Origin of the sequence: Tractidigestivibacter montrealensis (assembly GCF_024741235.1) — a bacterium.
Classification (GTDB): domain Bacteria; phylum Actinomycetota; class Coriobacteriia; order Coriobacteriales; family Atopobiaceae; genus Tractidigestivibacter; species Tractidigestivibacter montrealensis.
The window spans coordinates 287787-345457 of sequence record NZ_JANSKA010000001.1 but is presented as its reverse complement, the minus strand read 5'-3'; the positions used below and the strand labels follow the sequence as shown (position 1 = coordinate 345457).

At 59.2% G+C, this 57671-nt stretch carries 52 protein-coding genes and 1 riboswitch (2 of these 53 cut by a window edge); of the genes, 44 read left to right on the top strand and 8 right to left on the bottom strand.

Annotated elements, in window-relative coordinates; translation table 11 throughout:
• From NVS32_RS01430 to NVS32_RS01410, 5 genes are all read left to right on the top strand, one after another.
• Positions 1-1964 carry the 3' portion of a xanthine dehydrogenase family protein molybdopterin-binding subunit gene (locus NVS32_RS01430; protein WP_258498416.1) on the top strand. 322 nt of this gene lie to the left of the window's left edge, so 1964 of the gene's 2286 nt are visible here — the last part of the coding sequence; its start codon lies beyond the left edge, outside the window; the stop codon is at positions 1962-1964.
• Positions 1931-3298, top strand: a complete 1368-nt coding sequence (locus NVS32_RS01425; protein ID WP_258498415.1) for an amidohydrolase family protein — start codon at positions 1931-1933, stop codon at positions 3296-3298. The genes NVS32_RS01430 and NVS32_RS01425 overlap by 34 nt, the downstream gene beginning before the upstream one ends.
• Positions 3298-4218, top strand: a complete 921-nt coding sequence (locus NVS32_RS01420) for a dipeptidase (protein ID WP_258498414.1) — start codon at positions 3298-3300, stop codon at positions 4216-4218. The genes NVS32_RS01425 and NVS32_RS01420 overlap by 1 nt, the downstream gene beginning before the upstream one ends.
• A gap of 209 nt (positions 4219-4427) precedes the next feature.
• Positions 4428-5438: a BMP family protein gene (locus NVS32_RS01415; protein WP_258498413.1), complete on the top strand. Its 1011-nt coding sequence runs from the start codon at positions 4428-4430 to the stop codon at positions 5436-5438.
• 181 nt (positions 5439-5619) lie between these two features.
• Positions 5620-6483, top strand: a complete 864-nt coding sequence (locus NVS32_RS01410; protein WP_258498619.1) for a BMP family protein — start codon at positions 5620-5622, stop codon at positions 6481-6483.
• Between the two features lie 90 nt (positions 6484-6573).
• Here the strand turns inward: NVS32_RS01410 and NVS32_RS01405 are convergent, their stop codons facing one another.
• Positions 6574-7755: a YgeY family selenium metabolism-linked hydrolase gene (locus NVS32_RS01405; protein ID WP_258498412.1), complete on the bottom strand. Its 1182-nt coding sequence runs from the start codon at positions 7753-7755 to the stop codon at positions 6574-6576.
• A gap of 330 nt (positions 7756-8085) precedes the next feature.
• Here NVS32_RS01405 and NVS32_RS01400 point away from each other — a divergent pair, with 330 nt between their 5' ends.
• The 10 genes from NVS32_RS01400 (at position 8086) to NVS32_RS01355 (ending at position 19931) form a co-directional block, all read left to right on the top strand.
• Positions 8086-9594, top strand: coding sequence for an ABC transporter ATP-binding protein (locus tag NVS32_RS01400; RefSeq protein WP_258498411.1), 1509 nt, complete (start codon positions 8086-8088; stop codon positions 9592-9594).
• A gap of 6 nt (positions 9595-9600) precedes the next feature.
• Positions 9601-10761, top strand: coding sequence for an ABC transporter permease (locus NVS32_RS01395; protein ID WP_258498410.1), 1161 nt, complete (start codon positions 9601-9603; stop codon positions 10759-10761).
• Complete coding sequence (locus NVS32_RS01390; RefSeq protein WP_258498409.1) at positions 10761-11690, top strand: ABC transporter permease; 930 nt, start codon at positions 10761-10763, stop codon at positions 11688-11690. Before NVS32_RS01395 ends, NVS32_RS01390 begins: the two co-directional genes overlap by 1 nt.
• Positions 11691-11840: 150 nt before the next feature.
• A complete protein-coding gene (locus NVS32_RS01385) occupies positions 11841-12359 on the top strand; it encodes a GNAT family N-acetyltransferase (protein WP_258498408.1) in 519 nt (172 codons plus the stop codon).
• Positions 12356-13954, top strand: a complete 1599-nt coding sequence (locus tag NVS32_RS01380; RefSeq protein WP_158553531.1) for an ATP-binding protein — start codon at positions 12356-12358, stop codon at positions 13952-13954. The genes NVS32_RS01385 and NVS32_RS01380 overlap by 4 nt, the downstream gene beginning before the upstream one ends.
• Positions 13945-14700, top strand: coding sequence for a response regulator (locus NVS32_RS01375; protein WP_117651898.1), 756 nt, complete (start codon positions 13945-13947; stop codon positions 14698-14700). Before NVS32_RS01380 ends, NVS32_RS01375 begins: the two co-directional genes overlap by 10 nt.
• A 283-nt stretch (positions 14701-14983) precedes the next feature.
• Positions 14984-17848 carry a cation-translocating P-type ATPase gene (locus NVS32_RS01370; protein ID WP_258498407.1) on the top strand — a complete coding sequence of 955 codons (2865 nt, stop codon included), beginning with the start codon at positions 14984-14986 and terminating at the stop codon, positions 17846-17848.
• A gap of 6 nt (positions 17849-17854) precedes the next feature.
• Positions 17855-18508 (top strand): potassium channel family protein, encoded by a 654-nt coding sequence (locus tag NVS32_RS01365; protein ID WP_118310753.1) that lies wholly within the window; start codon positions 17855-17857, stop codon positions 18506-18508.
• A gap of 12 nt (positions 18509-18520) precedes the next feature.
• Positions 18521-19180 (top strand): potassium channel family protein, encoded by a 660-nt coding sequence (locus tag NVS32_RS01360; protein WP_258498406.1) that lies wholly within the window; start codon positions 18521-18523, stop codon positions 19178-19180.
• Positions 19181-19367: 187 nt separating this feature from the next.
• Positions 19368-19931: a GNAT family N-acetyltransferase gene (locus NVS32_RS01355; protein ID WP_258498405.1), complete on the top strand. Its 564-nt coding sequence runs from the start codon at positions 19368-19370 to the stop codon at positions 19929-19931.
• Here the strand turns inward: NVS32_RS01355 and NVS32_RS01350 are convergent.
• Positions 19928-21106 carry a phosphoribosylaminoimidazolecarboxamide formyltransferase gene (locus NVS32_RS01350; protein ID WP_258498404.1) on the bottom strand — a complete coding sequence of 393 codons (1179 nt, stop codon included), beginning with the start codon at positions 21104-21106 and terminating at the stop codon, positions 19928-19930. The two genes, NVS32_RS01355 and NVS32_RS01350, sit on opposite strands and share 4 nt — an antisense overlap.
• Positions 21107-21404: 298 nt before the next feature.
• Positions 21405-22040 carry an IMP cyclohydrolase gene (locus tag NVS32_RS01345; RefSeq protein WP_118078545.1) on the bottom strand — a complete coding sequence of 212 codons (636 nt, stop codon included), beginning with the start codon at positions 22038-22040 and terminating at the stop codon, positions 21405-21407.
• 75 nt (positions 22041-22115) lie between these two features.
• A riboswitch (ZMP/ZTP riboswitch) is annotated at positions 22116-22200 on the bottom strand.
• A gap of 228 nt (positions 22201-22428) precedes the next feature.
• Here NVS32_RS01345 and NVS32_RS01340 point away from each other — a divergent pair.
• The 12 genes from NVS32_RS01340 (at position 22429) to NVS32_RS01285 (ending at position 34163) form a co-directional block, all read left to right on the top strand.
• Positions 22429-23490, top strand: coding sequence for a galactitol-1-phosphate 5-dehydrogenase (locus tag NVS32_RS01340; protein ID WP_199563350.1), 1062 nt, complete (start codon positions 22429-22431; stop codon positions 23488-23490).
• Positions 23491-23565: 75 nt separating this feature from the next.
• Positions 23566-24252: a ribulose-phosphate 3-epimerase gene (locus NVS32_RS01335; protein ID WP_118078544.1), complete on the top strand. Its 687-nt coding sequence runs from the start codon at positions 23566-23568 to the stop codon at positions 24250-24252.
• A gap of 48 nt (positions 24253-24300) precedes the next feature.
• The gene (locus NVS32_RS01330; RefSeq protein ID WP_118078543.1) at positions 24301-24600 is read left to right on the top strand and encodes a PTS sugar transporter subunit IIB; all 300 of its coding nucleotides are present in this window, start codon (positions 24301-24303) and stop codon (positions 24598-24600) included.
• A 46-nt stretch (positions 24601-24646) separates the two neighbouring features.
• Complete coding sequence (locus NVS32_RS01325) at positions 24647-25921, top strand: PTS transporter subunit IIC (RefSeq protein ID WP_199563351.1); 1275 nt, start codon at positions 24647-24649, stop codon at positions 25919-25921.
• A 40-nt stretch (positions 25922-25961) separates the two neighbouring features.
• Entirely contained in the window at positions 25962-26438 is a 477-nt protein-coding gene (locus tag NVS32_RS01320) for a PTS sugar transporter subunit IIA (protein ID WP_118078542.1), read from the top strand.
• A 20-nt stretch (positions 26439-26458) separates the two neighbouring features.
• A complete protein-coding gene (locus tag NVS32_RS01315; RefSeq protein ID WP_118078541.1) occupies positions 26459-28555 on the top strand; it encodes a BglG family transcription antiterminator in 2097 nt (698 codons plus the stop codon).
• Between the two features lie 88 nt (positions 28556-28643).
• Positions 28644-29576 carry a 1-phosphofructokinase family hexose kinase gene (locus NVS32_RS01310; RefSeq protein ID WP_118100315.1) on the top strand — a complete coding sequence of 311 codons (933 nt, stop codon included), beginning with the start codon at positions 28644-28646 and terminating at the stop codon, positions 29574-29576.
• 61 nt (positions 29577-29637) lie between these two features.
• Complete coding sequence (locus tag NVS32_RS01305) at positions 29638-30513, top strand: aldose 1-epimerase family protein (protein ID WP_118078539.1); 876 nt, start codon at positions 29638-29640, stop codon at positions 30511-30513.
• A 203-nt stretch (positions 30514-30716) separates the two neighbouring features.
• Entirely contained in the window at positions 30717-31016 is a 300-nt protein-coding gene (locus NVS32_RS01300; RefSeq protein ID WP_118078538.1) for an AbrB/MazE/SpoVT family DNA-binding domain-containing protein, read from the top strand.
• The gene (locus tag NVS32_RS01295) at positions 31013-31345 is read left to right on the top strand and encodes a type II toxin-antitoxin system PemK/MazF family toxin (RefSeq protein ID WP_118078537.1); all 333 of its coding nucleotides are present in this window, start codon (positions 31013-31015) and stop codon (positions 31343-31345) included. Before NVS32_RS01300 ends, NVS32_RS01295 begins: the two co-directional genes overlap by 4 nt.
• A 137-nt stretch (positions 31346-31482) precedes the next feature.
• The gene (locus NVS32_RS01290) at positions 31483-33282 is read left to right on the top strand and encodes an ABC transporter ATP-binding protein (protein ID WP_233519078.1); all 1800 of its coding nucleotides are present in this window, start codon (positions 31483-31485) and stop codon (positions 33280-33282) included.
• Positions 33283-33290: 8 nt separating this feature from the next.
• Complete coding sequence (locus tag NVS32_RS01285; RefSeq protein ID WP_118100317.1) at positions 33291-34163, top strand: Nif3-like dinuclear metal center hexameric protein; 873 nt, start codon at positions 33291-33293, stop codon at positions 34161-34163.
• 33 nt (positions 34164-34196) lie between these two features.
• Here the strand turns inward: NVS32_RS01285 and NVS32_RS01280 are convergent, their stop codons facing one another.
• Positions 34197-35066 carry an SDR family oxidoreductase gene (locus tag NVS32_RS01280; RefSeq protein WP_258498403.1) on the bottom strand — a complete coding sequence of 290 codons (870 nt, stop codon included), beginning with the start codon at positions 35064-35066 and terminating at the stop codon, positions 34197-34199.
• Positions 35067-35076: 10 nt separating this feature from the next.
• Positions 35077-35787 (bottom strand): deoxyribose-phosphate aldolase, encoded by a 711-nt coding sequence (gene deoC / locus NVS32_RS01275; protein WP_258498402.1) that lies wholly within the window; start codon positions 35785-35787, stop codon positions 35077-35079.
• 245 nt (positions 35788-36032) lie between these two features.
• Between deoC and NVS32_RS01270 the strand changes: the two genes are divergently transcribed.
• From NVS32_RS01270 to NVS32_RS01240, 7 genes are all read left to right on the top strand, one after another.
• Positions 36033-36464 (top strand): PTS sugar transporter subunit IIA, encoded by a 432-nt coding sequence (locus NVS32_RS01270; protein WP_158559504.1) that lies wholly within the window; start codon positions 36033-36035, stop codon positions 36462-36464.
• A 92-nt stretch (positions 36465-36556) separates the two neighbouring features.
• Entirely contained in the window at positions 36557-37051 is a 495-nt protein-coding gene (locus tag NVS32_RS01265) for a PTS sugar transporter subunit IIB (protein WP_258498401.1), read from the top strand.
• A 31-nt stretch (positions 37052-37082) separates the two neighbouring features.
• Entirely contained in the window at positions 37083-37904 is an 822-nt protein-coding gene (locus tag NVS32_RS01260; RefSeq protein WP_118100322.1) for a PTS mannose/fructose/sorbose/N-acetylgalactosamine transporter subunit IIC, read from the top strand.
• 24 nt (positions 37905-37928) lie between these two features.
• A complete protein-coding gene (locus NVS32_RS01255; protein ID WP_118100323.1) occupies positions 37929-38777 on the top strand; it encodes a PTS system mannose/fructose/sorbose family transporter subunit IID in 849 nt (282 codons plus the stop codon).
• A 116-nt stretch (positions 38778-38893) separates the two neighbouring features.
• Positions 38894-39823 carry a type I phosphomannose isomerase catalytic subunit gene (locus NVS32_RS01250; protein ID WP_118100324.1) on the top strand — a complete coding sequence of 310 codons (930 nt, stop codon included), beginning with the start codon at positions 38894-38896 and terminating at the stop codon, positions 39821-39823.
• Between the two features lie 14 nt (positions 39824-39837).
• The gene (locus NVS32_RS01245; protein WP_118100325.1) at positions 39838-40482 is read left to right on the top strand and encodes a ribulose-phosphate 3-epimerase; all 645 of its coding nucleotides are present in this window, start codon (positions 39838-39840) and stop codon (positions 40480-40482) included.
• Between the two features lie 203 nt (positions 40483-40685).
• Positions 40686-41459 carry a GntR family transcriptional regulator gene (locus NVS32_RS01240; RefSeq protein WP_118100326.1) on the top strand — a complete coding sequence of 258 codons (774 nt, stop codon included), beginning with the start codon at positions 40686-40688 and terminating at the stop codon, positions 41457-41459.
• On the opposite strand, the gene NVS32_RS01235 is transcribed toward NVS32_RS01240, so the two are convergent.
• Positions 41456-42043 carry a hypothetical protein gene (locus NVS32_RS01235; RefSeq protein WP_118100327.1) on the bottom strand — a complete coding sequence of 196 codons (588 nt, stop codon included), beginning with the start codon at positions 42041-42043 and terminating at the stop codon, positions 41456-41458. The two genes, NVS32_RS01240 and NVS32_RS01235, sit on opposite strands and share 4 nt — an antisense overlap.
• A gap of 173 nt (positions 42044-42216) precedes the next feature.
• On the opposite strand from NVS32_RS01235, the gene NVS32_RS01230 reads away from it, so the two are divergent.
• The 6 genes from NVS32_RS01230 to NVS32_RS01205 all read left to right on the top strand — a co-directional run bounded on the left by NVS32_RS01230 (position 42217) and on the right by NVS32_RS01205 (position 48790).
• Positions 42217-42927: a GntR family transcriptional regulator gene (locus tag NVS32_RS01230; RefSeq protein WP_158559505.1), complete on the top strand. Its 711-nt coding sequence runs from the start codon at positions 42217-42219 to the stop codon at positions 42925-42927.
• A gap of 689 nt (positions 42928-43616) precedes the next feature.
• Positions 43617-45053 (top strand): radical SAM/SPASM domain-containing protein, encoded by a 1437-nt coding sequence (locus NVS32_RS01225; RefSeq protein WP_258498399.1) that lies wholly within the window; start codon positions 43617-43619, stop codon positions 45051-45053.
• Positions 45054-45425: 372 nt separating this feature from the next.
• Positions 45426-45845 carry a peptide deformylase gene (locus NVS32_RS01220; RefSeq protein WP_118100329.1) on the top strand — a complete coding sequence of 140 codons (420 nt, stop codon included), beginning with the start codon at positions 45426-45428 and terminating at the stop codon, positions 45843-45845.
• Between the two features lie 10 nt (positions 45846-45855).
• Positions 45856-46236, top strand: a complete 381-nt coding sequence (locus tag NVS32_RS01215; RefSeq protein ID WP_118100330.1) for a hypothetical protein — start codon at positions 45856-45858, stop codon at positions 46234-46236.
• Between the two features lie 411 nt (positions 46237-46647).
• Positions 46648-47241 carry a TetR/AcrR family transcriptional regulator gene (locus NVS32_RS01210; RefSeq protein ID WP_032110429.1) on the top strand — a complete coding sequence of 198 codons (594 nt, stop codon included), beginning with the start codon at positions 46648-46650 and terminating at the stop codon, positions 47239-47241.
• Between the two features lie 130 nt (positions 47242-47371).
• A complete protein-coding gene (locus NVS32_RS01205; RefSeq protein ID WP_258498398.1) occupies positions 47372-48790 on the top strand; it encodes an alpha/beta hydrolase-fold protein in 1419 nt (472 codons plus the stop codon).
• A 7-nt stretch (positions 48791-48797) separates the two neighbouring features.
• On the opposite strand, the gene NVS32_RS01200 is transcribed toward NVS32_RS01205, so the two are convergent.
• Complete coding sequence (locus NVS32_RS01200) at positions 48798-49412, bottom strand: MurR/RpiR family transcriptional regulator (RefSeq protein WP_032110427.1); 615 nt, start codon at positions 49410-49412, stop codon at positions 48798-48800.
• Between the two features lie 542 nt (positions 49413-49954).
• Here NVS32_RS01200 and NVS32_RS01195 point away from each other — a divergent pair.
• On the top strand, positions 49955-51115 hold the full coding sequence (locus NVS32_RS01195; RefSeq protein ID WP_258498397.1) for an iron-containing alcohol dehydrogenase: 1161 nt from the start codon (positions 49955-49957) through the stop codon (positions 51113-51115).
• A gap of 70 nt (positions 51116-51185) precedes the next feature.
• On the opposite strand, the gene NVS32_RS01190 is transcribed toward NVS32_RS01195, so the two are convergent.
• Positions 51186-52418 carry a diphosphate--fructose-6-phosphate 1-phosphotransferase gene (locus tag NVS32_RS01190; protein WP_258498396.1) on the bottom strand — a complete coding sequence of 411 codons (1233 nt, stop codon included), beginning with the start codon at positions 52416-52418 and terminating at the stop codon, positions 51186-51188.
• 169 nt (positions 52419-52587) lie between these two features.
• Between NVS32_RS01190 and NVS32_RS01185 the strand changes: the two genes are divergently transcribed.
• The 3 genes in view from NVS32_RS01185 to NVS32_RS01175 are tightly spaced (at most 30 nt apart) and all read left to right on the top strand, a layout consistent with a single transcriptional unit that may run on beyond the window.
• Entirely contained in the window at positions 52588-54534 is a 1947-nt protein-coding gene (locus NVS32_RS01185; RefSeq protein ID WP_258498395.1) for a YidC/Oxa1 family membrane protein insertase, read from the top strand.
• Complete coding sequence (locus tag NVS32_RS01180) at positions 54524-56656, top strand: sulfatase-like hydrolase/transferase (protein WP_258498394.1); 2133 nt, start codon at positions 54524-54526, stop codon at positions 56654-56656. The genes NVS32_RS01185 and NVS32_RS01180 overlap by 11 nt, the downstream gene beginning before the upstream one ends.
• 30 nt (positions 56657-56686) lie before the next feature.
• A protein-coding gene (locus NVS32_RS01175; RefSeq protein WP_258498393.1) for an alkaline phosphatase family protein crosses the window boundary here: on the top strand, positions 56687-57671 show its start. The gene runs 1127 nt beyond the window's last position; the window shows 985 of its 2112 coding nt (coding positions 1-985); its start codon is at positions 56687-56689; the stop codon falls past the right edge of the window.

Genomic DNA, 57671 nt, shown 5'->3' with positions numbered 1-57671 from the left:
TCGCGGCAGTGGCTGCCGAGACGCCCGAGGAGGCGGAGAGGGCCATCGGGCTCATCGACGTGAAGTACGAGGACCTTCCCGCCTACTTCGATCCGGAGAAGGCTGCGGAGGAGGGGGCCTTCCCCATTCACCCAGAGATTCGCGAGAATGGCAACGTGCTCATCCCCGTGGATAAGTCTGCAGGAGACGTTGATGCCGCGCTCGTCTCGGCGGACCTCGTCGTTGAGGGAAGGTTCGAGGTTCCTGCCATCCACCATGCCGCAATCGAGCCCCATGCCTGCATCGCGAGCTACGACGACTTGGGCAAGCTCACCGTGTGGACCCCCTCGCAGGACGTGTTTGGCCAGCGCGCAAACCTCGCGAAGGCCCTTGAGCTTCCAGAGAGCCGCGTACGGGTGATAAGCCCTGCCATGGGAGGTGGCTTTGGGGGCAAGATCGACCTGGTCTGCGAGCCGGTGGCCAGTCTTCTCTCGATGAAGTGCGGTCGACCTGTCAAGCTCGTGCTTGGCCGGGAGGAGGACATCGTCTCTGGGCCAACGCGCCATGCCGAAGTCATCTATTCGCGCATGGGCTTCATGCGCGACGGCACGATGGTCGCATGTGACTACAAGGTCTTCCTCTCATGCGGCGCCCAATCCGGCGGAAGCATGTCGGTGGCATGGGCGGCGGGTGGCAAGTTCTTCAAGCTCTTCCGAGCCCCCAACCTGCGCTATCGGGCATATCCTGCCTATACCAACAGAAGCAGCGCCGGTGCCATGCGAGGCTTTGGCTCTCCTCAGCTCTTCTACGTGATGGCGTCGCAGATCAACGAGGCAGCCGCTCGCCTTGGCATCGACGCCTGCGACCTCTACCTCAAGAACGTGAACGAGCCCGATGCCATCGACCTTCTCGGCGAGCCCATCGGAAACATGCGCGCCGCCGATTGCATCCGCAGGGGCCGTGACCTCTTTGGCTGGGAGGAGGCCTTGGGAGAGGTAAGGAAATCGAGGGCAGGGCACAGGCGCTACCTCTATGGCTGCGCGTGCAGCGTGTCGCCCCACGGAAGCAGCCTCTTTGGCATCATGCCCGATACCTGCGGCACAACTATCAGGATGAATGGCGACGGTAGCTTCACGCTGCTCACTGGCGTGAGCGACATGGGCAACGGCTCGAACACCACCCAGATGCTCGTGGTGGCAGAGGAGCTGGGCATCCCCCTCGACCACATCTCGCTGGTCAAGACCGATACCGAGACGACGCTCTTCGATGTTGGGGCCTTTGCGAGCAGGGGAACTTACGTGGGCGCCGGCTCCGCACTCGCGTGCGCTAAGCTGGTGGCACAGCGAGTGAGGGAGGAAGCGGCCGAGATCCTCGGGGCGAGCCCGGAGCAGATTGAGCTTCTCGACAATGGCGCCCAGGTCAGAGGCGAGGTGGCTCGCAGGGTGAGCATGCGTCAGGTTGCGGAGAGCGCCCACAGCCACGAGCGCGACATCATCTGCTCCAAGATGTACGGAACGACGGCGGCGCCCATCTCGGCGGGGGCGCATTTCTGCCTCGTCCGCGTTGACTCAACAACCGGGAAGGTGAAGGTCCTTCGCTATGCCGCGGTGCATGACGTGGGCAGACCGCTCAACCCCCTGGGACTCGAGGGGCAGGTCGCAGGAGGCATTCAGATGGGCATTGGCTATGCGCTGTCCGAGGGGCTGGAGCTGGACGAGAACGGCAACATCCCTCACCGCAGGCTGCGCGACTGCCATCTTCTGCGTGCCACAGACATGCCCCGTGACGTGCGCATCGAGTTTCTCGACAGCGCCGAGCACACCGGACCCTTTGGCGCGAAGAGTGTGGGGGAGTGCGGGACGGTGCCGGTTGCCGGGTGCGTTGCCGCGGCCGTGTCCAATGCCGTCGGTCATGAGTTCCGAAGTCTGCCCATCAGGGAGGAGGACGTGCTGTGCGCACTGCGAGAATCGCGAACGCGCGGATAGTGACGCCCGATGGCATCGTTTCGGGCGACGTGACCTTCGAGGCTCCCGAGGAGGCCGGCCACAGTGGTCGCATTCTTGAGGTGGGTCCCTCGACGCTCAACGCCGACCAAACATTTGATGCATGCGGAGCGTGGCTCGTGCCCGGGGGTATCGATGCGCACGTCCACTTTGGTGGTTTTGGAAGCGTCCCCATTGCCGATGGGTTCTACCGGGGGTCTCGGGCTGCCCTGGCGGGTGGGACAACCACCGTTATCGACTTCGTGGAGCCGGACGGCGAGGAGAGCGTCCCGCATGCCATCGAGCGGCGTCGTCGCGACGCCATGACTTCCATGGTCGACTACGTCTTCCGCCTCGTGCTCACCGAGAATTACCGAATGCAGATGGAGCACCTTCCGCTTGCGGAGCGAGCGGGCATCCATGACTTCAAGCTCTTCACCATCTACGACGGGGAGACTCTTCGCGAGGATGACATGCGGTTCATTCTTGGCAAGCTAGCGGATGACCCCCACCGAACCTTCCTCGTTCACGCCGAGGACCCGGATCAGATCGCTCGCCTCCAGGCCGAGCATGGCGATTCCACGGACTTCTTGGAGTTGGCAAGAACGCGGCCTCCCGAGTGCGAGGCGCGCATGGTCCGCATGCTGCGGCACCTTGTCGACGAGACGGGCGCTCGGGTCTGCGTGGCTCACTCCACGACCGCTGCCACCATGGACCTCCTGGAGGGGCCTGTACCAGCACGTGGCGAGTTCGTTGCCGAGACCTGCCCACACTACCTTGCCTTCACCGAGGACTCGCTCAAAGGCAAAGGCGGGTGCCTCTTCACCATGACGCCTCCCCTGCGCGATGCGGGCAACGTCGAGGCGCTCTGGAACAAGGCCCTTGAGGGGCAGCTGATCCTCTCGACGGACCACTGCCCGTACTCTCTGCGCTACAAGCGCGATGCAACGTACCAAACGGTGCCCTGTGGCGTGGATGGCGTCTGGACGCGCATGTCGTGGCTCTATTCGGAGGGGGTCGCAAGTCGTGGCATGGACATGCGGCGCTACGTTCTTCTCACCTCCGAGAACGCGGCTAAGTTCTATGGGCTGTTCCCCCGCAAGGGGGCCATTGTCCCTGGTGCAGACGCGGACCTTGCGGTAATCCAGGATGGCGAGTGGCAGGTTCGCGTGGAGGATGCCCCAGATGCCCTGGATTACACCATCTGGGAGGGCAATCGCCTTCGGGGCAGGGTGGCGAGAACCTATCACGGCGGGCGGCTTGCCTTTGACGGGACGCGCGTTCTGGCTAGGCCGGGTAGCGGCAAGCAAATCGACAAGACGAGGATGGAAGCATAGTGCGGTACTTCGACAATCACGCGGACACGCTTACCGAGCTACCCGAGGGCGAGAGCCTGTACGAGAACCACAACGACGTGGACCTTAGGAGAACGTCTTCATTCGCGGACACATACACCCAGGTCTTCGCCTTGTGGCGGGATATGGCGAGCATCGATTCCAAGCAGGTAGATGAGGAGTTCGAGCGCGTCTATGCCCGTGCCTGCTCGCTTGTGAAAGCTCAAGCGGAGCGCATCGAGCTTGTGAAAGACGCCGAAGGTATGCGCGCTGCCCACGAATCGGGGCGCGCAGCCGCATTTCTCTCACTCGAGGATGCCTCGTTTGCAGGCTCGCATGTTAGTGATGCATACGACATGGGCGTTCGCTTCTGCATGCTCGCGTGGAACTACCAGAACCAGTATGCCTGCGGGGCAGCCTGTGACCAGCGGAGTGGCCTGACGTGTGAGGGGCGAGGCCTGGTTCGCACCCTCGTGGGCCAGGGGATGGTCATGGACGTCTCGCACCTCTCAGATGCCGGGGTGGAAGACCTCCTATCACTTGTGGATGGGCCGATAGTCGCCTCTCACTCCAATGCGCGTGCCGTGCGTGACGTGCCCAGAAACCTTCCGGACGCCTTCATCGCCGAGATTGCGCGTCGCGGTGGCGTCATCGGGCTCAACCTCTTTGCACCCTTCGTTGGGGATGTGCCAACGATCGACGACGTCCTCCGTCACGCGGACCACATCATGGAGGTTGGAGGAGAGGACGTTCTCGTCATGGGAGCGGACTTCGATGGCTGTGACGGCCTCTTCCCGGAAGGCATCAAGGGGGTCCAGTCCATTCCCGTGCTTCGAGCCGCGTTTGCCGACTCCTTTGGAGAAGAGCTTGCCGAGAAGATCCTCTATCAGAACTCGGAGGGCTTCATCGAACGCGTCCTCTAGGGAAGGGCGGAGAAAAAACAAGTGTTGTGCTCCAGATGGCCCATCGTGAGGGACAATGGGCTATCTATGCGTAATTTTAGATTTTATTTGCTTAATATTCATTAATTTCAGAATACGTAATCAGTCTGAGACATAACTGCGACACGCGAGAAAGCAATCACCCCTACCGTCATAACCAGCCATTTGGACAAGGTACAGGAGGCGGTCGCATGCATGGTAGGAAGGCACTTGTCGGTTGGGTCTCGGTGCTCATGGCGGTGTTATGCGTTCTGGTGTTGCCAGGTTGCAGCCAGGATTCCTCGTCCTCGGATGCAGCTTCCTCCTCGGGGGATACCGGCCGCACCTACAAGGTAGCCATGGTGCTCAGCGACAGCATCAACGACGGCGGCTGGGGCTCGAGCGCATACCAGGCCATGTGCGACGCGGCTGAGGCCCGCGGTTGGGAGACCGCCTACAGCGAGAACGTCGAGCAGTCCGACTGGGTCACGGTGATGCAGAACTACTGCGACCAGGGCTACGACCTGGTCTTCGCACCGAGCGGGCAGTTTGGTGACGCGGTCCAGCAGGTGGCAAAGGACAACCCCGATACGCACTTCACGATTCTCTCGTCCCAGATCACCTCGGACAACATCGAGAGCATGCTTCCCAACCTCGACCAGATTGGGTACCTCTCGGGTACCCTTGCCGGCCTTCTCACCAAATCGAACCAGGTGACCTTCGTTGGCGGCGTCGAACTTGACACGACTGTGGCAAAGGCGGCCGCCTTCGAGAAGACCGCCAAGATCGTGAACCCGAGCTGCAACGTATCCGTTGTGTATGCGGGGTCGTACAGCGACGTGGCCAAGGGCAAGGAGATTGCCGAATCCGCGATCTCAAGTGGCACCGACGTCATCTACGGCGATGCCTCCGCAGTCGACTCCGGCGAGCGCGAGGCCATAAAGAACCACCCTGGCGTCTACGACATCGCGCAGCCCTCTGACCTCGGGAGCTCTGACGATGACGTCATTGCCTGCTCCATCGTGACCGACAACCGGGTGATGATCGAGCAGTGCCTCGAGGACGTCGAAACTGGCTCCTTTGGCAACAAGCTCGTCGAAGGCTCCCTGGAGAACGGTGCCATCAAGATGGGCACCTTCTCGGAGAAGCTTGTCTCGAAGGACGTCCAGGACAAGTTCGCCGAGTACGAGAAGCAGATCGAGGACGGTACCTTCGGGGAGTAGGTCACTCCCATGGCTCTCGGGCTTTATCGAGAAAGGAGCACGTGATATGGATGTCAGCAGGAGACAGTTTCTGAAGGGCTCGATGTCGCTGACGGCGCTTCTTGGATTGGCAGGGTGCGGGCAGTCCTCTTCCGGCTCGTCCAATGCGGCGGATTCTTCTGATCATAAGTACAGCGTGGCGATGATACTGAACGACAGCATCAACGACGGTGGCTGGGGCTCGAGCGCATACCAGGCCATGTGCGACGCGGCGGAGTCTCGCGGCTGGGAGACCGCCTACAGTGAGAACGTTGACCGCTCCGACTGGGTCACGGTCATGCAGAACTACTGCGACCAGGGCTACGACCTGGTCTTCGCGCCGAGCGACCAGTTCGATGATGCCGTTAAGCAGGTTGCAGACGAGAACTCCGGGACGCACTTCATGGTTCTCTCCTCGGAGCTGACCAGTGACAACATCGAGAGCATGCTGCCAAGCACTGATGACATTGGATATCTAGTGGGGGCCCTCGCCGGACTCCTTACCAAGGTCAACCAGATTACCTATGTCGGGGGAATCGAGTTGGGGACTACGGCGGCAAAGGCCGAGGCATGCAAGAAAGCCGCGCAGATCGTCAACCCAGACTGCAGCGTATCAATTGTGTATGCAAATTCTTACAGCGACGTGGCCAAGGGCAAGGAAATCGCCGAGGCAGCCATCTCAAGCGGCACCGACGTAATCTTTGGCGATGCCTCCGCAGTCGACTCCGGCGAGCGCGAGGCCATAAAGAACCACCCTGGCGTCTACGACATCGCGCAGCCCTCAGACCTTGGCAGCGTGGACGACGAGATAATCGCTTGCTCTGTCGTGACCGACAACCGGGTGATGATCGAGCAGTGCCTCGAGGACGTTGAGAACGACTCTTATGGCAACAAGGTTGTCGAAGGGACAATCAAGAACGGCGCCATCAAGATGGGCACCTTCTCGGAGAAGCTCGTCTCGAAGGACGTCCAGGACAAGTTCGCCGAGTACGAGAAGCAGATCGAGGACGGCACCTTTGCCGCATAGCAGGCCTGCGCCATTGGGTTATCGAAATGAGGGGCTGGCAACGATTTCGGTTGCCAGCCCCTCAACTTGGCTGCCTTAAACTGGGCGAGCTTACCCCAGCAGCGCCTCGAGGATGCCGTAGTAGCTCTCGCACGCACGCTCAAGCTGGGAAATCTCGATGTATTCGTCCACGGTGTGAGCGAGGTCCTCCCTTGAGGGGCCCAGCCCGATCGTCGGGATGTGCGCCTCGCCGGCATAGTGGCTCCCGTTTGTGCAGAAGTTGTACTGCGTTACCTCTGGAGTCAGCCCCTTCTCCTCGAGATGGGACTTGATGCGCTGAATCCATTCGTCGTGCTCATCGTAGAGCCAGCCTGGGAAGAAGCGCTCCGCTTCGATGGTCTCGCCCGTGTAGCAGGTGGCCGATGCATGGGTGAAGCCAACCTCCGCCGAGAGCTGGGGGTCCTTCTCGGACGCCTTAGCTATGAGGTCCTTGACCGGCTCAAGCACGCCCTCTGGGGTCTCGTCCACAAGTAGCCTGCGGTCATAGGTGGCTCGGCATCCCTCCGGGACCACCGATGCGCCAGGATATGGCTCGCTCTTGATGTCCACGAGCTCGAGGATTCCCTTGCCAAGAACAGGATGCTCCGGAGGCTCGAGCCCACGCACTTGCTCGACCAAATCGCACATCTTGTAGACGGCGTTTATTCCCTTCTCGGGGTTTGCGGAGTGTGCCGGCTTGCCATGCGTGACCAACGTGAGCTCGGCTCGTCCTCGCTGGCCCACCTTGATGTTGCAATTGCTCGCCTCGCCGATGATCACGTAGTCGGGCTTGCAGATGCTGCTTACGGTGCGGGATGCGACGCCTTCGAAGCACTCCTCCTGCACCACGCCGGCGACGCAGATGGTGCCAGCGAAATCCCGCTTCTTGTCGGCGGCAAACCAGCCGACCGCCTTCGTGAACGCCGCGTCGGCGCCCTTCATGTCGCTCGTGCCCCGGCCCCAGATCTTCCCATCGTGAATCTGTGCCTCGAAGGGGGGATATGTCCACTTCTCGGCGTTCTCGGCAGGCACGGTGTCTATGTGGCCATCAAATAGAACCGTTGGTCCGGGCCGATTGCCACGGATGGTGCCAATGACGGAGCCATTCTTGTCTATCTGCACGTCGTCAAACCCCAGAGACTCCATCTCCTTGCGAAGACGATCTGCGACGTCCTTCTCCTCTCCCGAATAGCCCTTTGCCCGGATGAGGTCTTGGCACAGTTCTACAAGCTCCCGAGAACGACCCTCTTCCATCTGGTGACTCCTCTCAAGGCCGATGGTCCCGAACTTACGTGCAAACACGTTTGAGGATAGGAGCCGAAAGACAGTGAAGTGGGCCTGGCGGAGATGCCGTAACAGTTGGGTCGCTGCCCGTAACAACCGTCTAACACAACGCTTGGATGGGTCTCGTATCGCCTCGGAGCAGGAAATATACGTGACAAGCAAAGTGTCACGTCTCGCAACAATTGGAAACGCTGCCGCGCCGGTACAGCAACTCTTGCGTTACTGCAGCCGCTTAATCTCATTGGCGGAAGGACTGCCGAGGACCATGCGGTCCTTGACGCGAGTGGAGAGGAGGACGGCATGGCGGAGCTCATGCGCATGGAGCACATAAGCAAGCGGTTCGGGACAAAGCTTGCCAACGATGACGTTTCCCTGGGCGTCAACGAAGGCGAGGTGCACACCCTTCTGGGAGAGAACGGCGCTGGCAAGTCTACCCTCATGAACGTTCTTACCGGTCTGTACCAGCCTACGAGTGGAAAGATCTTCTTCCGGGGGAAAGAGACCAAGATCAATGGTCCCCGCGATGCGGCTAGCATGGGTATTGGCATGGTTCACCAGCACTTCATGCTCATCAACGCGATGACCGCGCTCGAGAACATCACGCTTGGCACGAAGAACAACCCCTCGCCGCGCCTGAATCGCTCTGAGGACAAGAGGAAGGTTCAGGAACTCGCGGATCGCTATGGACTCGAGGTCGACCTGGACGCGCGCGTTGCCGATATGTCCATCGGCATGCAACAGCGTGTCGAGATCCTCAAGGTGCTCTACCGCGGCGCAGACCTGCTCGTCCTTGACGAGCCAACTGCCGTTCTCACGGACGTCGAGGCCGAGGGCCTCTTCTCCATCATGCAGTCCCTCACGGCGGAGAAGAAGGCAGTCATATTCATCTCGCACAAGATGCGCGAGGTCATGAGGGTTTCCGATAGGATCACCGTCCTTCGTGACGGCAAATCGGTCACGACGCTCAGCTGCGCAGAAACCACCTCTCAAGAGCTCGCTGACCTTATGATTGGTCATCGCTTCCGTGAGAGCATCTATGAGAAGGTCACCAACCCTGGCGAGGCGGTCATGTCCCTCAACCATGTCTCGCTCTATCCAGAGCGAAAACATGGTGGCCTGAAGGACGTGTCGCTTTCCATTCACAGGGGCGAAATCGTTGGCGTTGCAGGCATCGATGGCAATGGCCAGTCCCAGCTCGCTCAGGTGGTCACCGGCTTCGCTCAGCCAACGTCTGGGACCGTCGACACCCCCTCGGGCAAGGTTGCCATCTACAGCCCCAAGAGCTTCATCGACGCGGGCGTTGCCGACATCCCCGAGGACAGGAACAGCATGGGCCTCGTTGGTGACATGAGTATCGCTGAGAACCTCATCCTCAAGAACACCGACGACGAGCGATTCTCGTATGGTCACGGGGCATGGTTCAAGTCCAGGCACATCCATGAGTTCGCGGAGCAGATGCGCGAGAAGAACGACATACGCTGCGCCTCCGTTGACCAACCGGTGCGTAGCCTTTCCGGTGGAAACCAGCAGAAGGTCATTCTCGCGCGAGAACTCGAGAGCCACCCGTCTTTGCTCGTGGCTGCCTATCCCACCCGCGGACTTGATATCGGGGCCACCGAGTTCGTTCACGATGCGATGATCAGGGAACGCGATGCCGGATGCGCAATCCTCCTGATCAGCGCGGACTTTGACGAGGTCCTCAAGCTCTCGGACCGCATCGTCGTTCTCTTCGAGGGACAAGTGATGGGGACGTACCCAGGGAAGGGCGCTCCCGTCAAGGAAATCTCTCTTGCCATGGCTGGGAAGTAGGTTGCAATGAGTGCAATTACCGACAAGAAGCAGAGGGAATCGCTTGCAATGAGGTACGAGCGCATCTTCTCGTTCCTGGCGCCCCTCGTAGCCATCCTGATCTCGTTTGTCATCGGCGGAATCGTCATCGCCTGCCTGGGCAAGAACCCCGTGCAGGGATATGCCCTGCTCTTCTCCGGCTCGCTTGGCAACCCTCAGAAGATTGCCAGCTCTCTTGTGAGCGCATGTCCGCTCATCTTCACCTCGCTTGCTGCTGCCTTTGCCTACAAGTGCGGTGTGTTTAACCTTGGCGGAGAGGGCCAGTTCATCATGGGCGCGGTTGCGAGCGTCACGGTCGCGCTCACCTCGGGAGTCGAGGGAGTGCCAGGCATTCTCCTCTGCATCCTCGCGGGCATCATCGTGGGTGCGGTGTGGGCGGCAATTTCCGCAGTCATGAAGATCGTGCGCGGCCTCAACGAGATGATCACCTCGATTATGCTCAACTATGTGGCCACGCTCTTCATGAGCTATGTCTACACGAGCGTCCTTCGAGATGGGGCAAATCCCCAGACGCCCTCGGTTCCCGATTCGCTCATGCTCTACAAGTTCCCCGGCTTCCGCATCCACGCGGGTGTCATCGTTGCGGTCATTCTCACCATCCTTGTCGCATATGTGCTCGATAAGACGTCCTTTGGCTTCAAGGTCCGTGCGGTTGGCCTTAACCCCCTTGCTTCGCGTGTGAATGGCTTCCCGGTGAAGGCACTCATCTTTGTGTCGTTCATCATCTCGGGTGCCATCGCGGGCATGGGAGGGTCCATTGAGCTTCTGGGCAAGCAGTACAGGCTCATGAGCGGCTTTGGGTCCGGCTTTGGCTTCGACGGCGTTGCCGTTGCGCTAATAGCACAGCTCAGCCCCATTGGATCTCTGTTCGTCGCTATCTTCTTTGGCATTCTGACCACAGGCGCCTCGTCCATGCAGGTGGGAATCGCCGTCCCCACTGCCATCGTTGAGATCATCCGGGCGCTTATCATCATCTTCTCCGTCTCCGGCATGGCGTGGCTCAGGCTCCCTAAGACGAAGCAGTTCCTTGCGGTGCTCGCCGCGCGGAGGGATGCCAAGCCAGCAAGGGCAGAGGGTGCGATGGCGTCTGTTGCCGGAACCACGGGAAAAGAGGGGGCGAGGGCGTAATGGACACGATTCTCTCGGCACTTCCTGACATTCTTTCGGCCACGATGAGAATGACCGTTCCCCTGCTCTTGGTGGCGATTGCGGAGCTCTTCAGCGAGCGTGCCGGCATGGTGAACATCGGCCTGGATGGTCTGATGTCTGGCGGGGCACTCGCTGGCTTTCTTGCTGGCTACTTCTCGGGCAACCCCTGGGTCGGTGTGCTCGCGGGAATGGTCGCCGGCGTCCTCATCAACCTCATCTATGCGTACTGTACGATTAAGCTCTGCGTTGACCAGGTGGTGCTTGGAATGGCAATCAACATTCTGGCGCCTGCCCTCGCCTCCTTCTTCTATAAGGTTGCGTTTGGCGACTCCTCCGCGCTCGCCCAGGGCGTCCAGATGGCAACGGTGAGCATCCCCCTCCTGAGCGACATCCCAGTGATTGGTCCGGCGCTCTTCCAGCAGACCCCGCTCGCCTATATTGCATATTTGCTCGTTCCGCTTTCTGCCATGTTCTTCACGCAATATCGCGCCGGCCTCAACTACTGTGCCGTTGGCGAGAACCCCCAGGCGGCGGACACTCTCGGCATCAACGTGATTGGGACCAAGGTGCTTGCATGCGTCATTTGCGGCGCCCTCTCCGGGCTTGGCGGTGCCTTTCTCACGCTGTGCTACACCAGCACGTACGCCGATGGCATCGTTGCCGGCCGCGGCTTCATCGCCCTCTCGGCAGTCATCTTCGGACGCTGGCAGTCCCTGGGCGTGCTTGTCGCCTGCATGCTCTTTGGCTTCTGCGATGCCTTGCAGATCGTCCTGCAGGTCAACATCCAGGGCACTCCGTACCAGTTCTTCCAGATGATTCCCTATATGGTCACGCTCATCGCGCTCGTGCTCTTCGTCTCGAAGCACATGGGCCCGGCGGCCAACGGCCAGCCCTACTACCACGAGTAGAGCCAAGGGGTCAGGCATCGCCTTCGCCCGGCTACGTCACGCGCGTTGCCGGGCATTCTTCTTGGTCATCTAGTCACCACAATAATACGTTGTCGCATTCAAGGGGTTACAATGGCGTGCAGCTCAAAGCCCTTATTCTTGGGAGCATTCATGCACATTCGTCCAGCAACCCCTGCAGACCTCAAAGGCGCGCTCGCCGTCTATAAGAGCGCCCGTGCCTTCATGTGCAAGTCCGGAAACCCCAACCAGTGGGGAGACAGCTTTCCTCCGCGCGAACTGGTAGAGCAGGACATCTCCACGGGGGCGCTGCGCGTCTGCGTGGACGAAAACGACGAGGTGCTCGGCTGCTTTGCGTTTCTCTCCGGTCCCGAGCCGGATTACGCGCACATCTTTGAGGGCTCGTGGCCCAACGACGAGCCCTACGACATGGTGCATCGCTTCGCCGTCTTGCGCCAGGGGAGGGGTGTCGGTGGCACTATGCTCGACTGGGCGCTGGAGCACGGGCGTAACCTTCGCGTCGACACCCATCGCGACAACAAGCCCATGCAGGGCCTTCTCGACAGCAGGGGGTTCTCGTACTGCGGCATCATCAGGATTGGCCGCAACGGCGATGAGCGCCTGGCCTACGCATGCTGCGACCCCAAGGCGCGGGAGGTCCCAGAGCGATGAGGCACGAGTCGGTTATCCAATCCGGGCATCTCTCATCAATCGTCGAGTTTCGCGAGAGGCTGTCCTGCGGTACCCGCCACGTCGTCGACGCCATCGTGATGGCTGGGCTCCTTGTGGCCGCGACGGCCGTGGGCATGGGGTTTGATTCCCTCGGGATGGGTGCTGCGTCAATCGTTGTGGTCTACGTGCTCTCCGTACAGCTAGTTGCGCTCTTCACAAACAGCCGCCTCCTCAGCGTGATTTCTACTGCCGTCTCGGTACTCGCGTTTAATTATTTCTTCACGTCACCGCGACTCTCCTTTGCAGCATGGGGCAGCCAGTATCCCGGAGAGTTCATCGTCATGTGCATAGTCGCGTTCGTCTCGAGCGAGCTTTCCGTAGAGCTGCGTCAGCGGATTCGAGGAGAGCAGGAGACCTCAAGGCTCCTGAGAGTGCTCCTCGAGACCGATCACATGCTCCAGGGGCTCGAGGGCCCCACGGAGGTTCTCGAGGCGACAGGAGCCCAGCTCGCTAAGCTCCTCGACCGAGATGTGGTCTGGTATGAGTCAACGGGCGAGAAGGTCGAGCCTCGACGGAGCTTCACCCCTGCTGGGGAGAGCCCGGCCTGGGGTCTTGATGTGCTAACCGAACCGTCGGTCGCGATGTGCGCCTTCGAAAATGGCGAGCCGGCGGGAGAAGGCACACCCCGCTTCTCCTCTGCCTCCGGACTCTACTTGCCCGTAGGGGACAAGCGACCGTCTGAGGGCGTCATGGGCATCCTCATGGGCGACCGACCCCTCGAACCCAACGAGAGAAGTGTCGCCTCCGCCGTCATTGGTGAGGCGACACTCGCACTGGGTCGTATTCGAGCGCTTAGGGAACGCGAGGAGGCGCAAATGAGCGCGGAGAAGGAACGGCTCCGTGCCAATCTCCTCCGCTCCATTTCGCATGACCTGAGGACGCCTCTGACCTCGATCATCGGTAGCGCCGACATTCTTCTCGACAGGGATGGGTCTCTCGATGTTACTGAATCCCGTCGTCTCCTCGAGGGCGTACGGTCTGATGCAGCCTGGCTCAGTGAAACCGTGGAGAACCTCCTGGCGATCACCCGCCTAGAGAATGGGGGGATGCGTCTTAATACTAGCCTCGAGCTCATGGATGACATAATCGAGGAAGCACTTCGCCACGTGGACAGGCGCGTCTCGGAGCATTCGCTCGTCGTTGAGCCTTCGGATGGCGACTGCCTGGTAGACGTGGACGCGCGTCTCATGGTGCAGGTGATAGTAAACCTGGTGAACAATGCGGTAAAGTACACGCCGGCTGCCTCGCACATCACGATTGCCCTGCGGAGAGACGGCAGCTGGGTGAAGACCAGCGTATCGGACGATGGTCCGGGGATACCACCCGGGGATCGTGATGGGGTCTTCGAAACCTTCTATACTGTGGGCCATGGTCTCGCCGATGGTCGTAGGAGCTTCGGCCTTGGACTTTCGCTCTGCAAGTCTATAGTTGAGGCTCATGGTGGCTCGATTCGCCTTGATTCCGCTAGGCCGCATGGGTGCGTGTTCACCTTTACGCTTCCCGCGCGGGACCTGTCTGGAGGGGAATGCCGGTGACAACTGCCAATGGCCAGCCCAGAATACTCGTAGTCGAGGACGACGCAGCAGTGCGCAACCTCATCGCGACCGCTCTGGACTCATATGGTTACGCGCGCGTCGTCGCCGTCACCGGTCGCGAGGCAATAGCGCGGGCAGCAACGGACAACCCAGATCTGGTTCTCCTTGACCTTGGACTTCCCGACATCGATGGCGTGGAGGTCGTGCGCTCAATACGCGGGTGGTCGCAGATGCCCATCATCGTCGTGAGCGCCAGAGCGGAAGATGCCGACAAGATCGACGCCCTGGACGCCGGTGCCGACGACTATGTGACAAAGCCCTTCTCGGTCGGGGAGCTTCTCGCTCGGATTCGCAGCTCCCTTCGCCGGCTGAGCTACTCGGGAGCAGCCAATGCCGAGCCCACACCCACACCGTCTGTCTTCGAGGACGGCGACCTTCGCATCGACTATGACGCGGGAATCGTGACGCTGGCTGGCAGCGAAGTGCATCTCACCCCAATCGAGTACAAGCTCCTCTGCCTCCTCTCGCACAATGTGGGCAAGGTTCTCACCCACGACTACATCCTCCACGAGGTGTGGGGAGACGGCCAGGGGGGCGACCTTGCCTCGCTTCGGGTATACATGGGTTCGCTCCGCAAGAAGATCGAGACCGACACCGCCCACCCCCGCTACATTCAGACGCACGTAGGGGTTGGCTATCGCATGGTTGGGATGGGCCAGGGCGAGGGCGCCACGCGCGACGCATAGTCCAGGGTGGTTTGGGCCAGGCCATCGCGCTTGTGGGCCTGCTTTCACACAATAAGGATAAATTAAGACAACATTACTAAATCTACTTGCGCCTTTAATGGCATCTTTATCGCTGACTCATTAGTTTTTTATGCTGCAGGTATGCTGAATTCGGCTGCGCTCCCAAACTAGGCTTTGGGGGGTGCCGCGATGGATAGGCTTTCCTTTGCGTCGACGCCATCGTCGATGCCATGCACGCCGCCCATGGCGGGATGGTGTGCATCTAGTTGAAAGGAGGGCCTTCGTGGAAGCTCCCAAGCAGGCTTCGTCCTCTCCAATCGAGGAGATAGCGAAGCTCACGCCTGACAAGGTCTTCTCTGCGATGGGAACGGCTGCGGCTGGTCTCACGTCCGACGAGGCGGCAAGCCGCCAAGCCCAGTGCGGGAAGAACACCATTCAGGCAACCAAGAAGAAGTCCCAGGTTGTCGTCTTTCTCTCAAACTTCACGCACCTCATGGCCATTCTGCTCTGGGTCGCCGGCATCATCGCCTTCGTTGCCGGCATGCCCGAGCTTGGTGTGGCAGTTTGGTTGGTGAATGTCATCAACGGGTGCTTCAGCTACTGGCAGGAGCACCAGGCAGACAAGGCGACCGAAGCGCTCAAGAAGATGCTCCCCTCATACGTGAACGTCATTCGTGACGGTCACGAGCAGAAGATCCTTGCGGAGGACCTCGTCCACGGTGACGTGATGCTCCTCGAGGAGGGCGACAAGATCTCTGCCGACGGTCGGGTTGTTCGCGCGAGCGACCTGCAGGTAGACCAGTCGACGCTCACAGGCGAGTCCAACCCCGTGCGCAAGACCTCCGATGCGGTGCTCGACGAGGACCTCACTGCCTCTGAGACCCCCAACCTCGTTTTCGAGGGCACCTCCGTCTCTGAGGGGAACGGTCGCGTGGTCGTGACGCAGATCGGCATGTCGACCGAGTTTGGCAAGATCGCGAGCCTCACCCAGAACATGGGCGAGAAGCAGAGCCCCCTCCAGAAGCAGCTTGATCACCTCACCAAGCAGATCACCGTCTTTGCGCTGTTCATGGGCATCGTCTTTCTCGTGCTTGACGTGGTGTTCGTCCACAACAGCATCGCTGCCTCCTTCATATTTGCACTCGGGATGGTTGTTGCCTTCATACCCGAGGGCCTGCTCCCCACGGTCACGCTTTCGCTTGCAATGGCCGTTCAGCGCATGAGCAAGCGCAATGCCCTCGTCAAGTCGCTCTCCTCGGTCGAGGCCCTGGGCTCGACGAGCGTCATCTGCACCGACAAGACGGGTACGCTCACCCAGAACGAGATGACCGTAAACCACCTGTGGACTCCATCTCGCGAGTACGAGGTCACGGGGGTCGGCTACGCACCCAAGGGCGAGGTCCGCGCTGATGGGCGCAGCTTCTCGGCCGCAGACGACGATGACCTCCGCCTGCTCCTCGTTGGCGGTGCGTTGTGCTCGAATGCACGCCTTATCGAGCCCGAGAAGGAGGGCGGACGCTACACGGTACTCGGTGACCCTACCGAGGCGTGCCTACTCGTCTCCGCGCAGAAGGCAGGCCTCGACCTCTCCGAGGAGGAGCGCCTCATCCCCCGCGTGCGCGAGCTTCCCTTCGAGAGCCGTCGCAAGCGCATGTCCACCATCCACCAGCTTGAGCGTCCCCTCGACGGGGCTACCCGCGTGGCGTTCGTGAAGGGCGCCCCCAACGAGTTGGTGCGTCTTTCGACGAAGGTTCGCGTGAACGGCGAGGTCGTCGAGATGACCGACTCCCTGCGCGACAAGATCATGCATGCCAACGACGGGTATGCGGAGGACGGCCTGCGCGTGCTTGCGGTTGCCTATAGACCGATTCATCGTGACGAGAAGGGCGTCCCCACTTCCGTCAGCGAGTACACCCCAGACGTCATCGAGCATGACCTGACCTTCGTTGGCCTCGAGGTAATGCAGGATCCCCCGCGTCCCGAGGTTGCCGCTGCAGTCGCTGAATGTCATCGCGCTGGCATCCGCGTCATCATGATTACTGGCGACTACGGTCTGACTGCAGTCTCCATCGCCAGGAAGATCGGCATTGTGAAGAGCGCCCACCCAAAGGTGTTCTCCGGCCCTGAGCTCGAGAAGACCTCGGACGAAGAGCTGCGCAAGGCCCTCGAGGGCGAGGTTGTCTTCTCTCGCATGGCTCCTGAGCAGAAGCTCCGCGTTGTTGAGAACCTCCAGGCAATGGGCGAGGTCGTCGCAGTGACGGGTGACGGCGTCAACGATTCCCCCGCGCTCAAGAAGGCCGATATCGGCGTTGCCATGGGCGTGACGGGGACCGACGTCGCCAAGGAAGCTGCCGACATGATTCTCACGGACGACAACTTCGCCTCCATCGTGAGCGCGGTCGAGGAGGGCAGGGCCGTCTACGCGAACATCAGGAAGTTCATGCTCTACATCCTCAACTCCAACGTGCCCGAGGCTGTCCCCTCCGCTGTCTACCTGTTCTCTGGCGGCGCCGTGCCGCTCCCTCTCACCACGATGCAGATTCTCACCATCGACCTGGGTACCGACATGTTCCCTGCCCTCGGCTTGGGCTCCGAGCCCCCGGAGAAGGACGTCATGAACCGTCCTCCGCGAGACCCCTCCGAGCCCCTGCTCACGGGGAAGGTCATGCGCAAGGCGTTCCTGTGGTACGGCATTCTCGGCGCTCTCTCCTCGCTTGGTGCGTTCTTCTTCGCCCAGTGGGCGGCGGGCTGGCGTCCTGGTGACACGATGTTCGGCGTTGGCGCGGACCTCGACCCCACGTACGTGAGGGCAACGACCATGGCGCTCGCGGCCATCGTGTTCTCGCAGATCGGCGAGGTCATGAACTGCCGCACGGAGCTTGCTTCTGTCTTCTCGGTGGGCCTGTTCTCGAACAAGCAGGTCAATAAGGGAATACTGTTCGAAGTGGCACTCATCGTGTTCATCACCCTGTTCCCGCCGTTCCAGGACGTCTTCCACACCTGCCCGCTCAACGCGTGGGACTACCTCTACCTCGTGCTTCTGCCCCCTGCGGTGCTTGCGCTCGAAGAGGCGAGGAAGGCAATCGTTCGCAGGCAAGGCCACTATGATCGCAACGGCGTCCGCATGGACACCCAGAGTGAAAGGTAGGACGTCATGAACGTTATCATCGTTGGGCTCGGCCGCATGGGCATAGGGCTCGCGAGGAAGCTCGATCGCCAGGGGCACAACGTGTGCGCCATCGACCAGAACCCCGAGCGCCTCGAGGAGCTCGGCGAGGGATACACCGGCCGCAAGCTCGCAGGCGTCGGCTTCGACCGCGACGTTCTCGCGAAGGCCGGCATCGACCGCGCCGAGGCGGTCATTTCCTGCACCACCTCAGACGAGGCGAACATCGTGATTGCGCGCATCGCCCGCGACTCCTACAGGGTTCCGCGCGTCATTGCCCGAATGTACGACGTGACCAAGGCCGATACATATCGCAGGTTGGGCATTCAAACCATCTCGACGACCGACTGGGGCGTGCGTAGGGCCTGCGAGCTCCTCACGTATCACCAGCAGGACTCGGTCTTCGAGGTGGGCACGGGCGAGGTTCAGATTGTGCGTGCCGACGTGCCGCCCCTGCTGGAGAACCTGCCAGTCAAGGAGATCACGGTGGTCGGCGAGATCAAGGTCGTTGCGATTTCCCACAACAACCAGACTTTCATTCCCACGTCTGGGACCCTGTTGGGCCACGGTGACGTGGTTTACGCGGCGGTGGCGAGCAGCTCCCTGGAGAAGTTCGCTCATATTCTGGGCAAGACGGAGTAGGGGGGATCTCTCATGCAGATCATCATTGTGGGCGGTGGCAAGACGGGGACCTACCTCGCGCCCATCCTCAAGGACGATGGTTCCTCGGTCACCATCATCGAGAACAGAAAGACGGCTGTCGAGAAGTTCCGTGCTGCCCTTCCCGACCTGGACATCATCTGCGGAAACGGGACGAGCCCCGAGATTCTCGAGAAGGCTGGCATCCTTAATGCCGACGTGGTCATTGCCGCAACGGGAAGCGACGAGGTCAACCTGGTTGTCTCGACCCTCTCGAAGGTCGAGTACCGGGTCCCTCGCGTTGTTGCGCGCGTTAACAACCCCAAGAACGCGTGGATGTTCAACGAGTCCATGGGTGTCGATGTGGGCATCAACCAGGCAGACCTCCTTGCGCGCTCCGTTCAGGAGGGGCTCGACATGGAGGACGTGTTCACGATCATGCGCCTGGGCAAGGACAACCACGCGCTCGTGCAGATCGAGATTCGCCCAGGTTCCAGCGCAGACGGCAAGCGCGTGAGCGAGCTGCAGCTCCCCGACGAGACTGTGATTATCGCAATCGACCGCGCTGGTGACGTCATCATCCCCAAGGGGGACACTGGTCTCTGCGAGGGCGACAACATCCTTGCCTTTGCGAGCGAGAAGGCTCGCGGCGTGCTTCGCCGCGCCTTCGCTTAGGTGGCTCCTGTCACCAAGACACCTTTTGCGGTTTGATGCCGTCCCGGATGCCGCGTTCAAGGTATCCGGGACGGCTTGCTCTAAAAAGACTACGCTGCAAAGAGGCTGGATGGACATGCTGCGTTAAAGTCTGCACGTCTCTCGTGTGATACTGGAGCCCGGTTATATGAGTTGAGAGGCAACCACCATGCATGTGATCGAGCACCTGCCCCTAGAGACGGAGCGGCTCATGCTACGCCGCTACACGCTTGCGGATGCGCCCGCCATCTACCGCATAAACTCTACCGAGGAGGTCACGCGGTACCTGCCCTTTGGGCCAATGATGTCCGAGGGGGACGCAATAAGCCAGCTGGAGCGCTTCTTCCTGCCCGCATACGCGCAGGCAGATGCCGGCCAGACTGGACCTGACGGCCTGCCTCTTGACCTCAAGTTTGCCGCATGCCCCAAGGGTACCGAAGGGCTTGTGGGCATGGTCTTTGTCGAGACGTCCGATGGCTCGTGCGAGCTCGACTACACGGTCGACCCTTGCTGGTGGGGGAGAGGCATTGCCACCGAGATGTGCCAGGCCGTGGTCGACCTGGCATGCACGCTGGGCCTCGGTCGCCTTACCGCTACGGTTGACGTGCGCAACGTGACAAGCGAGCGCGTTCTTGCCCACGTGGGAATGAAACCTCGCCGCCCCGCCAAAGGTACCTGGCAGGGCGGCGAGAAGAACGAGTGCCGCGTGCGGGAGCTTGAGCTCGAACCCTAGTGGTGGAACAGCCTCAGGCCCGTGAAGCACATGGCCATGCCGTAGCGGTCGGCGACCTCGATCACGTTGTCGTCGCGGATGGAGCCGCCGGGCTCCGCCACGTAGGTCACGCCGGAGCGGTGCGCGCGCTCGATGTTGTCGCCAAAGGGGAAGAAGGCATCGGAGCCCAGCGTCACGCCCGTCTGCTGGGCGAGCCATGCGCGCTTCTCGTCCGCGCCCAGAACCTCGGGCTTCTCGGCAAAGATGCGCTGCCAGGCGCCGTCGGCCAGGACGTCGTCGTGCTCGTCCGAGATGTAGAGGTCGATGGCGTTGTCACGATCTGGACGGTGGATGCCGTCAACAAAGTGCAGGCCAAGTACCTTGGGGTGGCGACGCAGCCACCAGGTGTCGGCCTTGCTGCCGGCAAGGCGCGTGCAGTGAATGCGGCTCTGCTGGCCGGCACCAACGCCAATGACCTGGCCGTCCTTCACGTAGCACACGGAGTTGGACTGCGTGTACTTGAGGGTGATGAGGCTCACGATCATGTCGATCTTTGCTGCCTCGGGGATGTCCTTGTTCTTGGTCACCACGTTGCCGAGAAGGTCGCGGTCAATCTTCGAGAAGTTGTGTCCCTGCTCGAAGGTGATGCCAAAGACGTCCTTGTGCTCGACGGCTGGGCAGACGTAGTTGGGGTCAATCTGGATCACGTTGTACTTGCCGTGCTTCTTGGAGCGCAGGATCTCGAGCGCCTCCGGGGCATAGCCGGGGGCAATGATGCCGTCCGAGACCTCGTGCTTGAGGTAGAGGGCGGTACGCTCGTCGCAGGTGTCAGAGAGGGCCGCCCAGTCGCCAAAGGAGCTCATGCGGTCCGCGCCGCGCGCACGGATGTAGGCGCAGGCAATGGGCGTGAGCTCGCCCTCGTCATCCACAAAGAAGGCCTTCTTGTCCTCCTCGGAGAGCGGTGTCCCCACTGCGGCGCCGGCGGGCGAGACGTGCTTGAACGACGCGGCCGCAGGCATGCCGGTTGCCTCGCGCAGCTCGCGCACGAGCTGCCAGGAGTTGAGGGCGTCGAGGAAGTTGATGTAGCCCGGCGTGCCGGAGAGCACCGTCACGGGCAGCTCGGAGCCATCCGCCATGAAGATGCGTGCAGGCTTCTGGTTGGGATTGCAGCCGTACTTGAGTTCAAGCGAGTTCATGTGTTTCCTTTCTCAAACTAGGCTCTTCGTCTCTTGTCTGCTGCTCAAACAGCGCTTCGCGAACTCGCCGCAGACAAGAGACGAAGAGCCTGGGGCGAGAAGAAAGACCTTGAGTGACGTAGTACGGCTGCAAGACCATCAGCCGTGACACACAAGCAACCCCAAAAGAGTTGCAACTACATCAGGGGGTGGAGGCGACGAGGACCGGCGGGCGCACGGCATGTCTTTCCTGCGGCGAGTTCGCGAAGCGCTGTTTGAGTCCGCAGGAAAGACATGCCGCGCTAACCCTCCGTCGGCCCTAGTCGCCGAGGTTCTTGTTGAAGATGCGCACCTCGCCCTCCACGTTGGTGTAGAGCGAGACCTTGTTATCGGGGTTGAGCGCCGCCCAGACCTCCTCGGGGCTCCCCACGCCTACGTGGATGGGCTCGCCCGCAAAGCTGGGAAGCGGGTTGCCGTCTCCCTGGTAGGTGCTGATGAAGTAGCCGCATCCGCCATCGGTGCCCTCGTACGAGAAGAACTCGCGTGCGCAGCGCCCGTCACGCGCGCGCTTGAGGATGGAGAGCTCAAACGAGCCATCGGGGTGCAGCACCGAGCTGATGCGCGGCGTGTAGTTGGGCTTATCCGGCTCGTACTCGCGCGCCATGCAGCCGGCGACAAAGTCGCTCTTCTCGACGATGGTGTCGGTCTGGTCGCCGTTGGTCACCACGAGGTCCTTGCCCATGGTGCGAACGGGGTGGTAGATGATGAGGCTGGGGTCCTCGAGAAGCGCGGGGTCGTGCGCCTCGGTACGAATACCGTCCTCGGTCTTCACAAACACGCGGTTCCGGCTGTTGGAGCTGCGTCCCATGATCCAGTAGTAGACGCAGTGGCTGCCAACCACAATGCCGCGTCCGGGATAGGGGTTGTCGCGCAGTAGCTCGAGCAGATCCTCCATGGGTCCTCTCTTCTCTCGTGCGCACGCGAGCGGGCCCGGCCCTAAAAGACAGCAGCGGGCAAGCACCCACTCAGGTGCGCTTGCCCAGACGGTCGGCGGGTTGTGTTCACGCTGCTTCCCCGTGGTGTCCCACGATTATCCGTCAGTAACAGCGCGTTTCCTGTGGCTTCACTGTATCACGCCGTGGATTCGTCATGGGCTTGGCCTGTGGAATTGCTGCACGAACGCACATGTTGCAAATCAATGTGGCTGTTTTGCATGTTCCGACAATTCCGGTATCTGGCTACCGACGCCTCTTGGGCTGTTGCGGCTCAACGCTCGTCCTTACATTCAAGTTACACACACGCAGACGGCTCCGTTGAGGGGCCAAACAAAGGGAGGTGCTCTCGTGGGCGAGAAGATGTGGGCAGGGGTTCTTCACGGTAAGAACGACATGCGCTACGAGGAGGTTGATAAACCAAGCCCTGGCCCCAACGAAGTTCTGGTCAAGGTCAAGCAGACCGGAATTTGCGGTTCTGATGTGCCGCGCGTTCTTGGTGATGCCGCGCACTTCTATCCAATCATTCTCGGTCACGAGTTCTCCGGCGTTGTCGCTGGAGTTGGGGAAAGCGTTACCTCCGTGAAGGTTGGGGAGAATGTTGCGGGTGCGCCGCTTGTCCCCTGCGGGACATGCGAGGACTGTCAGCGCGGTGACTACTCTTTGTGTAGCCACTACAGCTTCATTGGCACTCGTCAACCCGGCAGTTTTGCTGAGTACGTGGTAATCCCTGAGAAGTGCGCTGTGACCTTTGACGCTAGCGTCTCCTATGAGCAGGCGGCTCTTATTGAGCCTACTGCCGTCGCGCTCCACGGTCTCGAGCGCCTTGATTATCACGGGGGCGGTACCGTCGCTGTTCTCGGAGGGGGCACCATTGGAATCATTACGGCACAATGGGCCAAGGCCTTTGGTGCTCGTGAAGTTACCGTCTTTGATATTCTGCCGGATCGCCTTGAGTTTGCAAGGAAGATGGGTGCCACCAGTACAGTCAACAGTATGGATGAGGACTGGAAGGACCAGGTAAACGCCATAACCAACGGGCGTGGCTATGACTACGTAATCGAGACCGCCGGCAGCGTGGCCACCATGAAGATGATCTTCGACATCGTTGCCAACAAGGGGCAGGCGTCACTCATCGGCAAGATTAACCGCGATATCACCTTTACCCCGCAGGAGTGGGAGCACTTGCATCGCCGAGAGTTCACGCTTACGGGCTCATGGCTCAGCTACTCTGCCCCCTTCCCGGGCCACGAGTGGACCCTTACCGCAGATGCCTACCGCTCCGGCATGATGCCCTACGACGAGGGCTTTATTTACGCCAGGTACCCGCTCTCCAGGATTTCGGAAGCATTTGATGAGTTCAAGACCCCAGGACGGGTCAAGGGGAAGATCCTGCTCAACTGCGAGCGCTAGCACTACCTGCGGATTGGCCATTTTTCGGGAGAGAGTAGTCGAAAAATTCGACTACACAAAGAGAAGGGAAAGGTAATGCGTACTCCAGAAGACTGGAAAGACGGGGAGAAGATCATTGGCGCGTGCATGAACTGCGCGAGCTACGAGAACCTCTCCAAGACCATGGGGGAGCTCGATGATGCTGGAATCGACCTCTATCACCTAGACATCATGGACGGCACATTTGTCCCCAACATTGCACTTGGTCCTCAGGATGTTTCTGCCATTCGCAAGCTTACCGATCGCGTCTGTGATGTGCACCTCATGGTGCGAGATGCCGCGAGATATGTGGACACGTTCGTCAGACTCGGAGCCCAGATTGTGCATGTTCATGGAGAGGAGGATAGCCAGGTCACCCGCACGCTCCAGCATATTAGAGACATTGGTGCCAAGTCCAGCCTTGCAATCAGTCCCTGCACTTCATTCGAGACCGCCAAGGAAGCTCTCAACGTATGCGACTACGTATTAGTTATGCGCGTCAACCCTGGTTTTGCCGGCCAGAAGGCTCTTCCGTTCGTTGACGAGAAGATTAAGAAGCTTGTGGAGGCTAAGGACTACTACGGCTATAAGATTCTCGTCGATGGGGGCGTCTCGGCGCAAAGCGTGGCAGATCTCTGGAAGGCAGGGGTGGACGGCTTCTGCCTTGGCAATGCGGGGCTGTTTGGCCACAAGGAGAGCTACAAGCAGATTGTCCAGAGTCTTCGCGCACTTCCGCGCGACTAGCGAACAGCCCCTGTGAATCACGTAGACAGACAGCAAGAAGGAGTCGTAATGAAGTCCTCAGTGAAGGTTCTTGTGGCATGTGGTAGCGGCGTTGCAACGTCCACAGTCGCACAGGAGAAGGTAAAGCAAATCGCTGCCGATGCCGGCATTCCGGTCCAGGTCTTCAAAGGCACCATTTCCGAAGTCCCCACCAAGCAATATGACGTGGACGTTGTCCTCACCACGGCTAACTATAAGAAGCCTCTGGACAGGCCGTATATGACCGTGTTTCCGCTTATCTCTGGCATCAATAAGGATGCCTGCGCTAAGAAGCTCGTCGACCTTCTCAAGGCAGTTCAGGCAGAGTAACCCAACCGCTATCCAAGCACCCCGCGCTCGTTAGAAGGAGTCATCTATGGATGTCGTCATCAGTGCCATCGTGGGCTTTTTTCAAGAGTTCATGAGTCTGGGAGCCACCGTTCTGCTCCCTGTCGTAATCGCAATCCTGGGAATCTTCTTCAGGATGAAGCCGTCACAGGCCATCAGGGCCGGCCTTCTCGTGGGTATCGGCTTTCAGGGCGTCGTGCTTGTCATCAACTTCCTGATGCAGATTATGCAGCCGGTCTTTGACTACTACTCTGCGCTGGGTAGTGGCTATGACGTAGCAGAGATCGGCTTTGCCGCGCTTGGTGGCGCTTCGTGGACCGCACCGTATGCTGTCTTTGTTATCCCAGCCATCATCATTGTCAACATTCTGCTCATTCAGGCCAAGAAGACCAATGTCCTTAACGTCGACATTTGGAACTTCATGCATTTTCTCGTGCCTGGAGCCCTTGCGTGGGTTCTCTTCGATAACGCACTCATCGGCTTTCTGGTGACGCTTGCGCTCTCTGTTGTTGACCTCTTTGCCGCCGAGAAAATTGCCCCCTCTTGGGCGGAGTACTACGGCCTTGATGGCACGGCCTGCACCTGCCTGGGCTATGTGGTCTACGAGTACCCCATGAGCTGGCTCATCAACAAGATCATCGATCACATCCCTGGTCTTAACAAGATTGACCTCAACATCGACAAGCTCTCTTCCAAGATTGGTATCCTGGGCGATCCTGCCATCATCGGTCTCTTCGTTGGTCTGTTCCTTGGCCTTATGACCCAGCAGGACGTCCCTGGCATCATCAAACTCATGGCAGGTATGGCCGGTGTTCTCGTGCTCATTCCCCGTATGGTCTCCATCATGATGGAGGGTCTGACTCCCATTGGAGCTGGCGCCAACGAGTTTGCTCAGAAGCACCTTCACACAGACAGCACCCTTTACGTTGGTATGGACATTGCCCTTGCCCTTGGCGACACGACCTGCCTCACCTGCACTGCAATCATGATTCCCATCACCGTTGGCCTGTCCTTCCTCGTCCCTGACATGCGTTTCTTCCCTGCTGCCATTCTCGCCGAGGTCTGTTACGTGGCTCCCATGGCTGTCCTTGCTAGTAAAGGCAACGTGTTTAGGACACTCATCTGCATGACCGTCTTCATGTATCTCATGCTCTTCTTCGCAAACATGTTCGCCGACTACGCAACCCTCATGCTCAACGCCTGCGGCATTGACTTTGGTGGCGGCTACGTCACAGCATCTCACTTTGGCTATAACCCGGGCTGCCTGATTGTTGAGTTCATCGCTCGTGCCATGGGCATCTAGCTAGCCTAGTCCTTGAACGTTGATAATGTAGGAGATTCAGATGGTTACCCAGAGCGTCGATACTGCTGAGTGTGAGGCCGGCGGAAAGCTATTTGTGGCCCTCAAAGGGTCTGCCTCTACGAGCGAGGAGGCAATTAGAATCTGCGCAAATACGCTCCAGGCTAACGGCTGCGTCACCGAGAAGTTTGCAGATGACTGCCTCAATCGCGAGAAGGAATACCCAACGGGCATCTGCTGTGAAACACCCGTAGCGCTTCCGCACTGCCAGTCTGACGCCATCCGTCGCGATGCCCTGTGCTACCTACGCCTCGACGAGCCAGTGAGTTTCTACAGGATGGATGACCCGGAAGATGCGGTCATGACGCGCCACGTCTTCAATCTCGCCATCGCGCCTGGCCAGCATCTCGAATTCCTCACCAAGACCATCCGGCTGCTACAGGATAATACCGTCTTGGACAGATTTACGACCATGACAAGCAACCAGATAGCAAGTTATCTTGCAGAGCACCTCGCTTAGGGAAGGAGGCGGTATCCGCAATGAAGGAGCGCACTGCTGAGATTCTGTATCGTGTCGCTAACAATCCACGCCACGCTTTGAGGCTGTCGGTCTTGATGAGCGATTACCACATCTCGGAGAAGACGCTTCGGGCGGATATCGCCTCCATAATCAAGTTTGCAAGCCAAGACGGTGAGAGCCTGGTTGAGCTAACCGGGCACCACATTCGGGTTTGCGAGCCTGCCTCCGCAAACTCCCAGACGCTCAAGAGCATGTTGCATAGCATGGACCTTTACGAGTATCACCTTTCACCTGACGAGCGGCAATGCCTTATTGCGGCTGAATTGCTGCAACTCAAACCGGGCGAGTGGCTAACGGTGCAGGCGATTGCCGACGAGTTCTACTGCTCCCACAATACGGTCGCAACAGACGTAAGGGAGACGGGCTCGTTTCTAGAGAGGTGTGGGATAAGGCTTGTGGGCAAAAGCAGCTTTGGATTGCGTGTCGAGGCAAGCGACAAGCAGCGCAGGGACTTTCTTATTGGGGCATTCTCGCGCATCCTTACAAGGCGTCTTTGCCCTGGCAGCTACTTCCTCGACGTCCTAGAGGGTCACCTGCGGTTTGACGTCCACCTCGATGACGTCGACAGGAGCGTCCGAGCCTTCCTGCGCTCCACCAATTCGTATATCACGATGGACGCAGAGCATGAGATAGCCGCAACTCTTGTTGTCTTGCTCAACGAGCCGGAGGTCCCCTCTTCTGAGGATGGGGGAGAGGCGGACGATCTTGATCAAATTGGCAACCTGGTCAAGTCCGTTGCGATGGACATGGGTATCCGACTTGGCGCAGACCGGATTCTTGGTATCGAGCGCATCATTCTCAGCCGGGATATGACTCCGCAGATCAGACGGTTCGATGACTTTGACCTCTACTGCGCAATCTCTCATTTTCTTATGCAAGTGGGAAAGGACCTGGGGATTGACCTTCAGGGTGACGACCTTCTTGTCGAGGCGCTCTTCTCTCATATTAAGGGCTCTTCTCGCTGGGATGCCGATGGCTTCGAGCTGGATGCCTCTGGTGAAAAAGACGGTACGAGCGAGCTCGTGAACCGTGTTGATCGTGCCTGCACCCCACATTTCCACATCATCGAGGATTACCTATGCAGGACTCTTGGGAAGGGCATGCGAGACTCGATTGTCATCCATGTGTGCGCGGCGCTGTATCGATACGAGAGCAACGTTCGCGTATGCAACGTCCTAATTGCGTGCCCGAGTTCTGCAGCCACGGGAAGATATCTTGATGCCCAGGTGAAGGCTTATTTCAAGTTCAATATTCTCGGCATTGCCACGTGTAGGGAAGTCGAGGAGGGTGATTGCAAGCTCAACAACGTCGACTTTGTGATTTCGACCGTTCCCATCGACACGGATAAGGTACGCGTGGTCAACGTAAGCCCAGTGCTTTCGGTAGAGGATATCAACGAGATTCAGGAGCTTGCATTTAAGCTCAGCCGCGCAAAGGTTGTCCCCCAAGCAATTGACAACACTCTCGTGGCACGTCTCAGTGACATCTACCACGAGGGAAACGCCAATAAGGTCGCATTTCTCGATCGCGAGCTGAGCAGGATCCTCATGGAAGTCGAGCGGGTGGAAGGAAAGACCAAGCGGGACTCCATACTCATCTCCAATCTCAGGGAGAACTTCATTCAGATAGAGAATGGCTCGCTGGGCTGGGAGGATGCAATCCGGAAGGTCTCCTCTCCGCTCCTTGAGGCGGACTATGTCACCGAGAACTACATCGAGAAGGCCATCGCGAACGTCGAGGAGTACGGAAGCTACATCATTATCAGCCAGGGAATCGCACTGGCGCATGCTGCAAGCTGGGATGGGGCACTCAAGAACGGGCTTGGCCTGCTCGTGTGCAAGGACGGAATTCGTTTTGGCGAGGGCGAGGAAGTCGACCTGATGTTCTTCTCCGCGCAGTTTGATGGCGAGCACTACTTGGCTATGTTCCGTGAGATTAACAAGCTTGGCAGCGATGCAAGGGGCTTCGAGCGCCTGCGCGAGTCTGCGAGCCCTGAAGAGGTCCTTCGAAACCTCACGGAGATTCTCTCCGACTACTCCAAGTCGTCCGACAAGTAGCGTCTGCGGTTGCCCGACCGCTTCGATACCCAAGCGATAGCCATGTTGTTCCACGCGGGTGGAACCGTCAGAAGTGGAAGTGACATCCATGATTACCACGGTCACGCTTAATGCATCTATTGACAAGGCATATCGCATCAACGTGCCCTTAACCAAGGGGACCGTGATGCGAGTCGCGGAATGCGAAGACTCTGCGGGTGGAAAGGGCCTCAATGCCGCCCGGGCTATTGCGGCCTGCGGCGAGCCGGTTGTTGCCACGGGTTTTGTTGGCGGCAACAATGGGCGCTACCTCTGTGAGTTGGTTGCCAGAGATGGCATTAGGGAGCGCTTTGTTCGAGTGAAAAACGAGACGCGCTGCTGCGTCAATGTGCTTGAGCCAGGTGGTGGCTCAACAGAGTTCCTCGAGCCCGGCAGGCCAGTCGACAAAGCGGAATTCGATGAGATGATGGGAACTCTCCTCGGGCTTGCAAAACAGTCTGACGTTGTCACCATGAGTGGAAGTGCTCCTGCTGGGGCGGGAAGTGATGTGTACCAGAATTTGGTGCGTCTTGTGCGTGAGGTCGGGAAGCCCGTGATACTGGATGCCTCCGGCGATTTCCTCATGCAGGGCATCAGGGCGCTTCCCACGATGGTCAAGCCCAACATTGATGAGATTGGCCAACTCCTTGGCAGGAAGATCGAGGGTGTTAATGAAGTGGTGCGGGCGGCACGGGAGCTCCACGAGCGGGGAATAGAAATCGTCGTTGTCTCCCTCGGTGCTGCAGGTGCAATCATGGCATGTGACGAGGGAGTCTTCAGGGGCCATGCGCCCAAGATTCAGGCAGTTAACCCCGTGGGTGCAGGAGACACGATGGTTGGTTCCTTTGCAGTTGCCATCGCACGTGGGATGGAAGCCCCCGAATGCCTGCGCTTTGCCATGAGCTGCGCGTCTGCGAGCTGTCTCTCTCCCCATACTGGGCGATTTGACCCCGCTGTGGCCGACAAACTCTTCCAGGAGACTGCTGTCGAGAGTGTCGCGTAGGCGGCAGGTAGGCAAACCTTCCAAGTTTCCCAATAGCATCATTCCAAAAAGGAGAGGGTTCATGGAGTGCACTATCAGTTCTGATCAGATGTCGGTCGTGCTCACCTCACTTGGAGGAACACTTACCTCCGTTAAAGACTCCTCCGGATTGGAATACCTATGGCAACCGGATCCCGATGTATGGAGCGGACAGGCGCCTATCGTGTTTCCAATATGCGGGGGGCTCAGAAACGACAAGGCAATGACCAAGGAAGGGTACCTCATCAGACTCAAGCGCCATGGCTTTGCACGCAAGATGCAATTCGAGCTTGTTGACAGCTGGGAGGACTCGGCTACCTTCGTGCTGAGATCTGATGAGTCAACTCTTGCACAATATCCGTTTGAGTTCGAGTTGGCTGCAGAATACCAGGTGCATGCTCGCACGCTTGACGTGACCTATCGGGTAACTAATGCAGACGAAAAGCCGATGCCGTTCTTTATAGGCGGGCATCCTGCGTTTCGTTGCCCGTTGCGTGATGGGGACGCATATGATGACTACACCATCGAGTTCGAGCGCAACGAGACCGATGTCTGCACGCCGGTGCCATCTACGGGACTTATTGATGTTGCTCACAGGAACGTTGCGCCACAGGAGGGCAAAGTCCTGCATCTCTCACACCGGCTTTTCGATTTTGCCGAGACGATTTACGACTGCCTTGCGAGCCGTCGTGTAACGTTCTCTCATGGTGGCAAGGCCCCCGGCCTGCAGATTTCCTTCCCCCAAATGCCATACCTTATCGTGTGGTCAAAGCCTAACGCAGACTTTGTGGCCATCGAGCCATGGAGTGGCCTCTCGACCTGCTCCGACGAGGATGACATCTTCGAGCACAAACGCGGGTGCCTGGTTTGCCGCCCAGGCGAGACAATCGAAAGAGGCTTCTCGATTGAATTGCTGTAACAGGGATTGACCTGCGGTTCCCTGTGTCAGTATTGCGCGAGGCTGGGGCATTTGATGCGCTCCAGCCTCGTTGTGCTCTGTATGAAGTCCGGGGCATTACTTCTGGAGGATTGCGCCGCAGAAGATGGGTGCCTGCCCGCACGTCTCATACTGCAACGGGGTAAGATATCTCTCAAGATATCTTTTTAATTGGAGGTTGCGCTATGCCAGTTGTCGAGGAGTGCGAGGCCAAGCTCTGCTCGTGGGGCGCATCCAAGGCGGTGCGCATTCCCAAGGCGGTTTGTGACTCACTGCGACTTGTCGTGGGGTCCAATCTTAGCATTAGCTGCGGGACAGACGAGAACGGCCCCTTCATCATGATGCGTCCTGCCGAGGAGAGCCACAGGTGCTATTGCGATGCTCCGTACGTGTCGATTGACTCCCTCTTCAGGGGGCACGAGGATACTTCCCAGCCCGCCGAGGTGGATTGGGGCAAGGACGTTGGCGGGGAGGTCGTGGAGTGACTCATCTCGAGCAGGGTGACATCGTTGAGGTGGACTTTAGCCCGGCCTACGGTCACGAGCCGGCCAAGTACCGGCCGGCCGTCGTCGTGAGTGGATACGGCTTCAACAGCCGCTCCAGCATGACGGCAGTAGTCCCTGTGACTACGAAGAATAACGGGTACCCCCTCCATATCGACATGGGGAAGAGCCCAGTGAAGGGCTACGCCTGCGTAGAGCAGCTGCGCTGTCTTGACCTCTCGGCCCGTGGGTACCGGCTTGTTGGGGTCGCCGGCCGTGACGCAATGCTCAACATCATGTCTGCCATTAGGGGGATGTTCGAGCTGAAGTAGTCCGGGGCCGTTACGCCCCGCCTGTTTGTGAATTAGCCGCGATGACAGGCATGCGGCGCATCGTTTGGCTTGCTTGGGGCAAGCTACATCAGTTACACCCGCGCCGCTTGCGGCGAAAGAACTTGAGGGGGATTGTTTTGGCTGCTCGACCAACTGACAAGAACGACCGCGCGACCATCCGTCGCACGCTGCACTACTTCTGGGGAGTCACGCGCCAGAAGATTGGTGCCTTTGTGCTCTCCATCGTGAGCTCGGTGGGCTACATCGCGCTTCTCACCTTTGCGAACACCTACGTGATGGGCCTCATCGTGGACCGTGTGCAGGCCTCGCCCGTTTCGGCAGACCAGGTGCTTCCCGTGTTTGGACCCTATGTGCTGGCGCTTCTCGTGGTGAACGCTGTTGGTCAGACGCTCTCCAAGCTCCAGGACTACTCAGTCTACAAGCTGGAGATCAACGGTGACTACCAACTCTCTCGCCTGTGCTTTGACACACTCTCCAACCAGTCGATGACGTTCCACAACAGCCGCTTTGGCGGCAGCCTGGTGAGCCAGACCTCGCGGTTTGTCTCGGGTTACTCCGGCCTGGTTGACGTGGTGACGTACTCGCTGTGGCCAACGCTTGCCTCCATCGTGCTCACGGTGGGCATTCTCGCGCCGATCGCGCCGCTCTTTGTTGCCATCCTCGTGGTGATGCTTGTGCTCTACGTGGTCATTGCCTATGGCATGTACCGGCGCATTCTGCCCCTCTCGGCAGAGGCGTCGCGCGCCCAGAACAAGCTCTCCGGCGTGCTCTCCGATGCCGTGACCAACATCCTTGCCGTCAAGACCTACGGCCGTGAGGACTACGAGCGCGGGCTCTTTACAACGGCAGATCGCGAGGCAATGGCGGCCGAGAACGTCAACATGCGTGCAACCATGCGTCGCGGCTTTACCACGTCGGCGCTCATCACTGCCATCATGTTTGTGGTCTCGATCTTTGTGGTGGGCGGCAATGCCTGGTTTGGCATTAGTGCCGGCACGCTGGTCATGATGTTCACCTACACGTATAACCTCACAATGCGCTTCAACTACTTCAACTCCATGATGCAGCGCATCAACCGTGCCCTTGGCGACGCTGCCGAGATGACGCGCGTGCTGGACGAGCCCACGCTCGTGGCAGACGACGAGGACGCAAAGCCGCTTGCCGTCACCGAGGGACGCATCGACTTCGAGAACCTGCGCTTCCGCTATCCGGACGCACCCAAGGACGACTACGTCTTTGAGGACCTCAACCTTCACATTCCCGCAGGCCAGCGTGTTGGCCTGGTGGGCCGCTCCGGCTCGGGCAAGACCACGCTCACCAAGCTCCTCCTGCGCTTGGATGACGTGCAGGAGGGGCGCGTGCTGGTGGACGGGCAGGACGTGAGCCACTGCACCCAGCAGAGCCTTCGCCGTCAGGTTGCCTACGTTCCGCAGGAGGCGCTGCTCTTCCACCGTTCCATTCGCGAGAACATCGCCTACGGCAAGCCCGATGCTACGGATGAGGAGATTCGCCGTGCCGCCGAGGAGGCTAACGCACTCGAGTTCATCGAGCGGCTGCCGGACGGCTTCGACACCATGGTGGGCGAGAGGGGCGTCAAGCTCTCGGGCGGCCAGCGCCAGCGTGTGGCCATCGCCCGCGCCATCCTGGTCGACGCGCCCATCCTAGTGCTGGACGAGGCGACCTCCGCGCTGGACTCCGAGTCCGAGGCGCTCGTGCAGGGCGCGCTCGAGAACCTCATGCGCGGGCGCACGTCCATTGTGGTTGCTCACCGCCTCTCCACGGTTGCCTCGCTCGACCGCATCGTGGTGCTTGCACACGGTGAGGTCGTGGAGGACGGCACCCACCACGAGCTGGTCGAGCGTGGTGGCGAGTACGCGAGCCTCTGGAACCGTCAGACCGGCGGCTTCTTGGAGTAGGAGGAAAGATGCTGGTAGGAGAGGTCATCGAGGGGGTTATTGCGTACTGCGGCAACCTGGCGTTTGACACCGGCCTGCCGATAGACCCCGCCACCACGCGAGACCGCGTCACGTACGGAGAAGACCGCCTCGGTGTGGAGTGCACAGGCATCGTGACCTGCATCTGGCCCACGGTCGACGTCATCCGGCGCGCCAGGGAGCTGGGGGCTAACCTCATCATCTCTCATGAGGCCCTGTTCTGGAACCATGGGGATCGCAGGGACGTCTTGGCCCACAACACCGCGTTCCAGGCCAAGCTTCGCCTCTTGGACGAGTGGGGAGGGACGGTCTGGCGCTGCCACGACTACATTCATGCAGGTATTCCGCTTGCAGACGGCACACGCGCCGATGGCATCTTCTATGGGTTTGCCGAGAAGCTCGGATGGACCAGCTTTCGCGTGGGTGACACGTTTCGCTGTCTTGACTATGAGCTTCCCGCTGCGATGACTGCGCGCGAGTTGGCGCAACACATCGTGAAGAGGCTTGGGCTTGGCGGTACCCGGCTTGTTGGCGATGCTGCGGCGCCCGTGCGTCGTGTTCGCGTTCCCATGCATGTCCTAGGAGTACCCGAGCATGACACCGCAGAGATCAACCGCATGGACTCCGAGGGCGTGGACGCGCTCGTGACCATGGAATTCATCGACTTCACCACGAGCGAGTATGTGCGAGACGCCGCAATGTTCGGACAGGGGAAGTGCGCCATTACCGTGGGACACTTCAACCTCGAGGAGCCGGGAATGCAGTACATGGTGCGGTGGCTTCCGCTGGCGCTGGGTGCCGCCTGTCCTCGCGTGGACTTTGTGCCCATGGGCGACACGTACCAGTACGTGTTGCCCGCCTGAGCGGCCAGTGCCAGCCGCTCAGGCGGGGTGATCCTAAAGAAGGCCGAAGTCCTTTAGGCAGGTGTCGACATCTTCTTCGAACGTTGCCAGGGGGACGCCCAGCTCTTTCGCCTTGTTTGCATCCAGTCGATAGTCGCGGAAACGGTCAGCGTAGCGCTCATAGTCAGGGAGGATAAGCTTCTCTGTCTCAGCATCGCTGCAACCGAGTCTCTTCGCAATATACCTTGCGGATTCATAAGTCGTGAGGTCGTTCTCGCTTGCGATGTTATAAACGCCGGTTGGCGCCTCCGTAAGCCTACCAAAACCATCCGCTAGACGCTGCGCATATGTCATGCAGCGCTTCTCGTTTACCGTGAACTTTGTCGGTGTGTCTGTCTTTACGGCCTTCATCACACGTTCGAGGATTCCGGGGGACACTTTCACGTGGGCAAAGGGCAAGCCAAACTGCCATGAAAGGCGGAAGATAACATAGTCCTTGAGGTTTGCACGGATCCACGAGTCAACCTCAAGCTTCTGCTTGCCATAGTCGGTAACGCACAGGGGCTCTTCGGTCTCTTTGAAGGGGCCTGGTTGTGTCTTGCCGTTGAACAGCTGCTCTGTCGAGAGAAAAATCATTCGCTTTTCGCGCATAGCACATATGCGGGCGATTTCGATGGCAGACTCGCTGTTGATGCGGTGCGTTCCCTCGGGGTCCCTCTCGCAGTCTGCTGTTGTAGTGTTCGCTGCCGTGTGGAAGACAATGTCAAAGTCTGCCTTCTCGAAGTAGTCGGCAACGTCCTTTGTCTTTGAGAAATCCAGATCAGAATGGCTCACGCAGGTAAAGTCAAAGGCATCTGCGTTGTATAGACGTACGAGGCTTGCAATATAGCCGTTTGCGCCAGTAACAAGAATCTTGGGTCTCATGTGATGCCTCCTAGAGTTCGATGGAATCGACGCTTTGCTCAGCAAAGCGCCGCTTGAGCTCTTCGATGATGGGAACTCCTGCAGAACAGCCAATTCGAGTAGCGCCCGCATGGACCATGCTGAGAAACGTATCCGCATCGCGGATTCCACCAGCAGCCTTTACTTGCACGTTTGGTCCAACGTTCTCTTTCATGAGGCGTACGTCCTCAACCGTTGCGCCCCACTTGGAGAAACCTGTCGAAGTCTTTACAAAGGTCGGGCCGATTTTTCGTGCAATCTTGCAGAGGGCAATCTTCTCGTCATTTGTAAGCAGACAGCACTCGAAGATGGCTTTGGAGGGGACACCCACCTCGTTGCAGATGCTCACGATGGCGCTCATCTCTTCTTCGATGTATGCCCAGTTACCAGCTTTTACCTGCGTGATGTTGAGCACATAGTCAATTTCGTTTGCGCCATTTGCCAGCGCGTCTTTGGTCTCAAACTCTTTGGCGGCAATGGAAGTCTGCCCAAGGGGGAAAGCAATCGCGGCCCCGGTGTCTATGTCAGTTCCCACAAGCTGCCCCGAGCAGAACTTCGATTGCACTTGATTCACGGCGACCATCTTGAAGTGGTAACGCCTGGCCTCATCGCAAAGCTTGCGCATGTCGTCTTCGGTGGCGTCGGGGTGCAGGTTTGTGTGATCTACCAAACAAGCCAAATCATCAAGCGTGTACTTATTCATGTTCCAACCTTTCCCTCTAGAGGACCAGAAGCTTTGGTCCCGCTTCTACTTGGAAGGTATGTTATGAAATATGTCTAGTAATAACGCTGACCGTTTAAGAAATTTGTCGGCATTTTGTCTTGACTAGTTCTAAATAAGTCCGTACTATTGCGCTGCAAATGATGGATATGTGAACAACACGTCGACAGCTTATGAATTAGTTCGTTCATATACATGACTTTACTTACATAATGAATGGAGCGCGAATGAACATTCTTCTCGTATCGCATGGAAAACTCTGCGAAGGCATGCTCGATGCCTTTGGCATGCTTGTCTCGAGTTGTGAGAACATCTCTGCGTTTAGCCTTTCGGAGAGTGGCGTGGGGGACTTCCGCATACGCCTCGAGGCAAAGGTTGCTGAGCTAACCGACGAGGGTGACCTCTTAATCCTGGCCGATCTCAAGGGCGGAACTCCGTACAACGAGTCCTATGCGTGTTTCCTCAAGGACCCCGAACACATTCGACTGGCAGCTGGCCTCAACCTCCCCATGGTCCTTGAGGCTGGAATTGCCGCGATGGACTCCAGCGACCTTGATGCCATCTATAAAACAGCGCTTGAGGCAGGCGCTTTTGGAGTTCAGGGAACAGAGACTCCGGACGAGAGCGATACGTCCAATCAGGAAGACGACCTCTTCTAGAGATCAGACAAGGGTCCAGCGAAAACATGCAAAGCTGGCGCGTTTCAGTTGGGTCAACTCCGCGAAATGTCGCGGAATGGAAGGGAGCAATCATGCCTATCACGTTTGTACGTATTGATGACAGGGTTATCCACGGTCAGACGGTAACCCCCTGGGCAACCCAGAGGCCTTGTGATGCGATTCTCGTCATTAGCGACAAGGTCGCGGCAGACGATCTGCGCAAGAAAGTGCTTAAGGCCGCCGCTGGTCATTTGAAGCTTGGCGTCTATACCGTTCAGCAGGGTGTTGCGGCTCTGGATAAGGCACGCGCATCAAAGCACAACTTCTTCGTCATCTCCGATTCCGTCGAAGAGTTTGCAGCTCTGAAGCGTGCGGGAGGGGACTTTGGCAAGGTCCTTAACGTGGGCAACCTTAGCGCTACGCGTCCAGGAACCAAGAATCTTGGAAATGCCGTCTGCATTAACGATGAAGACGTCAAGTGCTTTGACTATCTGGCGGAGCAGGGCGTTGACCTGCAGTTTCAGATGATTCCGGATGACGGAGTCAGGACTTGGTCCACGCTCAAGGCCAAGTATCAGTCTCTGTAGTAGGTAATTGGCGAAAGAGGAGGAATGTATCATGAGCAACTTGTTCCCTGCCCTGATTTGCGGATTGTTCTGCTATCTGGGCGCTATCGAGTGTGCTAACCCACTCGGTACTACCGGTAGCTTCTACTGCCTGGGCAGGCCATTGGTCGCAGGTCTCATTGTGGGCCTGGCGTTTGGCGACGTTACCAATGGCATCCTGTGCGGTGTAGCCGTCCAGGCGGTCTTCATCGCCAATCTTTCCACTGGTGGTGCTACCAATTCCGAGATTACCTACGCCTCTTATGGCGGTATCGGCCTTGCTATGGCCTCCACCAAGGATCCGGCGCTTGCAGTCACACTTGCCGTCCTTGTTGGTAACACTTTCGGCCTCATCTTCTACAACCTTCGCATGGCTTTCTATTCCGTCTTCAACAACAAGGCGCTTGAGGCGGCCGAGAAGGGTGACGGCAAGGGCATCACAACGTGGCACATCGTGATTCCCCAGATTTGCACCTTCCTGCTTCGTTTTGTTCCGACATTTGCAGCAATCCTGCTTGGCGAGGGTCTCGTGAACGACCTTGCGAACAACGCCCCTGAGCTCATCACCCATATGATTTCCGTACTCGGCGGTGTGCTTCCTGCCCTTGGTATTGGCATGCTTATGAACATCGTGATCAAGGACAAGTTCCAGCTCGTCTTCTTCTTCCTCGGCTTCGTCCTGCTTGCCTTTGGCGGTCTTGACACGATTCCGGTGGTCTTTATCGCCGCAGCCGTTGCGTATCTGTACTACCTCGCCAAGTCCAAGACTGCTGCCGCCCCTGTCGCACAAACGCAGGGCACGGATGCTGTCTATGAGGATCCCGATCTCTTCTAATTCACCGAAAGGAGCTTAACTATTATGGCTAACAACGACGAGCCCCTGGTGAAGCGGGCGGATGGCAAGAAGGGCCTTACTAAGCACGATCTCAACCAGCTTTGGTATCGCTGGCAGGTTGGCTGGTTCTCCTCCAGCTCATACGAGAAGCTCGAGTCTCATGGCTTTGCGTGGTCGTACATCCCCTTCGCGGAGAAGTTCTACAAGGATGACCCCGAGGGCAAGGCGCGTCTGCTCACCCGCCACTCGCAGTTCTATAACACTGAGCCCCAGGTTGGCACCGTGATTAACGGCATCGTTGCTGCACTTGAGGAGGGAATTGCACTCGGCGACGATATTCCCGAGGAGATGCCCACTTCCGTCAAGACGGCACTCATGGGCCCGCTTGCTGGACTTGGTGACTCCGTAATTCAGGGCATCATCGTTCCTACCTTGCTTTCCATCGGCATGAGCCTCTCTTCTGACGGTAGCGTTGCGGGCCCAATCTTCTATATCGTCACCTGGCTGGCGATTGGCATGGCTATCTGCTATGGCATGTTCCGCTACGGCTACAAAATGGGTCTCGGGGCCATTGATAACCTCGTAGGCGAAAAGTCCATGCGCCTCATGGATGCCATCAACGTCCTTGGCATCATCGTTGTCGGTACGCTTGCTGCGGGCAAAGTTGCGGTTTCAACTATTGTCCAGATTCCTCATGGTGCAGAGATGGGTGCACTTCAAGATACCCTTGACGGCGTCTTCCCTGGTCTTCTCGCCCTCATAGTTACGATGCTGACCTGGTGGATGCTCAACAAGAAGCAGTGGTCCGCGACGAAGGTCCTGCTCGTTCTTACCGCCGCCGTCGTCGTGCTGTGCTGCATTGGATTCCTGTAAGGCCGTGCGTGGATGTAGCTAGTCCAGTGCTGGTTCTGTGGTAGCAGCCGATTTGCCTAGCAGCTGCAGGCGTAGCTGCTAGGCCTCTGGTGTCTTAATGGCAATTGGAGTGTGGTATGGAACCCCTGTTTTTCAAGCCGATTCCTTTTAAGACCGTATGGGGTGGAACGTCTATTAAGGAGTATTACGGCTATGACTGGATGCCCGATGGAACCGGTCAGGCCTGGGCGTTTGCGGCACAGCCCGATGGGTCCAATATCTGCCAGAACGGACCCTACAAGGGCATGACGCTCGGCGATTTGTGGAATGGACATCCTGAACTCTTTGGTGATACAAATCGTGAGTTCCCGCTTATTATCTCTATGCTTTGCCCCAGGGATGACCTCAGCATTCAGGTCCATCCGGATGTTGAGCATGCACGCAAGTATGGATATTCGCTCGGTAAGAACGAGGCGTGGTACTTCCTCAAAGCAGATGAGGGCTCTCAAATCGTCTTTGGTCACAACGCAAAGGATGAGCAGGATCTTCGCTCTTTCATTGCTGAAGATCGCTGGACTGACCTCGTTCGACATCTTACCGTGAGACAGGACGACTTCGTCTACGTGCCCGCCGGGACCCTTCATGCCTGCTGTGGGGGTGTGATTGCCTACGAGGTTCAGCAGTGCACCAACGTAACGTATAGGTTCTGGGACTATGACCGGACCGATGTAAATGGCAACAAGCGGGAACTCCAACTTGATAAGGCAATCGAAACTCTTCACTACGGGGACGCCGCCAACCATGAGTCGTATTCAACAACTGTAAATGCCTACGGTCGCTGTGAGCGCGTGACTTATTTTGATAGCGACTCGTTCCGCATCGAGAAGCTTGTGGTGAGCGATGGTGAATACGTGGTCAACGAGGCGACCTACGAGCTCGTGAGTGTGGTGAGAGGCTCTGGCATGGCAGGGGGAATTCCTGTCAAAGTGGGCGATCACTTCCTCATACCGCAAAGCGAGAAGGTCGTTATCAGTGGCAATCTCACCTGCATGATGACAACTGCCTAGATTGGAGGGTCGAGATGCTTCTCTGTCCATCGCTCATGTGTGCCGACTTCCTCAACCTTGGCGAGGAGGTCGACAGTCTGTGTTCTGCTGGGGCCGACATCATGCATCTTGATGTCATGGACGGCCACTACGTGCCGAATTATGCGCTCTCCCTTGGCGATGTTGAAGCCATTGCGAAACGCTCAAGCGTCCCCTGTGATGCGCACCTTATGGTCACGAATCCATATGATGCATGCGAGTTCTTTATCCATGCTGGTGCAAGCATTATCTATGTACACCCTGAGTCTGACTTGGCCATCAACTCAACACTGCTCAAGATTTCAAGGCTTGGGGCACACCCGGGAATAGCCGTGAACCCGGGTTTAAGCTTCTCCTCCGTGGAGGACAGCCTTCCCGTGGTGGATTACGTGCTGCTCATGACGGTAAACCCAGGCTTTGCCGGACAGCGTTACCTCGATTACGTGACACCAAAGATTGAGCGGTTCGCTGCCGAGAAGGAGCGGTATGGATTCAAACTTCTTATTGACGGGGCTTGTTCTCCTGAAGTTATCGCTAAGGTAAATGGGCTGGGAGTTGATGGAGCGATTTTGGGAACAAGCGCTCTCTTTGGGAAGGGGAGACCGTATCAGGATATCTTCAAGGAGCTCAGGCAGCTATAGCAAGGCAAAGATATCCGACATGGTGTATTTGGAATAGGGGCGCCGCATTTTGTGGAGCCCCTTCCTTGTGTTTATCGAAAAGTGTAGAAAAGAATGATAGTGATAAGTAAGGACTTATATCAATTGGTTGCCATAAAATTGGTCTGTATAGGCCCGATTCAAGCAGTAAAAGCATCGATTGTGCCTCGGTGGGGGTATCTGGCATGGAAACGCTGTATTCGGCAATAAAAGATGACCTTCTCGCCAAGATTAAGGATGGCACCTATGCCGAAGGCGAAGTTATCCCTACCGAAGTTGACCTCGCAAAGTCATATGGAGTAAGCAGGCCCACGATACGCCAAGCGCTTCAAATATTGGCCAATGAGGGATACCTGGACAAGCGTAAGCGCAGGGGAACCGTGGTCACCAAACCAACCCAAGATGACGGAATTGCGAGCCTTCCTACGGATAGGTCCAAGCTTCGGGGTGTCCAAAGCTTTGAGGACGAAATACGTGCCGCTGGCAGGGTAGTGAAGACCGTGCCCATTCTCGTCAAGGAAGAGGAGGCAAATCACGAGGTGGCCAAAGCGCTTGAGCTTAACGACGGTGCTCTTGTCTACAAGCTCGTACGGCTGCGCTATGTCGATGACACACCTAATGTGTTCATGGAGAACTACATTCGTGCCGACTTCTATCCAGGTCTTTCCGATGTGGACTTTTCAAAGGTCGGGCTCTATCACCAGATGAGGTCAATGGGTAGGCCGGTCCACTCGTTGACGCGCAGACTTGAGGTAATCAAGGCAGATCCTTCCTCGTCTACGCTGTTGGACGTACCCATTGGAGATCCGCTTTTCTACTTCCACACCTTTGGGCGTGATGCCGAAGGGCATATGGTGGAGTATTCAGTCTCTACCTATCGCGGCAGGAACAATACGTTTGAGTTTTCGGTTAATGAACCGGACTCGACTGCAATGCCCGAGCCGTTGCCCAGGGACTAGCAGGTACGTGCTGCATCTCGGGCTGCCTTTGCCTTTGCAGTATCTCCACGGTTTTCGTATTGCTTTGCAATCAGTGAATAGAGTCGCTTCTTGGTGGAAGAGTCGGCTGCTTCGAGCGCGGAGGTCATCTCGTCAAGGTACTTGTCTGACCCATCGAGTTCGATTTCCACGAGCCTATCCAGCTCGTCACACAGAGTCGCTTCCCCCTTGATGCGCAGTTGGTTGACAAAACTATGCGCAGCAGGGGAATTGCCTTTGCTCACATAATAATTTATGGCACGGGCTGCAAGGTCATTTCTCTGCGCACCGGGGGCTGCAATGTCCAACAGATCGTCGATAACCTCTTGTACGCCACTTGCATCTCCCGCGATGTCGCATGCGGCGAGCATGAGACACCCGTGGTTGTAGGCGGGCATGAGCCTTCGAACGTAGGATTTTTCAAGGTAAGACTTCAAATCTGTAGCGTTGCGTTTCTGATAGAGGGAAGTTGCGTGCGAGTTGATGAGTCGCAATGCGGTAAGGTGTGCGGCAATGACGCCGAAGAATACGATAATTACGATTACTACAATGCTTTGCGATGGCATGCGGACCAATCTCCCTCGGACTATAAGTGCTTCATACAATATGTACGTTATGTACATTACGTATGGAAGAAATGAGCCAAGTATATAAGATACTATCTATTAACAATATAGTATATGTAATAAATAATGTCAGATACGCTGCAGCAGCGAATGTGGGTTGTTGGGGGACAAGCATGAATCCACTCTACAAGATGATTCACGATGACCTGCGAGAGCTTGTAGATAACCAGACCTATCATGATGGAGAGACTATTCCCTCCGAAGAGGAGCTGGCGGCCGCATATGGTGTGAGCAGGCCCACCGTGCGCCGAGCGGTTCAGATGCTCATGGATGAGGGCGTTCTCGAGAAGGGCGGGCGTAGGGGCGTATGCGTCCGAGCCCGAAAAATTGACCAGCGTTTCGCCGTGACCCTCCGTAGCTTTGATGAGGAGATTCACGAGCATGGGCTTATCCCAAAGACCAAAGTTATCCTTGCCCGGAAGACTCTTGCAACAGTGAACATCGCCAACTCGTTGGGCATCAGAGAGGGGGATGCCGCCTTTCGCTTGGTTCGTCTTCGCTACGCCAATGACACGCCGAATGTTCTGGTGGAGAGCCTCATTCCCTACAACCGGTATCCCGGTATAGATAACGTGGACTTCTCGACTGCATCGCTCTATGCATTTTTTGATGACAAGGGCAACCCTCCCATGGTTGCCAAACGACGCCTTGAGCTTATGCAAGCCGACTCGAGCCTTGCTGCCTTGCTTGATGTGAAACAGGGGGACCCGCTCTTTCGATTTACCACTACTACCCTGGATGCGTGCGACAGAATCATTGAATACAGCATTGCTGAATATCGCAGCGATACCAATGCCTTCGAATTTGATACGCGCGTGCCCTAGGCTAGTGACGCAATGGGGTGATACTCGACGGAGCAGAACCCTGCTTTGCTTGGATATCCGTATAGCGATATTTGCGCGAACAGGATTAACTGATGAAAAATGCAATCCGTTACACTTTTCTACAGATAAAAATGTAGCTGATTACTTTTTTCTCAACTTAAGTGATGCCCTTCTATCTGGAAACCAAGATGGGGGCGGAATATGAAGCGCAATGTGATGGGCACTCTTATGGAATGGCAGTCCCGCAGTTCCCGTAAGCCTCTGCTTGATAATGGCGCGCCAGGTTGGCAAAAGCTACCTCATTAGAGAGTTTGCCAAGACGGTGTTTGACGACTACGTCTTTCTCGACCTTGGACGGCAGGTGCACTGCGCTTGTCGACTCGTAACTTTGGATTGACTGAGGGCATCGAGAGCGTTCCGCTCTATACGGCGTTCTACCTTAAGAGGGGTGCAATTGGCAGGCTTTTCCTTGCGGGGGAGTGTGCCGATGTCCTTGTCGCAACGGCACACGTAGATTCGAATGATGCCTACCGTTTGCGTGCTTGATTTGAACATATTTCAAAAATTGGAATCATCTCGGTTGTATTGGGGGATGATACTCTTTATTCCAGCCGGGCACCGAGCGCCATGAGTGGCGAAGGTGCAAGCGGCCCCACGAGAGCGGTTATCCGCAGGAGAAGGAGAGGCTCATGCCCGCGTTTACGTCCATCAAGGCCAAGGCCATTGGCATCGCTGTTGACCAGGGCGTCAACATGCTCTACGACGACTTCGATGGCAACCTGCCCAAGGTTGAGTCTCTCATCAACAAGTTTGCCGGCTCCGGCGATTCTATCAACGACGCCCAGCTCAGGCTCTTCAACATGGTCATGGGCTACATGAAGGACCCCACCAACAACTGGCGTCGCCTGGTCGACAACATCATCAACAACGTGGACAAGGACGTCGTCAAGACCTTCGTGCACAACTTCTTTGTGAACTCCGTGACCATTGGCGGCGCTCGCCAGCGCGAGGTCAACGACACCGAGGGCTGCAACTGCCCCTGGGCCATCCTCATGGACCCCACCACCCGCTGCAACCTGCACTGCAACGGCTGCTGGGCGGCAAACTACACCAACGCCAACCACAAGGACCTCACCTTTGAGGAGCTTGACTCCATCATCACGCAGGGCAAGGACCTGGGCACCTACATCTACCTCTTTACCGGCGGCGAGCCCATGGTGCGCAAGAACGACCTTATCCGCCTGTGCGAGAAGCACCCGGACTGCTTCTTCTCGGCGTTCACCAACGGCACGCTGGTGGACGAGAAGTTCGCCGACGAGATGCTCCGCGTGAAGAACTTCATGCCGGCCTTCTCCATCGAGGGCTTCGAGGAGGCAACGGACTCCCGCCGTGGCAAGGGCACCTTCGAGCGCGTGACGCACGCCATGGATATCCTGCGCGAGCGCAAGCTGCCGTTTGGCGCGTCCATGTGCTATACCAGCGCAAACTACGACTCCATTACTAGCGACGAGTACATCCAGTTCCTCGTTGACAAGGGTGTTCTCTTTGCCTGGATCTTCACCTACATGCCCGTTGGCCTTGGTGCTCCCGTGGAGCTTCTTGCCACTGCCGAGCAGCGCGCCGGCATGTACGACAAGGTTCGGAAGAACTGGCGAAACAACGTGCCCATCTTCTTCGCGGACTTCTGGAACGACGGCGAGTACACGGGCGGCTGCATCGCCGGCGCTCGTCGCTACATGCATATCAATGCAGCGGGCGACGTGGAGCCGTGCGCGTTCATTCACTACTCCGATTCCAACATTCTCGAGAAGACCCTGCTCGAGTGCTACAAGAGCCCGCTCTTCAAGAGCTATCAGGCGCACCAGCCGTTCAACTCCAACATGCTGAGGCCGTGTCCGCTGCTGGACAACCCCGGCATGCTCTCCGAGATGGTGCACGAGACCGGTGCCAAGTCCACGGACTACGTGCACCCCGAGGACGTGGACGAGCTCGAAAGCAAGACGCAGGCGGCAGCTGCGGCATGGGCCGAGAAGTCCGCGCCTATCTGGGCTGCTAGCCCCAAGGGTAGGCTGTCCGATCGTCTCGCCAAGGAGACCGGCGACCCCAACGCCTGGGTGAAGTACTAGGGGTCGTGGTTCTCGCCGATCGGTTGCGTGGCTCCGGCGGCACGTGGCGTGGCTCCGGCGGAACGTCTTTCTCGCATGTTCCGAGCGGTTAGGGTGACCTAACCGCTCGGATTTTTCATATGGGGACGGCGTTGAGGGATGTCCTGCATTTTTCGATTGGTTAGCTGCCTCTAAACGATCGAAATTTGCAGATCCGTTCTTTGCTTGCACTTTTCGATCGGTTAAGTAGGCCTAACCAATCGAAATTTGCACCTTGCATCCAGTCCCATGCCACGGGCTTCTCGCCAGGCGGCGCAAGGCGTTAAGATATGGCCTGCTTGAAAATGGCTGCGGCTGCTCAGACGGCTAGCGGCCCTCCCGAAAGGAACGTACATGATTCGCGAGCTCTGCAAGGACGACGCCATCCTCTCCAAGAAGTGCCAGCGCGCCACGCCCGAGGACGCGCCCCTGGCACAGGACCTCATCGATACCCTCCGCTCCGTCGAGGACGGAGCGTGCCTGGCTGCCAACCAGATTGGCGAGACCAAGGCCGTCGCGGTCTACCTCGACGACAACGGCGAGGCACATGTGCTCTACAACCTTCGCATCATGATGGGGCTTAACGCCAAGCGCACCGTCGAGGGGTGCCTCTCGCACGACGAGCCTTCCAAGGTCACCCGCTACGGCAAGGTCAAGGTCTCCTACGACGAGCTGGTCGACGGCAAGTTTGTGCCGCGCCGCCGCGACCTCACCGGCTGGGAGGCCCAGATGGTGCAGCACATGGTTGACCACTGCAACGGCAAGCTGGTCTAGGGAGGCAATCGTGGCGGACGAGAAGAACGTCATCGACCTTGGGCTGCCCGCAGGCAAGCTCTTTGCGCAGTACCCGGACCTTCCCGGCCTTCTTGCTGAGATGGGCATCGAGGACGTTGACGCCGAGAAGACCCTCCCCGAGGTTGCCGCGGACCTGGGCGTCGAGACAAGCGTGATTGCGTTTGCGCTTGAGGCCTCGGGCTACAGCGTGCAGGGCCTCAAGGCCGCAGACGACGGCTACAAGAGCCCACTCGACGACGTGATGAGCGTGCTGTTTGACAACTCCTTCCACGGTGAGCCCCTGCCGGATACGTCGTCTTCCGGCCCCATGCTGGCGCACATGGAGATGGCCATTCGCCGCGCCCAGGACGAGGGCAAGCTCCCCAAATGAGACAAAGGGACAGTCCCTTTGTCTCATGAGGCACCGGAGCTGTGATTTTCTGCAGCGGTGCTGACGGTTTTCTCGCCGTTGGCGCAAAACGGGCGCCCGAAGGGGCCTTGTCGACAGGATTTGCTCAACAGCGTGCCCTCCGGCGCCAATTGACGCCGGAGGGCTGATTTCATTCGGCTTGCTTCTTGCGGTGGAGCGTTGCGGCAGAGCACACGTGAAGAAAACATTCTCATCCGCTTGTCGCTTCCTCTGGGTATATGTTACTCACATGTACGTTGTCTAACATGTGGTGATTTTCTTCCAGGCTTCAATTGGTGTGCGTGCACAGAAGAACTTCGGGCCAAAGCCGGCCATATTTCGTTCGGACTTGTACACTAACAATGTCATTTGTTGCGCTTGGAGGGAGCACATATGGCAGAGAAGGGCATGAACAGGAACGCGCAGCGCTCCAGACGCCTGCTCAAGGAGGCGTTCATGGAGTTGCTGGCCGAGAAGCCCTACGAGAGCATCACGGTCTCCGATGTTGCCCGTAAGGCAGACCTCAACCGCGGCACGTTCTACGCGCACTTCGATAACGTGGACGACCTCATGAGGTCCGTGATGGCAGACACTGCAGACACCATCTCGGAGTTTCTCTCGCAGGCGGTGGAGAGCGGCTTTCTTGAGGACCCCCTGCCCGTGCTCACGCAGGTGGGAGAGTATCTCGACCAGAACCGGGAGCTTACGCGCAAGCTGGTTGAGTCGAGAAGCATCGAGTCCTTCGTCTTTGCGCTCGAGTCCCGCTTCCGCGAGTGGGTGCAGCAGCGCATTCCCGTGAACACGCAGCAGGAGAAGAAGGCCTGCGCCATGCTTACTGACTACATTGCCGGCGGCGTGCTGCAGACCTACCGTTCCTGGCTCGTGGGGGACTACCCAGGCGTGGAGATCGCCGAGGTCAACAAGTACCTGAGCGAGTTCGTGCGCACGACGGGCAAGGTGCTCCCCGAACTGCGCGAGGGGAAGTAGCCGACAAGGACGCAGCGCGCGCTCCTTTCCGCCCCGTTCGCGAGGTCTTCTCGCTCTCTCTTCCCGCTCGGGAAGAAGGCCGGAGCAATGGCGCACAATAGACGCATTGGGAACTCGAGACGGAGGCAACATGGAGACCAAGGACTTCACCCTGCACCGTGAGGGTGTCGACGGGGACTTTGACGTGACGCAGTATGGCACGGCCGGTCGGCCGGTCATCGCGTTTCCCGAGGGCGACTCCTCGTGCGCGAGCTGGGGGGAAGGCGGCATGGTCGACGCGCTGGCGGGGCTTATCGACGCCGGGCGCGTGCGGCTCTTCTGCGTTGACTCCGCCGACGATGCCAGCTGGTATGCGGGCTATGCCCCAGCGGACTACCGTCTAACAAGCCTTGGCGGGTACTTTGACCTGGTCGAGAACGAACTTGCCCAGCTTGTGCGCAACAAGGCGCCCGATGCCGGCGCGCCCATTGTTGTCGGAGCGGGCCTGGGCGCGCTCAACGCGACCATCGCCATGCTTCGCAAGCCCAGCCTCTACGGTGGGCTTCTCGCGCTTTCGGGCACCTACGACGCCGCGTGGGTTGTGGGGGACGCCATGTCCGACGCCTGGAGGGCCTTCTCGCCCGTGGATCTGGTGCGCGGGCTTGGTGACAACCCACTGCTGGTAAAGGCCCTGTCTGGACTACAACTGGCTTTTGTGTGCGGGACGGGCGCCGGCGAGGAGGGCGGCCAGACCCAGCGGACGCTCCAGGGCGAGCTTGAGGCCGCTGGTGTTGGCGCAACGTTTGAGTACTGGGGCGCCGACGTTGACCACAGCTGGAACTGGTGGCAGGAGGAGGCAAGGCAGCTGCTTCCGTGCCTGCTCGAGGAGGGTGGCCTGCAGCGCAGGCACGCGGCGTCCGTTGTGGGAGATGCGCGGGCAGCCGCGCAGAGTGCCAGCGCGGACGTTGCGGGCACGGGGGAGCGGCTCGAGCAGGCAAAGGAGCGTCTTGCCCAGATGCACGACGCGCTGGCTGCGGCTGAGGAGCGCACCAAGGCCGAGCAGCAGTCCGTTGCCGAGCACGCCAAGGAGGCCGAGCGCCTTGCTGCTGCCGCGCGCGATGCGTGGGCCGAGAAGGACCGTATTGCCGCACTGCTTGAGGATGCCATCCGCAAAGGCAACGAAGCCCAGGTAGAGGCCGATAGGGCTGCTGCCGAGCTCTCCTCGGCCCAGTGGATTGCGGGTGAAGCCGAGGCGGCTGTTGCTAGTGCGAAGTCCGATCAGGCGGCGGCCGAGGGTGAGGTCGCGCGGGCAGAGGAGGCCGTCGAGGCCGCACTCGCGCGAGAGGCAGAGGCAAAGGCGCAGCTGCAGGCCGTGCTCGACGAGGCATCGGCAAAGGAGCCGTCAGCTGCGGCGCCGGCGAAGAAGCCAGCAGCTTCGGCCAAGAAGACTGCGGCGACCGTGAAGAAGCCGGCAACGAGAAAGAAACCCGCGACGAGAAAGGCAGCCACCGGTACTAAGCGCACTTCTCGGACACGCAAGGCATCTGGCGGCCAGGGCGCAGCACGCTAGGCAGCGACTACAGCAGTGGGTCAAACGCGCGGGCGTACTGGGCAAACAGCCGGTCGAAGAAGTACGTGACCCCAAAGGTCGCGTAAATCCGGTGGAGCGACGAGCCCTCGTCCGCGTCTTTGCCAAAGGCCAGCACGTCGTCGAAGATGGCGTGCAGCGCCGGGTCCTCGCTTGCTGTCACAATGACCTTGTAGGCATGGCACCGCTCGATGACCGTGCGCTGCCTGCGGGCGAAGCCGTTCGACGTGGTCACAACAATGAGCAGGTCGTTGGGGGTGAGGGTGTCAAGCATCGCGGTGCTGGGAGAGTCCTCGGGCACCAGGTGGACGGTCTTGTCCTCCACAAGCATGGCCTGTTGGAACTCGCGTAGCGCCAACGTGGAAGACTCCGTCGAGAAGATCACGATACGCCCGCACGTGTTGAGCGAGTTCACGATTGGCAGTAGCTCACCTCTGGCGACAAGCCCGTCTATCTCGGTGTATATGGCGTCAAGGTCGCGATGCAGGTTGCGGTGCTCGTCCCTCTCGGCCCAGGCGTAGACCAGGTAGTGGCGGCGCAGCGCGTTGAACTCGTCATCGGAAAGCTCTCCCGCCTCCTTGATGTGGAAGCCAATCTCGCTCATGCTGCCTCCTAGCTGCTGGGTCGCCAGCTCGTACGGATGACAACAGTCTACGCAACGCGTACGTCGTATGCGTCCGCTCACCCGAATGACCCCGCGAGCGTATGCATCGGCTAGGACGCCTCATGAGAAAACCTGTTGGTGCCCAGCGAGAAAGAAGCCGGAAGCGTTGGCGATGGTCCCGTCGGCGGTCGCGTGCACAAAAATTGCGGTTGCCGGCCCATTTTCGGAGAATCGCCGAGTACGAAGCCTCTAACTTTTTGCGGAGCCGCAGGTAGGAAAATGGCACCTGTCGGGTGATACTAAGCAAAACTCCCAAAATGGGCCGGCAACCGCAATTTTTGTGCAAAGGGCCTCTGGTGAGCATAAAAATATCAAAGTTACTAATGCTTGCGATGGTCGAATGGCAATATCAGGTTCCGTTTGCCGGGAGCTGCAGGCATTTACATGGTCATCTCTCCCGCTGACCGCCAATACCGTGCTACCGGTTGGCCGCACTGGGTATCAATGGGGCTGGCGCCTGTTTGCACGAGAAGGGAAACAGCATGTACAACTTCACGTTTCACGTCCCCACTACCATCCACTTTGGCAAGGGCCAGATCTCGCACCTCGACGAGCTTGCCCAGTACGGCAAGAAGGCCCTGCTCTGCTATGGTGGCGGCTCCATCAAGCGCAACGGCATCTACGACGAGGCCCTGCGCATCCTCGGCCAGGTAGGCGTGGAGGTCGAGGAGCTCTCCGGCGTGGAGCCCAACCCCCGCATCGAGACCGTCCGCCGCGGCGTCGAGACGTGCAAGACCACGGGTGTCGACATGGTCCTCGCCATTGGCGGCGGCTCCACGATCGATTGCGCCAAGGTTGTCGCGGCCGGTGCCCGCTATGACGGCGACCCCTGGGACCTGGTGATTCATCCCGAGAAGATTACCGCCGCGCTCCCCATCTTCTCGGTGCTCACGCTCTCCGCGACCGGCTCGGAGATGGATCCGTTCGCCGTGATCTCGGACATGACCAAGAACGAGAAGTGGGGCACTGCCGCCGAGTGCATGAAGCCCACGATGTCCGTGCTCGACCCCACCTACACCTTCACCGTCTCGCGCCGCCAGACGGCTGCCGGCACGGCGGACATGATGAGCCACACCTTCGAGAACTACTTCACCATGGAGCCGGGCGCCTATGTCCAGCAGCGCATGGCCGAAGGGCTTCTCCGCACCATGATTCACTACGGGCCCATCGCGCTTGAGGAGCCGGATAACTACGAGGCCCGAGCCAACCTCATGTGGGCTGCCTCGCACGCGATTAACGGCCTGGTCAACGCTGGTGCCGCCAACGCCTGGTGCGTGCACCCCATGGAGCACGAGCTCTCTGCCTTCTATGACATCACGCACGGCGAGGGCCTGGCCATCCTCACGCCTGCGTGGATGGAGCACGTGCTCTCTGTCAGGACCGCGTCCATGTTCGCAACGTACGGCCGCAACGTCTGGGGCCTGCAGGGCACCGACGACATGTCCGTGGCACGCGACGCCATTGCCAAGACCCGCGAGTTCTTCTTTGTGACCATGGGCATGCCGGCCAACCTGCGTGCCGTTGGCATCGATGGCGAGAAGAACTTCCGTGTGATGGCCGAGAAGGCCGCCGCTGGCAGCAAGGGTAGCTTCGTGCCCCTCACGGCCGACGACATCGTGGAGATCTACCGCGCGGCACTCTAGCACCATCCGCGCGACCTGCCTGTCCGTCAATGCGCCCCTCTCGACACGGTCGAGAGGGGCACTCTTGTTGCTACGCCAGCGGTGCCACGTGGGCCGGCACGCCGCCCACAAACGAGAGTGACGGCTCGCCGGCAATGAGCGGACGGGCGTAGCGCAGGTAGGCCTCGGTTACGCCCATGCCGTCCTCGCGGATCATCTCCGCTGGTACAGCCTTCACGGCGTTTGCCACGCGGTTCACGTCGACCAGCTCGTAGCGAACCTCGTACGGGGCGTCGGATACGCGCGCGAGCGCACTCATGACGCCCGAGGCGCCGTCTAGGGCTGCGTTCACGCCGCGGGCACCAAGGCCGGCCGCCTCGGTGAGGTCAGCCTGGCTTGCCAGGTGGACGGCGCAGCGCTGCGTGGTGCACAGCTCGACGGCACGGGTCTTGCATCCCAGCTCGCGGCGAGCAAGGTCTGCCAGGTAGCGGCTCGTGCCCGAGAGCGCTGCAGCGTGCCCAAAGGCGTCGATGCGCGCCGTGGAGCCCGCGCGCTCACAGATGAGCGTGCCATCCGCCGTGCGCACGCCCTCGCTCACGGCCACGACCACGGTGTTCTTCTCGCCGAGAAGCCCTAAGAGCCTCTGGAGGAGGACCTGCTCGTCAAGCGGCACCTCGGGGAGGAGCACCAGGTCGGGCGCGTGCCCGCCCGCCGCACCGGCCAACGCGGCAGACGCCGCAAGCCAGCCGGCATCGCGACCCATGATTTCCACAAAGGTGACGCTCTTGAGGTCGTAGACGTCTGCGTCGCATGCCAGCTCGTCCACGGTGACGGCAATGAACTTGGCAGCGCTGCCGTAACCGGGCGTGTGGTCGGTGAGGATGAGGTCGTTGTCGATGGTCTTGGGCACGCCCACAAAGCGGATCCGAGAGCCCGTGGCCTCGCCGTAGCGAGAGAGCTTGGCAATGGTGTCCATGGAGTCGTTGCCGCCAATGTAGAGCACCGCGCGGGCACCAAGCTCGGAGAAGCGCTGGAAGAGCGTGCGGTAGGGCGTCTCGTCCGTGGAGGGGTCCGGTAGCTTGTATCGGCAGCTTCCCAGGTAGCTCGACGGCGTGTGGGAGAGAAGCTCGAGCTGGGAAGGACCCGCTAGGCGCTCATCGAGGTCCACGGTGCGGCCGTCGAAAAGCCCCTGGATGCCGTAGCGCATGCCCACCGTGTGAAGACCGGCTGTGCGCGCGGCGCCAACCACGCCCGCCAGGCTCGCGTTGATCGCCGCGGTTGGTCCGCCAGACTGCCCTACCAGCACGGTATTGCCCAAAGCCATGTGTGCCCCTCTCGATGCGCCTCCACCTGCCATGAGGATAACGCAGCGCATGCGGTGCGTCGTGTGGCATAGCAGGTTCGTGAGCATGTTAGGAGAAGGTAATTGTGTCGTTCTCGCGTGGTAAGGTAGCACGGTCCCAATATCAGCTGAAAACCCTGGGAGTTGCATAATGTTCGAGGCGCTAGCGAATTTCTTCTCGCTTATCGTGCAGCCGGCCTACGACCTCACCGGTAGTTGGTGGGCGGCAATCTTTCTCTTCACCCTGTTCTCCAAGGTCATCCTCATGCCGCTCTCGGTATGGTGCCAGAAGAACAGCATCGTGATGGTGCAGCTCATGCCCGAGCTGTTCCGCATTAAGTGCCGCTACTACGGTGACCGCGAGACCATCGAGGAGAAGCAAAACGAGCTCTATCACGAGAAGCACTACCATGCGCTTCTCTCGCTCATCCCCCTGGCCATCCAGGTGGTCATCCTCTTTGGCCTGGTTGACGTCATCCATTCCATCACGGATTCCGGCGCCCCCGGCACCGAGTTTCTCGGCCTTGTGCCCATCGAGAACGGCGGCGCGTCGCTCGTCATGCCATTGCTCGCGGGCCTCTCGGCCGTGATCATGGGCTGGGCCTCCAACCACATCAACCCCCTGCAGCGCGAGCAGTCCCGCGCCGAGAAGAACATGACCAACGGCCTCTCCATTGCCCTTTCGCTCTTCCTGGGCTTCTACGTGGTGTGCGGCATGGCCTTCTACTGGGTGTGCTCCAACCTGCTCTCGATTGTGGTGCAGGTGCTGTGCAACGTGATCGTGAAGCCGCGCGACTACATCGACTACGAGGACCTCAACGCCGCGCGCGACGAGTTCAACGCCATCGAAGAGGCCACCAAGGGTGACCGCAAGTGGTACCAGCCAGACCCACTGGCCCGTCGCGCCAAGGCGGACTACAAGCGCTTCTTCAAGGTGGATGGCAAGCACCTGGTGTTCTACTCCGAGAGCTCGGGCTTCTACAAGTACTTTAGGGGTGCTATCGAGTGGCTGCTCAACAACTCCGACGTGCGTATCCACTACCTTACGAGTGACCCCAACGACCAGGTCTTTGACATCGCCAAGCGCGAGCCGCGCCTCATCCCGTACTTCCTCGACCAGAAGCGTCTCATCACCCTCATGATGAAGATGGATGCCGACGTCGTGGTGACCTCGCTTGGCGCGCTCGACGTGTACTACATCAAGCGCTCCTACATCCGCAAGGACATCGAGTACATCTACATGTGCCACCACATGACCTCGATGCACATGACGGGCACCAAGCAGGAGTACGACAACTACGACACCATCATGTGCGTTGGCCCTCACCAGAAGGCAGAGATCCGCGGCATGGAGAAGGCCTACCACACGCAGAAGAAGAAGGTCCCCGAGATTGGCTACGACCTTCTCGACCGCGAGATGGCAGACTACGAGAAGATGCCGCACGAGAAGCACGAGCGCCCCATCATCCTCATCGCGCCCTCGTGGAACACGGACAACATCCTCGACACCTGCATCGACGACATGCTCAGCCGCCTGCTTGGCCACGGTTACCACGTGATTCTTCGTCCCCACCCCGAGTACGTGAAGCGCTACCGCCCGCGCTGGGAGGCGCTTGTCGAGCGTTACTCCAAGGTGAGCCCCGACGAGCTCACCATCGAGGCGGACTTCTCCGGCCACGGCTCCATCCTCGAGTCCGACGTCCTGGTGACCGACTGGTCGACGATTGCCGAGGAGTTCTCGTTCACTACGCTCAAGCCCTCGCTCTTCATCGACACCCCCATGAAGGTCATCAACCCGGACTACGAGCAGGTTGGCATCACGCCCACCGACATCACGCTGCGCAACCAGATTGGCCACTCGCTTGACCCCAAGGACCTCTCCGAGCTCGAGGATGTCATCGACGACATGGTCACGAACTCCTCGTCCTGGAACGACAGGATTCGCCAGATCCGTGACGGCTTCATCTACAACCTTGGCCACGGCGGCGAGGCCGCGGGCGAGTACATCCTCGGCGAGGTCCTCGCAAAGCAGGAGGGCAAGGACATTACCGCGGCTGGTGCGTTTGGGACGGGGAATCAGGGCGACAATGATGACTAGCCGCTCCCAAAAGGGTGCGCACCGCATTGCTGGGCGCCTGCTGGTCCTTGTGTGGGACGTCCTTGGCCTTGCTGCGATAAGTGCCTGCCTGCTCACGGCGATGGCCACGCCGGCCCTCGCGTACGTGGACCCCTCGGTCATGACCTACACGATCCAGGCGCTGGCCGCCGTGGCGGTGGCGCTCTCGGCGGTGCTGGGCGTGGCCTTCAGGCGCACGCGCAGGGCCCTCATGAGGATCCTGCACGTAGACGAGGGGGCGGGGCGCGTGGCCGAGCCCGCGGTCTCCCGCATCGACCCCTCCGGCAAGGCCGCGGCCGACGCGGCGGCGCGAGAGGCGCTTGCAGCCGCGGGCGGCAACGCGCGCGGGGCCGCCACGGGCCGCCCGGCGGGCGTCCCCTGGCGCCGCCGCCTCGCGCTCTCGCTTCTTGCCAGCGCGCTTCTCGCCTTTACCGTGCTTGTGGTGGCCCCGCTCGAGCTTGTGGCAGGCAGCTCGAGCAGCCTGCTCTTTGGCGTACGGCAGATCTGGCAGTTGGTGGTTGTTGCCGGTCTCCTCATCGCACTTGCCTGCGGGTTTGCGCTCACCGTGCTCCGCGGCCGCGCGTTCGACGTGGTCGTTGCCGTTGTGGCCGCCCTGGGCGTGGGGGCATTCGCCGAGGTCATGTTCATGAACTCGAGCCTTCCCGTTGCCGACGGCAACCTCGTGGACTGGACCCAGTACAACCGCATCACCTTCGTGAGCCTTGCCGTGTGGGTTGCCATCGTCGCTGGCCTCGTGACGCTTGTGGCAAGGCGCCCGCGTGTTGGCAGGGCCGTCGTTGCCGTGGCGAGCGTCGTTCTCATCATTGTGCAGTCTGCCGGTGTCGTGGACATCGTGGCAAAGGCGGAATCAGAGCCCGAGGCTATTACCATCACTGAGAAGGGCCTCTTTGACGTATCCGCCAAGAAGAACGTGGTCTGCTTCGTTCTGGACATGACGGATACTGCGGATGCCGAGAAGGCGTTTGCCGACAACCCCGCCATGCTCGATGGGCTTGATGGCTTCACCTGGTATCAGAACAGCGTGGGGTCGATGATTCCCACGCGCTACGGCATTCCCTCTCTGCTCACGGGCGTGCGGCCAAAGCCGGGCGAGGACGCGGCCGACTTCCTCGCGAACATGTACACGAGCAGCTACTTCCTGGATGACGTTGCTGCCCAGGGATACACGACGGGCGTCTACTCTGATACCGCTGGCTGGATCGACGGCTGGGATGGCTATCTGGGACAGCGCGTCGAGAACTTCGAGTCAACCTCCGAGGTTGCGAAGCAGACCCTCGATTGGCAGGGCACGCTGAGCATCCTGTACCGTTGTGCGCTCTATCGCGACCTCCCTTGGGTCTCCAAGCCGTTCTTCTGGTTCTATACGGACCAGATCAACCAGGGCATGGTCTCGAGTGCCAGCGCCTCGTCTCCTGACGTCACCCCCTACGCCATGGACGACCCGGCATACTTCGCGAAGCTCAATGAGAGTGGGCTCACCACGAACGACGAGGACGCCTCGTTCCGCTTCATCCACCTCATTGGCACGCACTGGCCCTACATCATGGATGCCGACGGCAACAAGGTCCCGGAGTCGAGTGACTGGGAGTCCCAGATGGTGGGAGCCTTCAAGATCGTGCGCACCTATCTCGACGAACTCAAGCGCCTGGGTCTCTACGACAGCACCACGGTGGTCATCACCGCGGATCACGGTACCTGGTACCTCACGCCGGACGAGATAAACGGAGTCACTACCCCCATCATCTTCGTGAAGCCGGCCCAGTCTGCCGAGGCAGACTCGGTGCCCTGCCAGATCTCGCAACAGCCCGTAAGCCACTACGACCTCCAAGCAACGATGCTCAAGGGCATGGGCGCCTCGCAGGACGTGCTCGACCACTACGGCGAGTACAACAAGGCCATCGAGGACCGCAATGACCCAGCTGATCGTCTGCGCTACTACCTCATGACGACGAGCAACGGCAAGCTGGACACCAGCTGGCGCGAGTACGAGGTCTCGGGTGATTCCCAGGACTTCGCGAACTGGCACCTTGATGGCAACGACTGGATCATCACCGATGACGATGCGGAGCGAATCTGGCACTGACGTCGGTTCGAGTTTGGAAGGAACGAAACCTTGAGAGGCAAGAACAGAAGGCTTGTCCCGGCGCTCGCGCTCCACGACGGGCTCTACGCCGCCGCCCTCGCGGCCGTGTGGGTGCTCGTGCCCGCCACGCCGGCCCTCGCCTACGTGGACCCCTCGGTCATGACCTACACCATCCAGGCGCTGGCCGCGGTGGCCGTGGCGCTCTCGGCGGTGCTGGGCGTGGCCTTCAGGCGGACGCGCAGGGCGCTCATGAGGCTTCTTCACATCGACGAGGACGCGGGCCGCGTGGTCGAGCCCGCGGTCTCCCGCATCGACCCCTCCTCGAAGGCCGCGGCCGACGCTGCCGCCCGCGAGGCGCTCTCGGCCGCCGGGGCCCCGGCGCATAGCGAGGGGAGACGCGCAAACAAGGAGACGGTCAAGTGGCCAAAGAGGCTTCTGCTCGCCCTTCTCGTCTCGGTCGCGCTGGTGATTACGTATCTCGTCGTTGCTCCGTTCGAGCTGCTTGCCGCCAATACCGCGGACTTGACCTATGGCCTCGATACCGTTTGGCCGGTGCTCGCCCGCACGGCAGTGCTGATCGCTGTCGTCGCAGCCCTCGTAATCTCCGTTATCCGCGGTCGTGCGTTTGACGTTGTGCTTGCGCTTGCTGCCGCCGTGACGCTTTGCGGTTATCTGCAGGCGATGTTCCTCAATGGATCGCTCCCCATCACTAATGGCAGTCTTGTCGACTGGGGCCTCTACAAGGGGCCAATGGTTGTGAGCGCGGCTGTTTGGGCCGCTTTGATTGCGCTGGCAGTAGTCATAGCCGTTTGGAAGCCGTCGGTCTCCCGCTTTGCGAACGCCGCGCTCGCAGGGGTGCTCATCATCGTCCAGGCGGTTGCCATCGCGTCGATCTGGCTCAACCCCACTACGGCCCCCGTTCCCAAGGACGAGGGAAACGTGTATACGGAGCAGGGACTCTTCGACGTCTCCGACAAGAAGAACGTCGTGGTCATTGTCCTTGACATGACCGACA

Excerpts from the sequence above, each read along its gene's own strand:
- NVS32_RS01415 (WP_258498413.1), top strand. The coding sequence starts at position 4,428 with ATGCATGGTAGGAAGGCACTTGTCGGTTGGGTCTCGGTGCTCATGGCG.
- NVS32_RS01410 (WP_258498619.1), top strand. The coding sequence starts at position 5,620 with ATGATACTGAACGACAGCATCAACGACGGTGGCTGGGGCTCGAGCGCA.
- NVS32_RS01405 (WP_258498412.1), bottom strand. The coding sequence starts at position 7,755 with ATGGAAGAGGGTCGTTCTCGGGAGCTTGTAGAACTGTGCCAAGACCTC.
- NVS32_RS01400 (WP_258498411.1), top strand. The coding sequence starts at position 8,086 with ATGGCGGAGCTCATGCGCATGGAGCACATAAGCAAGCGGTTCGGGACA.
- NVS32_RS01395 (WP_258498410.1), top strand. The coding sequence starts at position 9,601 with ATGAGTGCAATTACCGACAAGAAGCAGAGGGAATCGCTTGCAATGAGG.
- NVS32_RS01390 (WP_258498409.1), top strand. The coding sequence starts at position 10,761 with ATGGACACGATTCTCTCGGCACTTCCTGACATTCTTTCGGCCACGATG.
- NVS32_RS01385 (WP_258498408.1), top strand. The coding sequence starts at position 11,841 with ATGCACATTCGTCCAGCAACCCCTGCAGACCTCAAAGGCGCGCTCGCC.
- NVS32_RS01380 (WP_158553531.1), top strand. The coding sequence starts at position 12,356 with ATGAGGCACGAGTCGGTTATCCAATCCGGGCATCTCTCATCAATCGTC.
- NVS32_RS01375 (WP_117651898.1), top strand. The coding sequence starts at position 13,945 with ATGCCGGTGACAACTGCCAATGGCCAGCCCAGAATACTCGTAGTCGAG.
- NVS32_RS01365 (WP_118310753.1), top strand. The coding sequence starts at position 17,855 with ATGAACGTTATCATCGTTGGGCTCGGCCGCATGGGCATAGGGCTCGCG.
- NVS32_RS01360 (WP_258498406.1), top strand. The coding sequence starts at position 18,521 with ATGCAGATCATCATTGTGGGCGGTGGCAAGACGGGGACCTACCTCGCG.
- NVS32_RS01355 (WP_258498405.1), top strand. The coding sequence starts at position 19,368 with ATGCATGTGATCGAGCACCTGCCCCTAGAGACGGAGCGGCTCATGCTA.
- NVS32_RS01350 (WP_258498404.1), bottom strand. The coding sequence starts at position 21,106 with ATGAACTCGCTTGAACTCAAGTACGGCTGCAATCCCAACCAGAAGCCT.
- NVS32_RS01345 (WP_118078545.1), bottom strand. The coding sequence starts at position 22,040 with ATGGAGGATCTGCTCGAGCTACTGCGCGACAACCCCTATCCCGGACGC.
- NVS32_RS01335 (WP_118078544.1), top strand. The coding sequence starts at position 23,566 with ATGCGTACTCCAGAAGACTGGAAAGACGGGGAGAAGATCATTGGCGCG.
- NVS32_RS01330 (WP_118078543.1), top strand. The coding sequence starts at position 24,301 with ATGAAGTCCTCAGTGAAGGTTCTTGTGGCATGTGGTAGCGGCGTTGCA.
- NVS32_RS01325 (WP_199563351.1), top strand. The coding sequence starts at position 24,647 with ATGGATGTCGTCATCAGTGCCATCGTGGGCTTTTTTCAAGAGTTCATG.
- NVS32_RS01320 (WP_118078542.1), top strand. The coding sequence starts at position 25,962 with ATGGTTACCCAGAGCGTCGATACTGCTGAGTGTGAGGCCGGCGGAAAG.
- NVS32_RS01315 (WP_118078541.1), top strand. The coding sequence starts at position 26,459 with ATGAAGGAGCGCACTGCTGAGATTCTGTATCGTGTCGCTAACAATCCA.
- NVS32_RS01310 (WP_118100315.1), top strand. The coding sequence starts at position 28,644 with ATGATTACCACGGTCACGCTTAATGCATCTATTGACAAGGCATATCGC.
- NVS32_RS01305 (WP_118078539.1), top strand. The coding sequence starts at position 29,638 with ATGGAGTGCACTATCAGTTCTGATCAGATGTCGGTCGTGCTCACCTCA.
- NVS32_RS01300 (WP_118078538.1), top strand. The coding sequence starts at position 30,717 with ATGCCAGTTGTCGAGGAGTGCGAGGCCAAGCTCTGCTCGTGGGGCGCA.
- NVS32_RS01285 (WP_118100317.1), top strand. The coding sequence starts at position 33,291 with ATGCTGGTAGGAGAGGTCATCGAGGGGGTTATTGCGTACTGCGGCAAC.
- NVS32_RS01280 (WP_258498403.1), bottom strand. The coding sequence starts at position 35,066 with ATGAGACCCAAGATTCTTGTTACTGGCGCAAACGGCTATATTGCAAGC.
- deoC (WP_258498402.1), bottom strand. The coding sequence starts at position 35,787 with ATGAATAAGTACACGCTTGATGATTTGGCTTGTTTGGTAGATCACACA.
- NVS32_RS01270 (WP_158559504.1), top strand. The coding sequence starts at position 36,033 with ATGAACATTCTTCTCGTATCGCATGGAAAACTCTGCGAAGGCATGCTC.
- NVS32_RS01265 (WP_258498401.1), top strand. The coding sequence starts at position 36,557 with ATGCCTATCACGTTTGTACGTATTGATGACAGGGTTATCCACGGTCAG.
- NVS32_RS01260 (WP_118100322.1), top strand. The coding sequence starts at position 37,083 with ATGAGCAACTTGTTCCCTGCCCTGATTTGCGGATTGTTCTGCTATCTG.
- NVS32_RS01255 (WP_118100323.1), top strand. The coding sequence starts at position 37,929 with ATGGCTAACAACGACGAGCCCCTGGTGAAGCGGGCGGATGGCAAGAAG.
- NVS32_RS01250 (WP_118100324.1), top strand. The coding sequence starts at position 38,894 with ATGGAACCCCTGTTTTTCAAGCCGATTCCTTTTAAGACCGTATGGGGT.
- NVS32_RS01245 (WP_118100325.1), top strand. The coding sequence starts at position 39,838 with ATGCTTCTCTGTCCATCGCTCATGTGTGCCGACTTCCTCAACCTTGGC.
- NVS32_RS01240 (WP_118100326.1), top strand. The coding sequence starts at position 40,686 with ATGGAAACGCTGTATTCGGCAATAAAAGATGACCTTCTCGCCAAGATT.
- NVS32_RS01235 (WP_118100327.1), bottom strand. The coding sequence starts at position 42,043 with ATGCCATCGCAAAGCATTGTAGTAATCGTAATTATCGTATTCTTCGGC.
- NVS32_RS01230 (WP_158559505.1), top strand. The coding sequence starts at position 42,217 with ATGAATCCACTCTACAAGATGATTCACGATGACCTGCGAGAGCTTGTA.
- NVS32_RS01225 (WP_258498399.1), top strand. The coding sequence starts at position 43,617 with ATGCCCGCGTTTACGTCCATCAAGGCCAAGGCCATTGGCATCGCTGTT.
- NVS32_RS01220 (WP_118100329.1), top strand. The coding sequence starts at position 45,426 with ATGATTCGCGAGCTCTGCAAGGACGACGCCATCCTCTCCAAGAAGTGC.
- NVS32_RS01210 (WP_032110429.1), top strand. The coding sequence starts at position 46,648 with ATGGCAGAGAAGGGCATGAACAGGAACGCGCAGCGCTCCAGACGCCTG.
- NVS32_RS01205 (WP_258498398.1), top strand. The coding sequence starts at position 47,372 with ATGGAGACCAAGGACTTCACCCTGCACCGTGAGGGTGTCGACGGGGAC.
- NVS32_RS01200 (WP_032110427.1), bottom strand. The coding sequence starts at position 49,412 with ATGAGCGAGATTGGCTTCCACATCAAGGAGGCGGGAGAGCTTTCCGAT.
- NVS32_RS01195 (WP_258498397.1), top strand. The coding sequence starts at position 49,955 with ATGTACAACTTCACGTTTCACGTCCCCACTACCATCCACTTTGGCAAG.
- NVS32_RS01190 (WP_258498396.1), bottom strand. The coding sequence starts at position 52,418 with ATGGCTTTGGGCAATACCGTGCTGGTAGGGCAGTCTGGCGGACCAACC.
- NVS32_RS01185 (WP_258498395.1), top strand. The coding sequence starts at position 52,588 with ATGTTCGAGGCGCTAGCGAATTTCTTCTCGCTTATCGTGCAGCCGGCC.
- NVS32_RS01180 (WP_258498394.1), top strand. The coding sequence starts at position 54,524 with ATGATGACTAGCCGCTCCCAAAAGGGTGCGCACCGCATTGCTGGGCGC.